The 57,053-nt window shown below is 70.9% G+C and carries 52 protein-coding genes and 1 other RNA gene (2 of these 53 running past the window's edge); 33 read left to right on the top strand and 20 right to left on the bottom strand.

Going from position 1 to position 57,053, the window contains the following annotated elements; all coding sequences use genetic code 11:
- Positions 1–848: the 3' portion of an NAD(P)H-quinone dehydrogenase gene (locus tag ACFO6V_RS19430; protein ID WP_377138100.1), read on the top strand. 709 nt of this gene lie to the left of the window's left edge; 848 of the gene's 1,557 nt are visible here — the last part of the coding sequence; its start codon lies off the left edge, out of view; it ends in the stop codon at positions 846–848.
- Positions 849–890: 42 nt separating this feature from the next.
- Here the strand turns inward: ACFO6V_RS19430 and ACFO6V_RS19425 are convergent, their stop codons facing one another.
- From ACFO6V_RS19425 to ACFO6V_RS19410, 4 genes are all read right to left on the bottom strand, one after another.
- Positions 891–1,355: a hypothetical protein gene (locus ACFO6V_RS19425; RefSeq protein WP_377138098.1), complete on the bottom strand. Its 465-nt coding sequence runs from the start codon at positions 1,353–1,355 to the stop codon at positions 891–893.
- A gap of 9 nt (positions 1,356–1,364) precedes the next feature.
- Positions 1,365–1,865, bottom strand: a complete 501-nt coding sequence (locus tag ACFO6V_RS19420) for an NUDIX domain-containing protein (protein ID WP_377138096.1) — start codon at positions 1,863–1,865, stop codon at positions 1,365–1,367.
- Between the two features lie 77 nt (positions 1,866–1,942).
- Positions 1,943–2,407 (bottom strand): hypothetical protein, encoded by a 465-nt coding sequence (locus ACFO6V_RS19415; RefSeq protein WP_377138094.1) that lies wholly within the window; start codon positions 2,405–2,407, stop codon positions 1,943–1,945.
- A 124-nt stretch (positions 2,408–2,531) separates the two neighbouring features.
- Positions 2,532–4,331 (bottom strand): acetyl/propionyl/methylcrotonyl-CoA carboxylase subunit alpha, encoded by a 1,800-nt coding sequence (locus ACFO6V_RS19410; RefSeq protein WP_377138092.1) that lies wholly within the window; start codon positions 4,329–4,331, stop codon positions 2,532–2,534.
- Positions 4,332–4,723: 392 nt separating this feature from the next.
- Between ACFO6V_RS19410 and ACFO6V_RS19405 the strand changes: the two genes are divergently transcribed.
- The gene (locus tag ACFO6V_RS19405; RefSeq protein WP_377138090.1) at positions 4,724–5,044 is read left to right on the top strand and encodes a hypothetical protein; all 321 of its coding nucleotides are present in this window, start codon (positions 4,724–4,726) and stop codon (positions 5,042–5,044) included.
- A 57-nt stretch (positions 5,045–5,101) separates the two neighbouring features.
- Here ACFO6V_RS19405 and ACFO6V_RS19400 read toward each other — a convergent pair whose 3' ends face one another.
- From ACFO6V_RS19400 to ACFO6V_RS19380, 5 genes are all read right to left on the bottom strand, one after another.
- The gene (locus ACFO6V_RS19400) at positions 5,102–5,818 is read right to left on the bottom strand and encodes a Maf family protein (RefSeq protein WP_377138088.1); all 717 of its coding nucleotides are present in this window, start codon (positions 5,816–5,818) and stop codon (positions 5,102–5,104) included.
- 147 nt (positions 5,819–5,965) lie between these two features.
- Positions 5,966–7,648, bottom strand: a complete 1,683-nt coding sequence (locus ACFO6V_RS19395; RefSeq protein ID WP_377138086.1) for a DUF885 domain-containing protein — start codon at positions 7,646–7,648, stop codon at positions 5,966–5,968.
- Positions 7,649–7,715: 67 nt separating this feature from the next.
- On the bottom strand, positions 7,716–7,955 hold the full coding sequence (locus tag ACFO6V_RS19390; RefSeq protein ID WP_377138085.1) for an acyl-CoA carboxylase epsilon subunit: 240 nt from the start codon (positions 7,953–7,955) through the stop codon (positions 7,716–7,718).
- Positions 7,952–8,476, bottom strand: coding sequence for a hypothetical protein (locus tag ACFO6V_RS19385; protein WP_116674032.1), 525 nt, complete (start codon positions 8,474–8,476; stop codon positions 7,952–7,954). Before ACFO6V_RS19385 ends, ACFO6V_RS19390 begins: the two co-directional genes overlap by 4 nt.
- A 41-nt stretch (positions 8,477–8,517) precedes the next feature.
- Complete coding sequence (locus ACFO6V_RS19380) at positions 8,518–10,116, bottom strand: acyl-CoA carboxylase subunit beta (protein ID WP_377138083.1); 1,599 nt, start codon at positions 10,114–10,116, stop codon at positions 8,518–8,520.
- Between the two features lie 119 nt (positions 10,117–10,235).
- Between ACFO6V_RS19380 and ACFO6V_RS19375 the strand changes: the two genes are divergently transcribed.
- From ACFO6V_RS19375 to ACFO6V_RS19365, 3 genes are all read left to right on the top strand, one after another.
- The gene (locus tag ACFO6V_RS19375) at positions 10,236–11,087 is read left to right on the top strand and encodes a biotin--[acetyl-CoA-carboxylase] ligase (RefSeq protein ID WP_377138081.1); all 852 of its coding nucleotides are present in this window, start codon (positions 10,236–10,238) and stop codon (positions 11,085–11,087) included.
- Positions 11,088–11,217: 130 nt separating this feature from the next.
- Positions 11,218–11,514: a hypothetical protein gene (locus ACFO6V_RS19370; RefSeq protein ID WP_377138079.1), complete on the top strand. Its 297-nt coding sequence runs from the start codon at positions 11,218–11,220 to the stop codon at positions 11,512–11,514.
- Positions 11,515–11,580: 66 nt separating this feature from the next.
- Entirely contained in the window at positions 11,581–12,648 is a 1,068-nt protein-coding gene (locus tag ACFO6V_RS19365; RefSeq protein ID WP_377138078.1) for an adenylate/guanylate cyclase domain-containing protein, read from the top strand.
- Between the two features lie 93 nt (positions 12,649–12,741).
- Here ACFO6V_RS19365 and ACFO6V_RS19360 read toward each other — a convergent pair whose 3' ends face one another.
- From ACFO6V_RS19360 to ACFO6V_RS19350, 3 genes are all read right to left on the bottom strand, one after another.
- The gene (locus tag ACFO6V_RS19360; RefSeq protein WP_377138076.1) at positions 12,742–13,530 is read right to left on the bottom strand and encodes a crotonase/enoyl-CoA hydratase family protein; all 789 of its coding nucleotides are present in this window, start codon (positions 13,528–13,530) and stop codon (positions 12,742–12,744) included.
- 59 nt (positions 13,531–13,589) lie between these two features.
- Positions 13,590–15,302 (bottom strand): lysyl oxidase family protein, encoded by a 1,713-nt coding sequence (locus tag ACFO6V_RS19355; protein WP_377138074.1) that lies wholly within the window; start codon positions 15,300–15,302, stop codon positions 13,590–13,592.
- Positions 15,303–15,490: 188 nt separating this feature from the next.
- Positions 15,491–17,530: an acyltransferase family protein gene (locus ACFO6V_RS19350; RefSeq protein ID WP_377138072.1), complete on the bottom strand. Its 2,040-nt coding sequence runs from the start codon at positions 17,528–17,530 to the stop codon at positions 15,491–15,493.
- A gap of 252 nt (positions 17,531–17,782) precedes the next feature.
- Here ACFO6V_RS19350 and ACFO6V_RS19345 point away from each other — a divergent pair, with 252 nt between their 5' ends.
- Entirely contained in the window at positions 17,783–18,454 is a 672-nt protein-coding gene (locus tag ACFO6V_RS19345) for an HAD family hydrolase (protein ID WP_377138070.1), read from the top strand.
- Positions 18,455–18,618: 164 nt separating this feature from the next.
- On the opposite strand, the gene ACFO6V_RS19340 is transcribed toward ACFO6V_RS19345, so the two are convergent.
- Positions 18,619–19,377: an SOS response-associated peptidase gene (locus ACFO6V_RS19340; RefSeq protein WP_377138068.1), complete on the bottom strand. Its 759-nt coding sequence runs from the start codon at positions 19,375–19,377 to the stop codon at positions 18,619–18,621.
- Positions 19,378–19,493: 116 nt separating this feature from the next.
- Between ACFO6V_RS19340 and ACFO6V_RS19335 the strand changes: the two genes are divergently transcribed.
- The 4 genes from ACFO6V_RS19335 to ACFO6V_RS19320 all read left to right on the top strand — a co-directional run bounded on the left by ACFO6V_RS19335 (position 19,494) and on the right by ACFO6V_RS19320 (position 25,818).
- Entirely contained in the window at positions 19,494–20,753 is a 1,260-nt protein-coding gene (locus ACFO6V_RS19335) for a multidrug effflux MFS transporter (protein ID WP_377138066.1), read from the top strand.
- A 64-nt stretch (positions 20,754–20,817) separates the two neighbouring features.
- Positions 20,818–23,064 carry an esterase-like activity of phytase family protein gene (locus tag ACFO6V_RS19330; protein WP_377138064.1) on the top strand — a complete coding sequence of 749 codons (2,247 nt, stop codon included), beginning with the start codon at positions 20,818–20,820 and terminating at the stop codon, positions 23,062–23,064.
- Positions 23,065–23,146: 82 nt separating this feature from the next.
- Positions 23,147–24,346: an LCP family protein gene (locus ACFO6V_RS19325; protein ID WP_377138063.1), complete on the top strand. Its 1,200-nt coding sequence runs from the start codon at positions 23,147–23,149 to the stop codon at positions 24,344–24,346.
- Positions 24,347–24,525: 179 nt separating this feature from the next.
- Entirely contained in the window at positions 24,526–25,818 is a 1,293-nt protein-coding gene (locus ACFO6V_RS19320) for an LCP family protein (protein ID WP_377138061.1), read from the top strand.
- Between the two features lie 24 nt (positions 25,819–25,842).
- Here ACFO6V_RS19320 and ACFO6V_RS19315 read toward each other — a convergent pair whose 3' ends face one another.
- Both ACFO6V_RS19315 and ACFO6V_RS19310 read right to left on the bottom strand, forming a co-directional pair.
- Positions 25,843–26,451 (bottom strand): LysE/ArgO family amino acid transporter, encoded by a 609-nt coding sequence (locus ACFO6V_RS19315; RefSeq protein ID WP_377138059.1) that lies wholly within the window; start codon positions 26,449–26,451, stop codon positions 25,843–25,845.
- Between the two features lie 96 nt (positions 26,452–26,547).
- Positions 26,548–27,474 (bottom strand): LysR family transcriptional regulator ArgP, encoded by a 927-nt coding sequence (locus tag ACFO6V_RS19310; protein ID WP_377138057.1) that lies wholly within the window; start codon positions 27,472–27,474, stop codon positions 26,548–26,550.
- A 90-nt stretch (positions 27,475–27,564) separates the two neighbouring features.
- On the opposite strand from ACFO6V_RS19310, the gene ACFO6V_RS19305 reads away from it, so the two are divergent.
- Positions 27,565–28,182: a LysE/ArgO family amino acid transporter gene (locus ACFO6V_RS19305; RefSeq protein ID WP_377138055.1), complete on the top strand. Its 618-nt coding sequence runs from the start codon at positions 27,565–27,567 to the stop codon at positions 28,180–28,182.
- Between the two features lie 34 nt (positions 28,183–28,216).
- Here ACFO6V_RS19305 and ACFO6V_RS19300 read toward each other — a convergent pair whose 3' ends face one another.
- Together ACFO6V_RS19300 and ACFO6V_RS19295 are read right to left on the bottom strand one after the other, a co-directional pair.
- Positions 28,217–29,464, bottom strand: a complete 1,248-nt coding sequence (locus ACFO6V_RS19300; RefSeq protein WP_377138053.1) for an aminotransferase class I/II-fold pyridoxal phosphate-dependent enzyme — start codon at positions 29,462–29,464, stop codon at positions 28,217–28,219.
- Positions 29,465–29,638: 174 nt separating this feature from the next.
- The gene (locus ACFO6V_RS19295; protein WP_377138051.1) at positions 29,639–30,145 is read right to left on the bottom strand and encodes an NUDIX hydrolase; all 507 of its coding nucleotides are present in this window, start codon (positions 30,143–30,145) and stop codon (positions 29,639–29,641) included.
- A 279-nt stretch (positions 30,146–30,424) separates the two neighbouring features.
- On the opposite strand from ACFO6V_RS19295, the gene ACFO6V_RS19290 reads away from it, so the two are divergent.
- From ACFO6V_RS19290 to ACFO6V_RS19265, 6 genes are read left to right on the top strand one after another with little or no spacing between them, the layout of a single operon-like run.
- On the top strand, positions 30,425–31,822 hold the full coding sequence (locus tag ACFO6V_RS19290; RefSeq protein WP_377138049.1) for a CpaF family protein: 1,398 nt from the start codon (positions 30,425–30,427) through the stop codon (positions 31,820–31,822).
- Positions 31,822–32,679 (top strand): type II secretion system F family protein, encoded by an 858-nt coding sequence (locus tag ACFO6V_RS19285; RefSeq protein ID WP_377138047.1) that lies wholly within the window; start codon positions 31,822–31,824, stop codon positions 32,677–32,679. Before ACFO6V_RS19290 ends, ACFO6V_RS19285 begins: the two co-directional genes overlap by 1 nt.
- Entirely contained in the window at positions 32,676–33,593 is a 918-nt protein-coding gene (locus tag ACFO6V_RS19280) for a type II secretion system F family protein (protein ID WP_377138045.1), read from the top strand. Before ACFO6V_RS19285 ends, ACFO6V_RS19280 begins: the two co-directional genes overlap by 4 nt.
- Positions 33,594–33,631: 38 nt before the next feature.
- Positions 33,632–33,820: a hypothetical protein gene (locus tag ACFO6V_RS19275; RefSeq protein WP_377138043.1), complete on the top strand. Its 189-nt coding sequence runs from the start codon at positions 33,632–33,634 to the stop codon at positions 33,818–33,820.
- Positions 33,817–34,200 (top strand): TadE/TadG family type IV pilus assembly protein, encoded by a 384-nt coding sequence (locus ACFO6V_RS19270; protein WP_377138041.1) that lies wholly within the window; start codon positions 33,817–33,819, stop codon positions 34,198–34,200. The genes ACFO6V_RS19275 and ACFO6V_RS19270 overlap by 4 nt, the downstream gene beginning before the upstream one ends.
- Positions 34,197–34,637: a pilus assembly protein gene (locus ACFO6V_RS19265; protein ID WP_377138039.1), complete on the top strand. Its 441-nt coding sequence runs from the start codon at positions 34,197–34,199 to the stop codon at positions 34,635–34,637. Before ACFO6V_RS19270 ends, ACFO6V_RS19265 begins: the two co-directional genes overlap by 4 nt.
- A 125-nt stretch (positions 34,638–34,762) precedes the next feature.
- Here ACFO6V_RS19265 and ACFO6V_RS19260 read toward each other — a convergent pair whose 3' ends face one another.
- Positions 34,763–36,082: a glycoside hydrolase family 10 protein gene (locus ACFO6V_RS19260; RefSeq protein WP_377138037.1), complete on the bottom strand. Its 1,320-nt coding sequence runs from the start codon at positions 36,080–36,082 to the stop codon at positions 34,763–34,765.
- Between the two features lie 216 nt (positions 36,083–36,298).
- Between ACFO6V_RS19260 and ACFO6V_RS19255 the strand changes: the two genes are divergently transcribed.
- From ACFO6V_RS19255 to ssrA, 8 genes are all read left to right on the top strand, one after another.
- Positions 36,299–36,823 (top strand): hypothetical protein, encoded by a 525-nt coding sequence (locus tag ACFO6V_RS19255; RefSeq protein ID WP_377138035.1) that lies wholly within the window; start codon positions 36,299–36,301, stop codon positions 36,821–36,823.
- A gap of 19 nt (positions 36,824–36,842) precedes the next feature.
- Positions 36,843–37,289 (top strand): ankyrin repeat domain-containing protein, encoded by a 447-nt coding sequence (locus tag ACFO6V_RS19250; RefSeq protein ID WP_377138033.1) that lies wholly within the window; start codon positions 36,843–36,845, stop codon positions 37,287–37,289.
- A gap of 69 nt (positions 37,290–37,358) precedes the next feature.
- Entirely contained in the window at positions 37,359–38,468 is a 1,110-nt protein-coding gene (gene prfB / locus ACFO6V_RS19245) for a peptide chain release factor 2 (protein ID WP_377138031.1), read from the top strand.
- A gap of 147 nt (positions 38,469–38,615) precedes the next feature.
- On the top strand, positions 38,616–39,392 hold the full coding sequence (gene ftsE, locus ACFO6V_RS19240) for a cell division ATP-binding protein FtsE (protein WP_377138029.1): 777 nt from the start codon (positions 38,616–38,618) through the stop codon (positions 39,390–39,392).
- 2 nt (positions 39,393–39,394) lie between these two features.
- Entirely contained in the window at positions 39,395–40,306 is a 912-nt protein-coding gene (ftsX, locus tag ACFO6V_RS19235) for a permease-like cell division protein FtsX (protein ID WP_377138027.1), read from the top strand.
- Complete coding sequence (locus tag ACFO6V_RS19230; protein WP_377138025.1) at positions 40,306–41,685, top strand: peptidoglycan DD-metalloendopeptidase family protein; 1,380 nt, start codon at positions 40,306–40,308, stop codon at positions 41,683–41,685. Before ftsX ends, ACFO6V_RS19230 begins: the two co-directional genes overlap by 1 nt.
- A gap of 90 nt (positions 41,686–41,775) precedes the next feature.
- Positions 41,776–42,249 carry an SsrA-binding protein SmpB gene (gene smpB, locus ACFO6V_RS19225; RefSeq protein WP_116674061.1) on the top strand — a complete coding sequence of 158 codons (474 nt, stop codon included), beginning with the start codon at positions 41,776–41,778 and terminating at the stop codon, positions 42,247–42,249.
- 121 nt (positions 42,250–42,370) lie between these two features.
- Positions 42,371–42,739: a transfer-messenger RNA gene (ssrA, locus tag ACFO6V_RS19220) on the top strand.
- A 71-nt stretch (positions 42,740–42,810) separates the two neighbouring features.
- Here the strand turns inward: ssrA and ACFO6V_RS19215 are convergent.
- Entirely contained in the window at positions 42,811–42,999 is a 189-nt protein-coding gene (locus ACFO6V_RS19215; protein ID WP_377138023.1) for a hypothetical protein, read from the bottom strand.
- 246 nt (positions 43,000–43,245) lie between these two features.
- Complete coding sequence (locus ACFO6V_RS19210) at positions 43,246–43,905, bottom strand: hypothetical protein (RefSeq protein ID WP_377138021.1); 660 nt, start codon at positions 43,903–43,905, stop codon at positions 43,246–43,248.
- Positions 43,906–44,120: 215 nt separating this feature from the next.
- Here ACFO6V_RS19210 and ACFO6V_RS19205 point away from each other — a divergent pair, with 215 nt between their 5' ends.
- From ACFO6V_RS19205 to ACFO6V_RS19170, 8 genes are all read left to right on the top strand, one after another.
- Positions 44,121–45,389 carry an extracellular solute-binding protein gene (locus tag ACFO6V_RS19205; protein WP_377138019.1) on the top strand — a complete coding sequence of 423 codons (1,269 nt, stop codon included), beginning with the start codon at positions 44,121–44,123 and terminating at the stop codon, positions 45,387–45,389.
- Positions 45,390–45,414: 25 nt separating this feature from the next.
- Positions 45,415–46,362, top strand: a complete 948-nt coding sequence (locus tag ACFO6V_RS19200; RefSeq protein ID WP_377138017.1) for a carbohydrate ABC transporter permease — start codon at positions 45,415–45,417, stop codon at positions 46,360–46,362.
- A complete protein-coding gene (locus tag ACFO6V_RS19195; RefSeq protein ID WP_377138015.1) occupies positions 46,356–47,240 on the top strand; it encodes a carbohydrate ABC transporter permease in 885 nt (294 codons plus the stop codon). The genes ACFO6V_RS19200 and ACFO6V_RS19195 overlap by 7 nt, the downstream gene beginning before the upstream one ends.
- A gap of 3 nt (positions 47,241–47,243) precedes the next feature.
- The gene (locus ACFO6V_RS19190; RefSeq protein ID WP_377138013.1) at positions 47,244–50,315 is read left to right on the top strand and encodes an alpha-mannosidase; all 3,072 of its coding nucleotides are present in this window, start codon (positions 47,244–47,246) and stop codon (positions 50,313–50,315) included.
- Entirely contained in the window at positions 50,312–51,997 is a 1,686-nt protein-coding gene (locus ACFO6V_RS19185; RefSeq protein ID WP_377138011.1) for a hypothetical protein, read from the top strand. Before ACFO6V_RS19190 ends, ACFO6V_RS19185 begins: the two co-directional genes overlap by 4 nt.
- Before the next feature lie 103 nt (positions 51,998–52,100).
- Entirely contained in the window at positions 52,101–53,981 is a 1,881-nt protein-coding gene (locus ACFO6V_RS19180) for a propionyl-CoA synthetase (protein WP_377138009.1), read from the top strand.
- Between the two features lie 89 nt (positions 53,982–54,070).
- A complete protein-coding gene (locus tag ACFO6V_RS19175) occupies positions 54,071–55,705 on the top strand; it encodes an alpha/beta hydrolase (protein WP_377138007.1) in 1,635 nt (544 codons plus the stop codon).
- A 99-nt stretch (positions 55,706–55,804) separates the two neighbouring features.
- A protein-coding gene (locus ACFO6V_RS19170) for a beta-N-acetylhexosaminidase (RefSeq protein ID WP_377138005.1) crosses the window boundary here: on the top strand, positions 55,805–57,053 show its 5' portion. 563 nt of this gene lie beyond the right edge of the window; only the first 1,249 of its 1,812 coding nucleotides appear in the window; its start codon is at positions 55,805–55,807; the stop codon falls past the right edge of the window.

The raw sequence follows: 57,053 nt of genomic DNA, 5'->3' as shown, positions 1-57,053 counted from the left end.
GCTCCGGTGTGACGGGCGCCGAGTTCGCGGGTGCGTACAACGCGCTCGGGTCGGACGTGGTGCTGGTCTCCAGCCGCGACCGCGTGCTGCCCGGCGAGGACGAGGACGCCGCCGAGCTGCTCGAGGGCGTGTTCCGCTCGCGCGGCATGACGGTGCTGTCCCGCTCGCGCGCCGCGGGCGCCGTGCGGACGGACGACGGCGTCGAGGTGACGCTGTCCGACGGTCGCGTGGTGCACGGCTCGCACGTGCTCGTCGCGGTCGGTGGAGTGCCCTCGACGTCGGGCCTCGGGCTCGAGGAGGCGGGAGTCCGGCTCTCGGAGTCGGGGCACGTCGTCGTGGACCGCGTCTCGCGCACCTCGGTACGCGGCGTCTACGCGTCCGGCGACTGCACGGGTGTGCTGCCGCTCGCCTCGGTGGCCGCGATGCAGGGACGGATCGCCGTCGCGCACGCCCTGGGCGACGCCGTCCAGCCGCTCGCGCTGCGCACCGTCGCGTCCAACATCTTCACCGCGCCCGAGATCGCCACCGTCGGCTACAGCGAGGAGAAGCTGCGCGCGCAGAACTCCAAGTTCATCACGACGACGCTGCCGCTCGCGCGCAACCCGCGCGCCAAGATGCTGGGCATCAAGGACGGGTTCGTGAAGCTCTTCGCGCACCCCGAGGCGGGCGTGGTGCTCGGCGGTGTCGTGGTGGCGCCGCGCGCGTCCGAGCTGATCTTCCCGATCACGCTGGCCGTGCAGCACCGGCTGACGGTGGAGGACGTGGCCTCAGCGTTCACGATCTACCCGTCGCTGTCGGGCTCGATCGCCGAGGGCGCCCGCGTCCTGGACGCGCGAGTAGGCAAGTAGAGCTCAGGCTCTGCGGCCCTCACCCTGCGCTGCACCTCCGGCTCAGGCGACGCTCGCGTCGAGGATGATGCGGCCGTCCTCGATCTTCACGTGCGAGACCGTCAGGCCCGGGACCTTGGCCTCGAGCAGGCGTTCGACGTCGACGGCGATCCGGGCGTCCGGCTGCACGTCCACGACGCCCGGCGGCAGGCCCTGCTTCGCGACCTCGTGCTCGATCGGCGCGGCGGCGAGACTGAGCAGCCGGTGTGCCGGCAGCCCTGCGGCGTTCACCTCGACGGTGAGCGTCGCTACGCCGCGCTCGAAGGCGGCCAGCTTGACGTCGGCCCGCACGATCGGCGCGATCTTTACGGCCAGCTTGAGCGGGCCCGGCAGGTCCTCGAGCCGGCGCAGGTCCGCGACCACGCGGATCACGTCCCCGTCGCCGACGACGGAGGTGATGACGGGCGGGGCCTGCTTGGCGATCCTCGCCAGGCCGAGCACCTCTTCGGGCGCGATCCGGATGTGCACGAATCGACCTTAACCCAGCATCGTGAGCAGCCGCGGCAGAGCCTCGCCGAACGCCGGCAGCAGCGTCAGCGAGCCGAGGTCCGCCAGGCCGACCCAGCGGACCTCGAGGCTCTCCGGATCGGCCGCGCGCGGCTCGATGCGGTAGCCGGGGGCGACGTCGGCCACGACCGTCGTGTACGTCCACGCAGGGTGCTCCAGCACGTGCGTGCCGACGACGTGCACGGCGGCCGGGTCGATCGCCGCCTCCTCGGCAGCCTCGCGCAGGGCGCCGGCCGCCGGCTTCTCGTCCGGCGCCAGGGCGCCGCCGGGGATGCCCCAGGTGCCGCCCATGTGCGACCACAGGGCACGGTGCTGGAGCACCACGTCCGACGGCGCCCCGTCCGCGCCCCGGCGGACGAGCAGCAGCCCGGCCGCCCCGAACAGACCCCAGTGCCGGTGGTCCCCGCAGGTCACCCAGCCGTCTCCGCCATGCCGGTGCAGATCGGTCGGGGGTACGGTCGCGTTCGGCACTGCGTCAGTCTGTCAGGTCGGGGCGGTGCGTGTCAGGCTCTACCGGTACCGCCTGAGCCTGCGGTTCCGCTTCGGGCTCAGGCAGCTACACCCTCGACGACGACCTTGCCGTCCTCGAAACGGAAGTCCGTCACCTCGGCGAACGAGCCGCGCATCAGGGCGCGCACGTCGAGGGAGATGGTGCCGTCCTTGCGGAGCTGCACGGCGTTCTCCGGCAGCCCGTTCTTGCGGGCCATCTTCGCGATGGTCCCGGAAGCGAGCGGGAGCAGCTTCGTGGCGGGCAGGCCGGCGGCGTCGGCGTCGACCTGGAGCACCGCGATGTTCTGGTCGAACGACGTGATCCGGGCGGAGCCGTGCACGACCGGGACGGCCTTGGCCGCGATCTTGACGGGCAGCGGTGCATAGGTCAGGCGACGCAGGTCACCTGTCAGCGAGATGACCCCTTCGTCGCAGGTCAGGTCACTGACGAACGACGGAAGCGTCTTGCGCGGGCGGACAAGGGCGATGGCCTCTTCGGGGCTCAGTACTACGACGTGTGTCACGTCGCAGAACTTAGCCGATCAGAACCGACATTCTGGCCGCGGTCCGGAGGCAAACCGACCCGCTGGGCTTTTTTCACCCTGCCCGCTTCGCGAATTCACCCGGCGAAGGCGGCGAATCCCGGCTTCAGTCGACGATCTCGCAGATGGGAGCACCCGCCGACACACCTGCGCCGGGCTCGGCGGTCAGCGATCGCACGGTCCCCGCGCGGTGCGCCAGGATCGGCTGCTCCATCTTCATGGCCTCCAGCACGACGACGAGGTCGCCCTCGGCCACCGTCGCTCCGTCCTCGACGGCCACCTTGACGATGGTGCCCTGCATGGGCGAGGCCAGCGTGTTCCCGGCGCTTCCCGACGTCTTGGCTCCGGCGACTCGCCGGGCAGGACGACGGGCGGCGTTCGCGGTCCGCGCGCGACCGGCGGCGACACCCAGACCGGCGGGCAGCACGACCTCGAGCCGACGTCCGCCCACCTCGACGACGACGCGCTCGGCGGTCACCTCCTCCGCCTCCTCGACGGGTGCGGGAGGGGCCGGCGCCAGGGTCTTGAGGGTGTCGGCGAACTCCGTCTCGATCCAGCGGGTGTGTACCCGGAACGGCGAGCCGTCGGCGGGCACGAACGCGTCGGCCTCGAGCACCGCCTTGTGGAACGGGACCACCGTGGGGATGCCCTCGACGACGAGCTCGCGCAGGGCGCGGCGGGCCCGCTCGACAGCCTCGGTTCGCGTGGCTCCCGTGACGATGAGCTTGGCGATCATGGAGTCGAACGCGCCCGAGACCGAGTCGCCGGCGACGACGCCCGTGTCGACGCGTACGCCCGGTCCGGTCGGCCAGGCGATCGTGTTCAGGCGGCCCGGCGCCGGCAGGAAGCCCTTCGCAGGGTCCTCACCGTTGATGCGGAACTCGATGGAGTGCCCGCGCACCACAGGGGAGTGGTAGCCGAGCGCCTCGCCGGCCGCGATGCGCAGCTGCTCGCGCACCAGGTCGATGCCCGTGACCTCCTCGGTCACGGGGTGCTCGACCTGGAGGCGCGTGTTCACCTCGAGGAAGGAGATGGTGCCGTCGACCCCGACGAGGAACTCGCAGGTGCCCGCGCCGACGTAGCCGGCCTCGCGCAGGATCGCCTCCGACGCCGCGTACAGCGACTTCTCCTGCTCCGGCGTGAGGAACGGAGCGGGGGCCTCTTCGACGAGCTTCTGGTGGCGGCGCTGCAGGGAGCAGTCCCGGGTCGACACCACGACGACGTTGCCGTGGGTGTCGGCGAGGCACTGGGTCTCGACGTGGCGCGGCTTGTCCAGGTAGCGCTCCACGAAGCACTCGCCCCGGCCGAAGGCCGCGACCGCCTCGCGGACCGCCGAGTCGAACATCTCGTCGATCTCGTCGAACGTGCGCGCGACCTTCAGGCCGCGGCCGCCGCCGCCGAACGCCGCCTTGATGGCGATGGGTAGCCCGAACTGCTCGGCGAAGGCCTTGACCTCGCTGCTGTCCTTGACCGGGTCCGGCGTGCCGGGGACCAGGGGGGCGCCCGCGCGCTGCGCGATGTGGCGAGCGCTCACCTTGTCGCCGAGCGACCTGATGGCCGACGGCGGCGGTCCGATCCAGGTCAGCCCCGCATCGATGACCGCCTGAGCGAACTCGGCGTTCTCCGAGAGGAAGCCGTAGCCCGGGTGCACGGCGTCGGCGCCGGACCGGCGGGCGACGTCGAGCAGCTTGGCCGGGTCCAGGTACGTGTCCGCGGCACGGGCACCGCCCAGCGCGAAGGCCTCGTCGGCGAGGCGGACGTGCAGGGACTCGCGGTCCTGGTCGGCGTAGACGGCGACGGATGTCAGCCCCGCGTCGGCGCATCCACGGGCCACGCGGACGGCGATCTCACCGCGGTTGGCGATGAGCACCTTCGAGATGGTTCGGGGCAGGCTGGTACTGGGCACGGCTCACCGTAACCCGGTGATAAGCGACCGAAGTACCGCCTCCGGCCACGCGGCGAAAAGTCTGGAGAGCAGACCAACCCCGACGCGGGCCGTTTGGAGGGTTCAGACATGGCGTTCGGCCAGATCCGTCGGATTGGCTGGGCGGGGTTGTGGACACCCCCCAGATCCCCGCGAGCTGCCCAATGTAGGGGTAGTCGTCGAACGTAGGGGTGGTCGCCGCATGGGCCACTTTGGGACGACGACGCCTACGTTCGGCGGACTGGAGCGACTGGGCCTACGTTCGGGCCGGGGAGACTGCGCTGAGGTTGGAAGTCCTCCAGGCGTCTGGGGGCGGCCGACGGCGGTATCGGTCGGCGAGTTCGACCACAGCGGCGGTGCCGACGCTGTTGCGAGTGGACTTTGTCTGGACCTTGCCCGACGGCCGGTACGTGGTGGTCGAGAGCGACGGGCGTGCGTTCCACGCGGGGGACGCGATGCTCGCCGACGACGCGGCACGCCAGAACGGGCTGCTAGCCACCGGCAGGCTGATCGTCTTCCGGTTCCCGGCGGCCAGGGCCCTGGGTGACGCCGGACGCAGCGTCGGCAACGAGATGGCAGAACGCCTGACCCGCCTCGGCTGGCGCCCGGCCACCCCACCGGTAGCCGGACGGGTGCACCTAGACCACCCCACCGCCGTCACGCCGGCGTCGAACGTAGGAGTGGTCGCTGGGTGAGCTCCTATGCGGCGACGACTCCTACGCTCGAAAGATCCAATGCGACCAGGCCTACGTTCACGATGTGCGGAGGGAGCGCCACGGGACGCCCAGCTCGGCCAGCAGCTCGCGGAGCAGCGGCAGGCTGAGGCCGACGACGCCGTGGTGGTCGCCCTCGATGCGCTCGACGTACGGGCCGCCGAGGCCGTCGATGGTGAACGCCCCCGCCACGTGCAGCGGCTCGCCCGTGACGACGTAGGCGTCGATCTCGTCGTCGTCGATGTCGGCGAACCAGACAGTGGTCGAGCTCGTGGAGCCGAGGGTGCCGCCGGTGCCCCCGGCGTCGTCGTCGCGCAGGTCGACCACCCAGTGGCCCGAGTGCAGCACGCCCTTGCCGCCGCGCATCGACCGCCAGCGCTCGCGCGCGGCCTCGGCGTCGGCGGGCTTGCCCACGACGACGCCGTCGAACTCCAGCATGGAGTCGCAGCCGACGACGATGACGTCGGCGGGGTTCTCGGCGGGCTCGGACGGCGTTCCGTCGGTGTCGTCGCCGTCCGACGCGCCGGACTCGGCGTTGTCGCGGGCGTCCTCCAGCCGGGACGCCACCTCCTCGGCCTTGGCCTGGGCCAGCACGAGCACGGCGTCGGCGGGATCGAGCTCACCGAAACGTTCGGTGGCGTCGGCGAGGACCTTGTCCTCGTCCACGCCGGACACGACGACTTCCGGGGTGACTCCGGCGGACTTCAGCGTCGCGAGTCGGGCGGGGGACTGTGAGGCGAGGACCAGGCGAGGCACGCGCGCCACAGTAACGAGAAACTGGCCGCGCGAAACGGCAATTTCCAAAACCTCCCGGCGTGACCCACGTCACCCTCTTGTCGCGCGCGCGACCGTCGCGCCTGGAACGGGCGCACAGCCGCGACGGTCGCGCTCACGACGAGCAGGTCAGGCCATGGCCTCGCGCAGGGTGTCCAGGCCCACCGAGCCCAGGTTGAGCGCCCGCGCGTGGAATGCCTTGGCGTCGAAGCTCTCGCCCGCGGCGGCCTTGGCGGCGTCGCGCGTCTGCTCCCAGAGCCGCTGGCCCACCTTGTACGACGGCGCCTGCCCCGGCCAGCCGAGGTACCGGTTGAACTCGAAGCGGATGAACGACTCGGGCATGTTCACGTTGGCCAGGAGGAACGGCCAGCCCTTCTCGGCGGTCCAGGTGCCGCCGCCCCACTGCTCCGGCGCCTCGAGGCCCAGGTGCACACCGATGTCGAACACGACCCGGGCGGCACGCATCCGCTGGGCGTCGAGCATGCCGAGACGGTCGCCGGGGTCGTCCATGTAGCCCAGGTCGGCCATGAGCCGCTCCGCGTAGAGCGCCCAGCCCTCACCGTGGCCGGATACCCAGCAGGCGAGCCGGCGCCAGTTGTTGAGCGTCGCGCGCGCGAACACCGCCTGGCCGCACTGCAGGTGGTGGCCCGGGACACCCTCGTGGTAGACCGTCGTCTTCTCGCGCCAGGTGTTGAACTCCGTGACGTCGGACGGCACGGACCACCACATGCGGCCGGGCCGGGACCAGTCGTCGCTCGGCGGGGTGTAGTAGATGCCGCCCGACTGGGTGGGCGCGATCATGCACTCCAGGTCCAGCACGGGCTCCGGCACGTCGAAGTGGGTGCCGTTCAGCGCGGTGATCGCGTCGTCGGAGGTCTCCTGCATCCAGGCCTTCAGGGCCGCCGTGCCGATGAGCTTGCGCGACGGGTCGGCGTCGAGCACCGCGACGGCCTCCTCGACAGTCGCGCCCCGGCCGGCGATCTGGGCCGCCACCGACTCCTGCTCGGCGACGATCCGGGCGAGCTCCTCCAGGCCCCACTGATAGGTCTCGTCGAGGTCGACCTTCGCGCCCAGGAAGTACCGCGACCAGAGGGTGTACCGGTCCCGGCCCACGGCGTCCGCCTCCGGCGCCTGCGGTGCGAGGTCGTGCTCCAGGAAGTCGGCGAGCCTGCCGTACGCGGCCTGTGCGCCCTGCGCCGCACGTACCAGGTCACCCGACAGCGCGTGCCGCTCGCCGAGCGTGGCGCTCGCGGCCTCACCCGTCACGAACGACGTGAAGAACGAGTCGCCGGCGGCCAGCCCTCGCGCCTGCGTGACGCACTCACGCACCTGGCGGACGGCGGCGACGTCACCCTTGGCGGCGGCGGCGGTGAGCGACTCGATGTACCCGTCGACGGCGCCCGGGAGGCCGCTCATCCGGGAGGCGATGTTCTCCCATGCCTCCACCGAGTCGGTGGCCATGATGTCGAAGACCTCGCGCAGTCCCTGTACGGGCGACTCGATGTTGTTGAGCTTGCGGAGGTACTCACCGGCGTCGTGCAGCTCCAGGTCGAGTCCCACGCGCTCGCGCATCGCGGAGAGGGTCACCCGGTCGACGTCGTCCACGGGCTCGAGTCCTTCGAGCTTCGCGAGGACCTCGCGGTTCGCCTGGGCGGCGGCGTCGTGCCCGGCCGGTGACAGGTCGTCCATCTCGTGGTCGTGGCCGGGCAGGCCCATGCCGGTGGCGGACATCGGGGAGAGCTCGGTGCGGCGGGTGACGTAGTCGTCGGCGACGGCGTCGATCGCTGTAGGGGTACGTGTGGGGGAGGTCATGGGGGCGAGCCTACGGCGGCCCCCTGGTTCCCGAGCAGAGGTTATTCTCCGCTCGGTCAGGCCCCCTCTAGGAGCGCAGGCTCCAGCGCCAGGCGTCCGCGTTGTGCCGTCCCGACCGTCCGCCGAAGTTCTTGGCGGTCGCCGCGCCGTTCCCGCGCAGCACCCGGGCATGGTTGATCCACTCGTCCAGCGGCGCCGCGTCGTCGGGCTCGGGGCCCGCCGCGGCCACGGCGGCGAGGCCCGCGACCAGGGCGGCCACCTCGACGTCGTCGGGCTCGCCGCGGACAACACGTACCTCGGAGCTCACTCGTCGTCCTCCTCGTAGAAACCGAAACCGGGGGCCTCGCCGCGCGAGGCGGCCCACTCGGCGATGTCGTAGCCGCCCTCGGTGAGGTGCGTCGCGACGGACTCGCCGGCCGCGTCGAGCAGGTCGATCACGCCGTCCAGGCTGGCGTCACCGCCGCGCGCCGCGACGACGAAGCCGAGGTAGAACGACTCGCCGCCCTCGGGCAGCTCGGACTCGATGATCTCGTCGGGGTCGGCGCCGTCCTCCGGCTCCCACACCGACGACGTGAGGTCCGGGTGCATGCCGAGCGAGCTGTGCAGCGTGTCGAAGAGGGCGGCATTCAGGTGCCCCACCTTCGACTCGAGGGCCAGCACCCGCGGGTCCTCGTCCGCCTCCGCGGCGCCGAACTCGGCGCGCACGCCCACAGCCGTCCCCACGTAGTCGTGCAGCGCAGCCGCCAGCGCATCGACGGCACGGTGCATCGGCTCCGTGTCGACGCGGCCCATCGGCGCCGGGCCGTGGGTGGCGTCCTCGTGGGTCATGTAGTTCCTCCGGGTCTCGACAAGCTCGACCAGCGCATCGGTCAGAGCGGGATGTTGCCGTGCTTCTTCGGAGGAAGCGTAGATCGCTTGGTGCGCAGCGCGCGAAGCGCACGCACCACCTGCACGCGGGTCTCGGACGGGCGGATGACCGCGTCGACGTACCCGCGCTCGGCGGCGTCCCACGGGTTGACGATGGCGTCCTCGTACTCGGCGGTCAGCCGGGCGCGCTCGGCCTCGACGTCGCCGCCCGCCTCCTGGACGGTCTTCAGCGCGCCGCGCTGCAGGATGTTCACGGCGCCGCTCGCGCCCATGACGGCGATCTGGGCGGTCGGCCAGGCCAGGTTCACGTCGGCGCCGAGCTGCTTGGAGCCCATGACGATGTAGGCGCCGCCGTACGCCTTGCGCGTGATGACGGTGATCAGCGGCACGGTGGCCTCGGCGTACGCGTAGATCAGCTTGGCGCCGCGGCGGATGATGCCCTGGTGCTCCTGCCCGACACCGGGGAGGAAGCCCGGCACGTCCACGAACGTCAGCACCGGGATGTTGAACGCGTCGCACGTCCGCACGAACCGCGCGGCCTTCTCCGCGGCGTCGATGTCGAGCGTGCCCGCCATGGACTGCGGCTGGTTGGCGACGATGCCTACCGACTGGCCCTCCACGTGCCCGAACCCGACCAGCACGTTGGTCGCGAACATCGGCTGGACCTCGAGGAACGACTCCGGGTCCAGCACCGCCTCGATGGCCGTGCGCATGTCGTACGGCTGGTTGTCGCTGTCCGGGATCAGCTCGTCGAGCGCCTCGTCGTCGTCGGTGACCTCCAGCGGAGCGTCGTCCTCCGGCGGGAACGCCGGCGCGTCGGAGAGGTTGTTCTGCGGCAGGTAGCCGATCAGGTGACGCACGTAGTCGATGGCGTCGTCCTCGTCGCTGCCCATGTAGTGCGCCACGCCCGACTTCGAGTTGTGCGTCCGGGCACCGCCCAGGGTCTCGAAGTCGACGTCCTCGCCCGTCACCGTGCGGATCACGTCCGGGCCGGTGATGAACATGTTCGACGTCTGGTCGGCCATCACGATGAAGTCGGTCAGGGCGGGGGAGTACACCGCGCCGCCCGCGCTCGGGCCCAGGATCAGGGAGATCTGCGGGATCACGCCCGACGCCGCCACGTTGCGCCGGAACATCTCGGCGAACTGGGTCAGGGCCGCGACACCCTCCTGGATGCGGGCGCCACCGCCGTCGCTGATGCCGATGAGCGGCACACCCGTGCGGAGCGCGAGGTCCTGGACCTTCGTGATCTTCTGGCCGTGCACCTCACCGAGGCTCCCGCCGAACACCGTGAAGTCCTGGGAGTAGATGCACACCTGGCGGCCGTCGATCGTGCCGTAGCCGGTGACCACACCGTCGCCCGCTATCCGCTTCTTCTCCAGACCGAAGTTGCGGCTGCGGTGCTTGGCGAGCGCGTCCAGCTCGGTGAAGCTGCCCTCGTCCAGCAGGGCGTCGATGCGCTCGCGGGCGGTCTTCTTGCCCCGCTTGTGCTGCTTCTCCTGGGCCGTCTGCTCGGGGACATCGATGGCGGCTGCCCGGCGGGCGTCGAGGTCGTCGAGCTTGGCGCGCGTGCCGGCAAGGGTGGTGATGGCGTCGTTCACAGTTCGAGCGTAGTTGTCGGATGCCTCCCGCTCGATGCGTGAGCATCCAGCGGGTCACGCTGCTCCCTTGTGGGTTTCCTCCAAGGGCAGGTTCGGGGGCGAGGGGAGAGTATGGAGGGATGCGCCAGTCTTTGTTTCGCGACAAGTATCGCGACAAGCTGACAGTCCCGGGGTTCGCGAGGGTCGAGGTCGTCGAGACCTCCCCCTCCACCAACGCCGAGCTCGTCACGGCGATCCGGTCCGACCCGGCCGGTTGGCCGGCGCCGTCGGCCCTCGTCGCGGAGCACCAGACCGCGGGCAAGGGACGCGCCGGACGGTCCTGGGAGACGCCCGCGCGCGCCGGCCTCACCGTGTCGGTGCTGCTGCGCCCGCAGGTCCCCGCCGAGGCACTGGGCTGGCTCCCGCTGCTGGCTGGGCTCGCGGTGGTGCGCGCGGTGTCCGACGGAGGGGTCACCGCCGCCGTGAAGTGGCCCAACGACGTGCTGCTGCCCGCCGTCGACACGATCGCCGGGCTGGGGCTCTACCGCAAGGTCGCGGGCATCCTCGCCCAGGTGGTCCCCGAGGCGGAGAGCACGCCGGGGTCGGAGGCGCTGGCCGTGGTGCTCGGGATCGGCCTCAACGTCTCGCAGTCCGCCGAGGAGCTGCCCGTGCCGACTGCGACGTCGCTGGCGCTCGCGGGCTACCCGCGGCCCGACCGGACCGACGTGCTGGTGCGGCTGCTGGGCGAGGTGCACGCCGTCGTCCGGCGGTGGGAGCAGGCGGGCGGTGACGCCGCGGCGGCCGGTCTGCTGGACGAGTACACGGCGGTGTCCGCGACGCTCGGCACCCGCGTCCGCGCCGAGCTCGCCGGGGGAGCGGGCACGGTGGCGGGCGAGGCGGTCGGTCTGGACCGGTCCGGGGCGCTGGTGGTCCGCACGGAGTCGGGCGAGGAGCGCACGGTGACGGCAGGCGACGTCTGGCACCTGCGGTAACCCTGCGGGTGAACTGGCCGGTCAGACGGGGTGAAGTGGGCGGTAATCCCTGCCGCGTGCCGTGACACCTCCGGTAATGTCCGCCGGAGCGATGGCAGGCAAGAGCGGGCGTGCGACGGCAGGAGACGCCATGGAGGCAGGTCGAGCCACGGTCGGGGTGGCCAAGGCGATCGTCTGTGTGGTGGCCATCGTCGCGGTGTACCTGATCAGCACGGTCCGCCTGGACCGGGGGATCGTCCAGACCGACGGAACCCCGACGGCGGGTCTGGTCGCGGCCGGTATCGCCTGGCTCCTGGTCGTCTGGGTCCTGCTCTCCCGCGACGACGGCGTGCGCGGTGTGCGGCTGGGACTGTGGAACGTCGTCACCGTCGTCGGGATGCTGCTCGTGCTCATGGGTATCCCGCTCGTGCTGACGCTCGTGGGCTGACGCTCAGCGCCTGACGTCCCGCGGATCCATGCGGGTGCATGAGCCCCGCCCGCCTACAGTGGTGACGTGCTCCACAATTCCGAAACCTCTCACACCCACCACGACGCACCGGGTGCTGACACCGCGGCCCGGCTCGACGAGACGCTGCTCGGCGGCGCCCGCCGGTACACGCTGTCGCAGGTGGTGGAGCTGACGGGGCTCGACGAGCAGTTCGTCACCCGGTACTGGCGCTGGATCGGCCTGCCGGTCACCCACCCGACCGAGACGTGGTTCACCGACGCCGACGTCGAGGCGCTCAAGGACGCGGCGGGCCTGTTCGACGAGGAACAGATGGACGAGCGCGCCCAGATGACGTTCATCCGGTCAGTCGGCCACACGGCTGACCGGTTGGCGCTGTGGCAGGTCGAGGCGCTCGTGGAGCATCTCGCGCGGCGCTACGAGCTGGACGAGACCTCGGCCCGCCTGCTCGCCCTGGACAAGCTCCCGGAGATGACGGAGATGCTGCAGGGGCAGCTCGAGCACGCGTGGCGGCGTCAGCTCGCGGCGCTCACCGGGCGCATGGCCATCGAGTTCGCGGGCGCGCACTCGGACGACCGCAGCGACACCCACCAGCTGCCCCTGCTGCGGGCCGTCGGGTTCGCGGACATCGTCTCGTTCACGAAACGCACGGCCGGGCTCGGTTCGGAGGAGCTCGCGGAGTTCGTGCAGCGGTTCGAGGCCGGCGCACGCGACATCATCGTCAACGCGGGTGGCCGCGTGGTGAAGACCATCGGCGACGCGGTCCTCTTCGTGACCGACGACATCTCCACCGGCGCGGAGGTGGCCCTCGGGCTGGCGGAGACCTCCGGCGTAGCCCTGGGCACCGCGGCTCCCGGCGATCCGGAGATCCCGGTGCGGGTCGGGCTGGTGTGGGGGCGGGTGCTGTCCCGGTTCGGCGACATCTTCGGTCCGACGGTCAACCTCGCGTCCCGCCTCACCGAGCAGTCGGACCCCTCGACGGTCCTGGTCGACAAGGAGACCGCGGCGAAGCTCGCGACGAGCTCCCGCTACGCGCTCACGGCTCAGCCCGTCCGTGAGATCCCCGGCATCGGTCCGATGGCGCCGGTGCGCCTCCAGCGCGCCTACCAGGGCTGACCCCGGACCGCGAAGTAGAGCGCCTGTCCGGACGCACCCTCTACTTCGCGCGCGCTCGGGTGCCGAGGTAGAGCGCGCGTCCGGACAGTCGCTCTACTTCACGGATCGCTGGAGCGCCCTCATCGCGCCCGGGAGCAGCTTGAGCTGCTCCCAGCGCTCTGCGGCGAACGTGCGCCGGTCGCCCGACGACCAGCGGCGGTCGAACAGCCGCTTCGCGGCCGCGACGGCCTCGGGGCGCCGCTCGGCGATCTGGCCGGCCAGCGCGAAGGCCTCGTCCAGCGGCGAGCCGGTGACGGTTCCGGCCAGGCCGAGCCGGCCGGCGTCGGCCCCCGTGAACTCCTCGGCGGTGAAGGTGAGGCGCTTCGCCGTCTCGATGCCCACCAGCTGCGTCAGCGCGCGGATCCCTGACATGTCCGGGACGAGGCCGCGCTCGACCTCCTTGACGCACCACCGGGCGTCCGGGGTCGTGAGGCGCAGGTCGGCGGCGAGGGCGATCTGCACGCCGGCCCCGAGCACATGGCCGTGCACGGCGGCGATCACCGGTACGGGCAGGCGCCGCCACGCCCAGCAGGCCTCCTGGAACAGGTTGGTGCCGCGGGGCGTCGGCACGAAGGCGCGCGCCACCGCCGCCGGATTGCGGGCCGCGGCGCCGAGGTCGAGCCCAGCGCAGAACGAGCGGCCGTTGCCCGAGACGACGACGGCGCGCAGCCCCGGGGTCTTCCCGAGCCTGCGCGCGGTCGCCCTGAGCTCGCCGAGCATGTCGAGCGACAGCGCGTTGAGCTTGTCGGGCCTGTCGAGGCGGACGTCGGCGATCCCGTCCGAGATGCCGCAGGTGATGCGGCTCCCGGACGGGACCGTCGGCTGCGTGGTGCTGGCGCTCATGGGGCGCAGCCTACGCACCGCCCACGATCAGTGGTGCGGTCGTGCGGTCGGGGCCGGCGTCAGTTCTCCACCAGCTCCGGCTCCTCCGTGTCGACGCCCTCGTACGGCGGGACCTTCACGGTGCGTGCGCCGGGCGTGCCGCCGAGGATGACGGTCCGGTAGCTGACGTTGTTCGACGTCGTCCGCTCGTGCAGGTTGCCGTTCGGGTTCACGGTGATCTTGATCTGGTACGTCCCGTTGCGGACACCGGTCAGGTCGAACGCCTGGGTCTGGTGCTGGCTGTAGGTGTCGCCCCAGCCGACGGGCAGGACCTCGCGCAGCCACAGGGCCGACCGTTCGCCGCAGGCGCTGTCGAGGCCGGTCGCCTCGGGCCGCCAGACCGCACCCGGTACGGACAGGTCCACGGCGTTGGTGGGCACCAGGCACCACGACTGCTTGCCGCTGGTCGTCACCAGCTTGCCCTTCGGGGTCACGAGCTCGTAGCTCGCGAAGTCGAGGAAGTGCCAGTGGTCGTGCTCCGGCGCCTCGTGGTACTCCATGGTGCCGGTCTTCGTGCTACCGACCTCCTTACCGTCCCGGTAGAACATCTGGTAGGCGTCCATGACCTCGGCCGAGCCGCGGCGGTAGCCCTCGACGACCAGGGGGCCGGGTCCCGCGTTCCACTCGTGGGCGTTGAAGGTGAGCCGGTCGATACCCGCCTCGTCCACCTCGTTGCCGATCTGCCACGCCGGTACGGAGACGAGGTCGGGGAGGCTGTCCTTGGCAGGCTTCTTCGTGGACGGCGTGGTGCCGGCCTGGCCGAGCGACGGGTGGTCGCCGCCGTGTGCCTGGCTGCTGTCCAGGGTGAAGAGGTTCACGGGGTGGCCGGTGCCCGAGGACTCGGCGTGGCCCGAGTGGGCGCCACCCTGGGCGCGCAGGCTCTCGGCCCGGGTGGACTGCGCGTCCTGCCCCGCGAGGGTGCTGAATCCCTCGGCCGACTCGCCCAGGAGCTGGTCCGCGACACCCTCGCAGCCCCACAGCTCGCACTCGTCGACGATCTTCAGCTTCTGCGTCACCGAACGGCCCTTGGCGGGCAGGCCGAGGAGGTTCGCGACCTTGTCATTGACGGTGGTGGTCATCACCAGGTCCGTGCGCTTGGTCTCCACCTGGAAGAAGGCGTCGAGCCGGGCCGCCCAGCCCTCCTCGATCCCGAAGACCGTCGACTTCGTGAACCAGCTGCCGCCGCAGAGCGACGGGTAGACCGGCTCCGTGCGACCGGTCGGCTGGATCCGCTGGCGGTCCCACCCGCCGGGGCAGAGGCTGCGGGTCTCCTCGAGCAGCACCTTGCCCTTGGGCGTGGCTATCTTGACCGTGAGGCCGTTCTTGAGGCCGTTGAGCCCGTCGACGAGAGCGGCGGGCACCTTCGTGGTGGTGCGCTTGTTGCCGCGGATCACCGTCTTGGTGAGCACGGCGGGGGCCGACGCCGTCGCGCGCTTGGCCAGGAACTCATGGCTCTCGCCGTATGCGCCCAGCCAGACCTGCGAGTCGACATACACGAAGCCGTCGAACGTGTAGCCCTGGACGGTGTCGCCCGTCGGGACGATACGGAGGCCGCGTTGAGCGGACGACTGGGCAGTATCGGTGGAGTCGGTGGTGGTCGGCACTGCGGCGCCGACCGGAGGCGTGGCTGCGGAGGCGGACACGACGTTGGCCGCGGCTCCCTCTCCGAGCAGCCCGAGCGCGAGTGTCGCGGCGATGCCCATCGTGAGCAGGCGTGGCGATGGACGGGACAAGCTGCGAGCGGTCATTAATCCCCCAGGGGTGAGGTGAGGACAGAGGAACCTGTCGCACCTATGGACGCTCGGGCCTGCGGAAACGTTGCCCGGGCGGGTCGAGTTCACCCCCTCGGCGCACGTGTGGTGACACGAGTCGGCCGTCCTGCCCGCCCCACGTGAGGGGCGGACAGGACGGCCGGGACGGCTCAGGGGAAGCGGGCGGGGATCGCCTGCGCCAGGTAGGGCTGGAGGGAAAGGGCGAACGCGTCGGTGATGTGGCTGGTGTCGCGGAAGACGAGCACGTTCCCGACGACCTGCTCGCACTTGTCCGGCCCGCAGAAGAAGTCGGTGAGGTCGATCACCGAGGTGTGCGGTGCGAGCTCGGCGGCCTTGTCGACGAGCTCGCGGTTGACCATCACCTTGTCGCGGTCGATCGCGCACCGCTCGGGGCGGTCGTAGTTCCTCGCCACGCAGGCCGCGGCCTTCGGCCTGGCATCCGGCACCGCCTTCACCACGTAGACGTCGGCCCCGAGGGCGTACAGGTCGTTCCAGAGGTCGGCGAAGCCCTTGACGCCGGGCTCCATGCCCGTGCCCGTGTCACGGAACTGGCTCTTGCCCAGGTACGAGGTGACCACCGCGTCGGGCCGGACCTCCCGGAGCTGCTCCATTGTCTCCTCGTTGAGCAGCTTGCACGAGTCCGCCTTCAGGTCGCGCTGCTCGTAGGAGAAGGGGCACGAGTTGTGGTAGAAGCCGAGAAGACGCCAGCCACGCTCCTCGGCGAGGTTCACGAGCGGCGTGGAGAGCATCCTGGCGTGGGAGTCACCGATCAGCGCGACGACGGTGTCCGACGTCGGGTCACCGTACTCGCAGACCTTGCTCGATCCGGTGCTGAACTCCGGTTCTTCGCAGGGCGACCGGAGTGCGATCTCCGTGTCGTCCTCCGCGTTGATCGGGTTCGGCCGGATGGCGGTGGCTCCGTTGGTGAGCACGTCGAGCTCGCCGTCCGCTGCGGCGGCCGCGCCGTAGCTGCCGCCCATCTCGGTGGACACGTCGATGGTGTCGGCGAGCGCGTCCCACTCCCGCTCCACGCCCGCCGCGCGCATCGTGGGGACCAGCGTGAGGGCGCAGGCGAGTGCCATCGACGTGGCGGCGAGGCCCAGCGAGCGCGGGTCATGGTTCTTCAGCCACGCGGTGGACCGCAGCGGCTGCTCGACGAACGTGTAGCTGGCACTGGCCGCGACGAGCATCAGGCCGAGGAGCCCGAGGCTCTCGAGCTTGGTGGGCTCACCGTCCGCGTACTCGGTGAACCACACGATGGCCGGGAAGTGCCACAGGTAGAGGGAGTACGACACGTTCCCGAGCCACTGCACCGGAGCGCGGTCCACGATCCAGGACAGCGACCCGAGACCGGCGGTGCGGCCGGCCGCGATCACGGCCATCGTGCCGAGCACGGGAAGCAGCGCGGCGGTGCCAGGGAACGGCGTCTTGGCTGTCAGGGCCAGCGCACCCACGGCGATCGCGCCGAACCCGGCGAGAGCGAGCGCCGATCGCGCGAGCCGGAACCGCTCCGTGTAGCGGAGCGTGACGGCCAGCAGGCCGCCGGCGCCGAGCTCCCACAGCCGGGTGGTGGTGGCGAAGTAGGCGGCGGGGTCCTGGTTGTTGACGGAGATGAGGTTCCACGCGAAGGAGGCGGCGATGAGCACGCCGAACGCGACCAGCAGAGCAGCTGTCAGGGCGCGCGGGCCGCGGCGTGACCGGTGCGCCACGACTGCGGCGGCCAGCACGACCAGCGGCCACAAGATGTAGAACTGCTCTTCCACGGCCAGGGACCAGAAGTGCTGGAACGGCGTGGCGGAGGTGTCCGACGCGAGGTAGTCGACAGCGTTGCCCACCAGCGCCCAGTTCTGCACGTAGAGCACCGAGGCGATGCCCTGCCGGCTGATCTCCGCCCAGTCCGTGATGGGCATGAAGATGGGTGTGGTCAGCAGCACCACCGCCACGACCAGAAGGCTCGCGGGCAGGATCCGCCGCGCCCGGTTGGCCCAGAAGTGGCCGAGTCGCAGTCGTCCCGTCGCCCGGACCTCACGGAGCATGTGCCCCGTGATGAGGAATCCGGAGATGACGAAGAAGACGTCCACGCCGATGTATCCGCCCGGGATGACATCCGGTCGGAGGTGGTAGATCACGACCAGCGCGACAGCCAGGGCGCGGAGCGCCTGGACCTCCGGCAGAAAGCGCCTGGTCACGGTCCCGACGGAGTCCCGAGGCCCGGTGTCGCGCCTCTCTCTGGTCGGCTCCGGGGAGGCTCCGGCGGGTGGCGCGGCGGCGGAATGCGCGGCGGTCGTTGTAGTCATGACTCCAGGTCCGTCAGAGGCGGAACCGAGCGCCCTGCGCCCGCACCGTCCAGTGGTTTCCGTTCGGCACAGCAACCTAATCGGAAATTAGCCCAGTACAAACCCACAGCTCGGCGGGGCGTCGCTGTATGACACGATGCGGACGTGCTGAAAGTCGTTCTCTTCGATCTCGACGACACGCTCGTGGACCAGGAGGGCGCCTCGCGCACGGCGCTCCTGGACTGGCTCCCTGAGCTGGGGCTCGGCCTCGACGACGTGGAAGAGCTGGCAGCCGCGTGGCTCGCCATCGCGGAGGAGGCCTACGCGCGCTACCAGCGCCGCGAGATCACCTTCCAGGACCAGCGGCGCGTCCGGGTGCGCGAGTTCCTGGGCGCTGACGCCACCGACGCCGAGGCGGACGAGCTCTTCTCGGGCTACCTGTCCCGCTACGAGCGCGCCTGGGTCGCGTTCGACGACGCCGTGCCCGCCCTGCGCCGGGTGCGCGACGCTGGCCTCGTCGTCGCGCTGCTCACCAACGGCGACTCGACCCACCAGCGGCACAAGCTCGACCGGACGGGCTTGGCGGAGCACCTCGACGTCGTCGTCGCGTCGGACGACATGCCGGCGGGCAAGCCCGATCCCCGCGCGTACGCCGCGACGTGTGCCGTCCTCGGCGTCGCGCCGGGTGACGTGCTGATGGTCGGCAACGACGTCGAGAAGGACTTCCAGGGTCCGCTCGACGCCGGAATGGGCGCGGTGCTGCTGGACCGGCACGACCGGTACCCGGAGGTCACGGACCGCATCCGGACGCTGGACGAGATGCCGCTGGCCGGGTAGGCGGCAGACCCCTGTAACGGTGGCCGGGCGACCGGACATGACACTCTCGTCATAGCCACGCCACCGAGAGGTCCCCGGATGACGGCCCCCGAGCCCCTACCGCCACCCGACCCGCTCGCCGCATATGTGCAACGAAGAAGTGCTAAGCGCCTCCTGGAGACTCATCAGACCAGCACGGGCTCCGGGTCCCTCGGCTCCGGGTCCTCCTCGATCAGTGACGGCCCGTTGTTCTGCACCTTCCCGACGGCGTCACCCACCGGCCGCGTGGTCAGCGGCGCGTTGTCCACCGTCAACAGCTCGGACGCATCGCGTACCGCCGGGTCGAGCCACGTGTCCCAGGCGTCCTGCGGCAGCACGAGCGGCATGCGGTCGTGGATCGCCGCCATGGCGTCCGAGGCCGGCCGGGTCACGACGGTGGCCGACACCAGCCAGCGGTCCGGGTCGGTCTCGCTCGCCGCGGGGTTGCGCCAGAACTCGTACAGGCCGGCGAAGGCGGCCACGCCGGCGTCCGCGGGGTGGATCCAGTACGGCTGCTTCGGGACCTTCTTCGAACCGGGCGCCGTGAGCGACATCAGCTTGCGCCACTCGTAGTAGCCGTCGGCGAGCACCAGGCAGCGCCGAGCGGCGAACGGCTTGGCGAACGCCGGCTTGTCGAGCAGGGACTCGGACCGTGCGTTGATCATGCGGGCGCCCACGCCGGGATCCTTGGCCCACGACGGCACGAGCCCCCAGCGCGCCAGCCGCATCGACCGCGTCACCTCCGTCGAGCCCTTGGCGGCGCGCTCGACCACTATCCGCACTGGGTCGGTGGGCGCCACGTTCCAGGACGGCGGCAAGAGCCGCGCGTCCTCGGCGAGCTCGGCGATCGCGAGCTCGTCAGCGAGGTCCTGGGTGTCCGTGAAAGAGGCAAAGCGTCCGCACATAGGACCAGCATGCCCTGAGCCACTGACACTCGCGGGCCCGGTGATCGAGGCGCACGCGAGGCGGGAGATCGAGATCACTCTGTTCACGGTCGTATCGATTCGATAGAATCGGGATCATGCCATCCGAAGCGCCGTCGAGCGTGCCCTCAGTCATGCCCGCGCGCCGCGCTCCGTCGTCTCGATCGGCCCTCAAGTGGGTGATCATGCTCGGTGCGCTGGCGTGCCTGCCCGCCCTCACCGTCGACATGTACCTCCCCGCGCTGCCGCAGGTCGCCTCCGACCTCCGTACCACCGACGCGCTCGCCCAGCTCACCGTCTCCTGCATGCTCGTCGGTGGTGCGCTCGGCCAGCTGGTCATCGGCCCGCTGACCGACCGCTTCGGACGTCGTCTGCCGCTGATGATCGGTATCGGCATGCACGTCCTGGTCTCCCTGGCGTGCGCCGTCGTGGACGACGTCAACATGCTCATCGGGCTGCGCCTGATGCAGGGCTTCTTCAACTCGGCGGCGAGCGTCGCGGCCATGGCCACCGTGCGGGACCGCTTCGTGGGCGCCGAGGCCGCCCGCATCCTGTCGCGCCTCATGCTCGTGATCGGCGTGGCCCCGATGCTCGCGCCGTCCCTGGGCTCGATCGTCCTGGAGGCGTTCGAGTGGCGCTGGATCTTCGTGGTGCTCGCGCTGATCGGCGCCACGCTCGCGGTGATCGTGTTCTTCGTGATGCCGGAGACGAACCCGGTGGCCCGCCGCACCACCGGCGGCGCGTCGTCGGTGGTGCGCGGCTATCGCACGCTGCTCCGCGACAAGCACTTCATGGCACTGGCGCTCATCCCCGGGCTCGCGATGGGCGCGCTCCTGAGCTACGTGGTGGGCTCACCCTTCGTGTTCCAGCAGGGATACGGCCTGACGCACGGGCAGTTCTCGCTCCTGTTCGCGGTCAACGGGCTCGGCCTGGTGCTCTCCGCGCAGGTCAACGCGGCGCTGGTGCGGCGGGTCGCCCCTATTCGCCTGCTCCGCACGGCCCTGGTGGCGCAGCTCGTGATGTCCCTGGTCCTGCTCACGGTCGCGATCACGGAGTTCGGCGGCCTGATCGGCCTGCTGGTGGCCCTGTGGCTGGTGCTGGCGTTCCAGGGCCTCATCCCGGCCAACGCATCGGCCCTGGCCATGTCCCGGCACGGCGAGATCGCCGGTACGTCGGCGGCGATGATCGGCGCAATCCAGTCGCTGCTGGCCGGCATCGTGTCGCCGATCGTCGGCCTGCTCGGCAGCGACACCGTCGCCATGTCCTCGGTGATGCTCGGCGCGGGTCTTGCCGCGTTCGTCGTGCTGGCCACCGCCACCCCGGCATACCGCAAGGGCGGCTGGCACACACCGATCTGAGTGTTCATCCCGAGGTCGGGCGGGATTCACCAGGACGTCGGCTCCGCAGTCTTGGCTCGCCCGCATGAGTACACCCATGCGCACCCGCGCCTCGCGCGCGGTGGCCGCCGCCGCAGCCGCCTCGCTGCTGCTCCCCGCGGCCGCCGCCGTCGCAGCGCCCCAGCAGGGCCCCGGTCCGAGCTCTGAGCACCACGGCGGCACCTACCTCGCCGCCACCCTCGCCGGTCGCGCCACGCTGTCGGCCGACTACCTGGCCGAAGGCCCGCCGTCGGGCGCCGCTGCCTCGCCCGGCAACGGGCGGCAGGGCCCCTGGGACGGCCAGGTGATCCCCGGCTTCTCCGCGATGGTCGACAACCACGACGGCACCTTCTGGGCCCAGCCGGACAACGGCTTCGGGGCCAAGGGCAACTCCGCCGACTTCCTCCTGCGCAACTACCTGGTGCGCCCCCAGTGGAACACCGGCAGCAAGGGCTCCGGCGCGATCAAGGTGCTCGACTTCGTCGAGTACAACGACCGCAACGACGTCCTCGACTTCGACATCGTCAACGAGGACACCGACGCGCGGCTGCTGACGGGCGCCGACTTCGACATCGAGTCCCTCGTCCGCGCCGCGGACGGCACGTTCTGGGTGGGCGAGGAGTTCGGCCCGTTCCTGCTGCACTTCGACGAGGACGGCACGCTCCTGGAGGCCCCCTACGAGTTCCCGGACGGCAAGTCGCCCGGCAACCCGTACCTGGAGCCCGGCGAGCAGCCGAACGTCGGCAGCAGCCGCGGCTTCGAGGCGATGGCCTCGAGCGGCCGCTACCTCTACCCGGTGGTCGAGGGCGCCCTGGCCGACGACGCCGACGTCCGCCGCCGCTGGATCTACCAGTTCGACACCCGCCGCGGCGAGTACACCGGCAAGCGCTGGGCGTACCAGACCGACCAGCAGGTCAACGTGATCGGCGACGCGTTCGCGACTGGCCGCGACACCATGCTGCTCATCGAGCGCGACGACTTCGAGGGTGACCAGGCGGTCACCAAGCGCGTCTACGAGATCGACCTGGGTCGCAAGGACCGCGACGGCTTCGTCAAGAAGGAGCTCGTGGTCGACGCCCTGCGGATCGCGAACCCACGCGGCATCGACAAGGGCGAGGGCTACGGCCTCGGCGAGACCTTCAGCCTGCCCGTGCAGTCCTTCGAGACCGTCCTGTTCGTGGACCGCGACACGCTGCTGATCGGCAACGACAACAACTACCCGGGCAACGACGCGCGTGTCACCGGGACGCCGGACGACACCGAGATCGCGCTCGTGGACCTCAGGAAGAAGCGCGTGACGGACGACGGCGTCACCGTCGTCGGCCACCGCGGAGCCTCCGGCTACCGGCCCGAGCACACGCTCGCCGCGTACGAGACCGCCATCAACCAGTGCGCCGACTACATCGAGCCCGACGTCGTCTCCACCAAGGACGGCGTCCTCGTCGCGCGGCACGAGAACGAGATCAGCGGCACGACCGACGTCGCCGCCCACCCGGAGTTCGCGGACCGGCGCACCACCAAGACCATCGACGGCACCTCGATCACGGGCTGGTTCACCGAGGACTTCACGCTCGCCGAGCTGCGCACCCTGCGCGCCAAGGAGCGCCTGCCGCAGGTCCGGCCGCAGAACGTCGCGTTCGACGGGCTCTACCTGGTGCCGACCCTCGACGAGGTCCTCGACCTGGCGCGCAACAGCCGTACCTGCGACGGCGCGCCCGTCGGCGTCTACCCCGAGACCAAGCACCCGACGTACTTCGACTCGATCGGCCTGTCGCTGGAGGAGCCGCTCGTGCGCGAGCTGGGCCTGGGCGGCTTCGACCGCGCCGACGCCCCGGTGATCGTCCAGTCCTTCGAGGTCGGTAACCTGCAGGACCTCGACGACATGACCGACGTCCGCCTCGGCCAGCTCATCAGCAGCAGCGGCGCACCCTACGACTTCGTGGCCGACGGCGACCCGCGCACCTACGCGGACATGGTCACCAAGAGCGGGCTGCGCGAGATCGCGTCCTACGCCGACGGCATCGGCGCCGAGAAGAACGTACTGATCCCGCGTAAGGCGGACGGCACGCTCGGCGCCCCGAGCGCCGTGATCCGCGACGCGCACCGTGTCGGGCTCGAGGTGCACACCTGGACCTTCCGGCGCGAGAACCAGTTCATGTCCGCCGAGTTCCGGTCCTCGACCGACCCGAACGGGATCGGCGACCTCGTGGCCGAGATCCGCGTCTTCATGAAGGCGGGCCTGGACGGCTTCTTCACCGACAACCCGGACCTCGGCGTCGCCGCGGTGAGCTGAGCAGCCACGCCGGGTCTCGCTGAGCTGACCGGCCCCGCCACTTAACGGGCCCCGTGCCGGGGTACATGCCTATGCTCCGCATGTGCCCCGGCACCTCAGCAACCAGCGCAGTCACCGCGTCGCGCGAGTCGTGACGCTCTTCGTCGTCGGTGCGGTGACCCTCGTGGCCGCGGCCGGCGCGGCCGTGTACCTGGACCTGAAGGACGAGATCGGCGTCAGCGACGTCTCCGGCCTGGTCGACGTACCGGAGCCCGCGGATCCCGACGACCCGTTCACCGGGCGCAGCCTCAACATCCTCCTGCTCGGCACCGACCTGCGTGGTGGCGAGAACACGGAGATAGCCGGTGCCGGCGACGGCGGCATGCGGTCGGACACCACGATGCTCGTCCACATCTCCGGGGACCGGACGCGGATCGAGGTCGTATCCATCCCGCGTGACTCGCTCGTCGAGATCCCCTCCTGCGAGCTGCCCGACGGCAGCGAGTCCGGCGCCTCGTACGGCATGTTCAACAGCGCGTTCACCATCGGCGGCGGTGCCGAGGAAGACCTCACGTACGCCGCGGCCTGCGCGATCTCCGCGGTACAGAGCCTCACCGACGTTCCGGTCACCAACCACATGGTCGTGCAGATGGACGGCGTGGTCGACGTCGTCGACGCGCTCGGCGGCGTGCGCATGTGCCTGCCGGAGCCGCTCGTGCAGGACCCGGCGTACGGGCGCTTCGAGCTGCCCGCCGGAGAGCAGACCCTCGACGGGCGCCAGGCCATCGGCTTCCTGCGCGCCCGCCACGGTACGGGGCTCGGCCTGGAGCAGGGCAGCGACCTCACCCGGATCGCACGGCAGCAGGCGTTCGTCGACTCGCTGGTACGCCAGGTCCTGGACCAGAACGTCGTGACCAACTCGCCGCAGCTCTACCGCACCATCCGGGCGGTGCTCGGTGCGATCTCGGCCGACCCGAGCCTGGCGGATCCGGCGGCGCTGGCGGGCCTTGCCTTCAGCATCCGGGACATCGACCCGGCCAGCATCGTGTTCACCGAGCTGCCCGTCGTGGCTGCCCCGACGGATCCCAACCGGGTCGTCTGGACGGAGGACGCCGCGGCGATCTGGGCGCGCCTGGCTGCCGACGAACCGCCGCCGGGGCACGAGACGCCCGCGCCGGACGCGAGCGAGGAAGGCGGCTCAGGGGGTGGCTCGGAGGGTGGCTCAGGCAGTTCGGCGACGCCGTCGAACCGGCCGGACCCGTCTCCGTCGCCCTCGCTGCTCCCCGGCGTCTGCGCCGACTGACGCCTTGTCACGGGCTGGAACCTGCCTGGGAAGGGCGAGGGTTATTTACACGTTTGTTGCACCGAGGCCATAGTCTCTGGGGCGTGGCGAGTGACTTCTGGACGGCAGTCCGACCTGTCGGCGAGATTATCCAAGGGGTACCCCGGCACGCTCGATCGGGCGAACGCCAGCCCCGGCACGTGCGTAGCTGGCGCAAGATGTTCGTGGTGCGAGGCGTCACGATGAGCCTCGTGGGGGTGATGGCGTTCGGTTCCGCTGCGGCGGCGACGGCGTACCACAACGCGATCTCGCAGATCGAGGTCCAGGACCTGGACGGCCTGGTGGCCGAGCAGGTCAAGCCCAAGGACCCGTCGGACCCGTTCAAGGACGAGCCGGTCAACCTGCTGCTCATGGGTACCGACATCCGCGACGGGAGCAACGCCGACATCGGCGGCACCGTGAGCGGCATGCGGTCCGACACCACCATGCTGGTGCACATCTCGGCGGATCGGAAGTGGATAGAGATCGTGTCGTTGCCACGCGACACGTTCGTGGACATCCCGTCCTGCCAGCTGCCGGACGGCAGCCAGAGCCAGCCGTACCGGGACAAGTTCAACGCCTCGTTCGAGGTCGGCAGCGGCCATACGTCGCTCAAGCATGCCGCCGCCTGCACGATCAACACCGTCAACGCGATCACCGGCGTGACCGTCACCAACCACGCCGTCGTGAAGATGAACGGCGTGATCGACGTGGTCGACGCGCTCGGCGGCGTCAAGATGTGCCTGCCCGAGGCGCTGCACGGCGACCCGAGGTCGGCGCGGATCGATCTGCCCGCCGGCGAGAACCGGCTCGACGGCAAGACCGCCATCCAGTTCCTCCGGGTGCGCAAGGGCACCGGCATGGGGCTCGAGATGGGCAGCGACCTGACCCGCATCGAGCGGCAGCAGGCGTTCATCAACGCCACCCTGCGGCAGATCCTGTCCGCCGAGACGCTGGCCGACCCGACCAAGACCTTCCGCCTGATCAACGCGGCGCTCGGCTCGCTGAGCGCCGACCCGGACATCGCCGACCCCGGCAAGGTCGCGGGCCTCGCCTGGTCGCTCCGGGAGATCGACAAGCGCAACATCGTGATGACGAAGATCCCGGTCTACGACACCACCGAGGGGACCGCCAGCGGGATCGGCTGGGGGCCGGAGGCCGCCGAGATCTTCCAGCGCATGGCGGCGGACACCCCGCCCGAGAGCGTGGTGCTGCCCGAGGCGGAGCCGTCCGGCTCGCCGAGCGCGAGCGCCGGTGGGACCGAGGGAGGCACGGAGGGCGACGGCGGCGGCGACGCCGGAACCGGCGAGACCGACGAGGGCACCGAGACCGGTGGCGAGACCGGGACGGGCGGTGACGGCACCGAGACCGGCACGTCCGAGGGAACTACGAAGCCCGAGACACCGAAGCCCAGCCCGAGCCCCGAGGTCCTGCTGGACGGCGTCTGTGCCTGACTGGGACTGAAAGGGACTGACGGCTCAGGACCCGCCGAGGATCAGCGACGCCGCCACGACCACCATGGTCAGCGCGACGACGCTGTCGAGGACGCGCCACGCGCCGGGCTTCTCCAGCAGCGGCGCGAGGTAGCGCGCCCCGTAGCCGAGCGCGACGAACCAGGCGGTGCTGGCGACGCAGGCGCCGAGCCCGAACCACCAGCGGTCGTCGCCGTGCGTCGCGGCGAGCCCGCCCACGAGGACCACGGTGTCGAGGTAGACGTGGGGGTTCAGCCAGGTCAGGGCGAGCGTCGTGGCGACGGCGGCGCCCACCGTCCGGTCCGTGACGCTGTGCCGGCCCATGACCACCCGCTGCCCCTTGACGGCGCGGTACCCGGCCATGCCCCCGTAGACGAGGACGACGAGGGCGCCGGCCCAGCGCGCGATCTCGACGACGAGCGGCGCGCTCTGGATCATGGAGCCCAGCCCGCCGACCCCTGCCGAGATGAGCAAGAGGTCGCTGACGGCGCAGATCCCGGCCACGAGTCCTACGTGCTCACGGCGCAGCCCCTGGCGAAGAACGAAGATGTTCTGCGCCCCGACGGCGACGATGAGCGATAGACCGAAGGCCATGCCTGCGAGGGCGGAGAGCATGCCTGAACGGTAAGAAGCGGGGCGCGGGATGTCCGGTTCATGATTCGGAAGTGCAGAAGACTGAATCACGGTTAATGATGGGGGTACGTCCAGATTTCACGCAGGTAGTAGCTCCCGTGTTGCTTCTTTTCGCAGCGCTGCCGTGACCCTGTCCAGCACGGCCGAGCGGAGCTTCCACTGCTGCAGGTGGAGCGGGACGTCGACCGTCGTGCCGGGCTCCAGCAGCGCGATGTCGTCTCGGGCGGCGCGTCCGCCGAGTGAAGGCGTGTCCAGGAGCATGCCCCAGCCGAGGCCGAGGTAGATGGTCTCCTCGTACTCGACGGTGCTCGGTACGTGGTGCCGCGGCGGCCTGGCCCCCGGTGCCCGCTCGCGCAGGAACATGTCCTGCAGATCGTCCGTCCGGTCGAAGACGATCACCGGTGCGGCGGCCAGGGCCTCCGGCGTCGGGCCGTGGGGGAACCAGCGCCGCGCGAAGGCGCGCGTGCAGGCCGGCCGGTAGCGCATGATGCCGAGAGGCGTGCTGCGACAGCCCTGGACCTGCGCCGTCTGGGAGGTGACCGCTGCCATGACCACGCCCTCGCGGAGCAGGTCCGCGGTGCGGCTGTCGTCCGCGCGGTGCAGGTCGAACGTGACCCCCTCGACCTGGGCGAGGGCCGGCAGCACCCAGGTGGCCAGCGAGTCGGCGCTGACGGCGAGGGGCACGGTCACGAAGGTGCCGGGCCTGGCGTCGTCCGCCTCCTGGCCGTCCGGGTGCTCGCGCGGATCGTCCGCGCCGAGCTCGGCCGCGACCTCCGCGCCGAGCAGCTCGGTCTGGCGGGCGAGGCGCAGGAGCGCCTGGCCTGACGCCGTGGCCACCACCGGCCGGGCGCGCCGCACGAGCACGCTGCCCGCCGCGTTCTCCAGCGCACGGATGCGCTGGCTGACGGCGGACGGCGTCACGTGCAGCGCCCGTGCCGCCGCGTCGAACGAACCCTCGGCCACCACGGCGGCCAGTGCTTCGAGCTGTCGTGAGTCCCATCGCATGCCACCAGTTTGCCGCATCTTCAGTTCTGCTTACCTTGCCTGAGAAACATGAACTGGTCTTCAGGCGCCGCGCTGCCTAGCGTGGAAGACATGCTCACCCTGCTCGCCGGACTCGGATTCGGTCTCTCGCTCATCGTCGCCATCGGCGCCCAGAACGCGTTCGTCCTGCGCCAGGGGCTGCGTCGTGAGCACGTGGCCGTCGTCGCGGCGATCTGCGCGATCTCCGACGCGTTGCTCTACGCGGCGGGCGGCGCGGGGTTCGGGCCGCTGGTGGAGCGCTGGCCCGACGCGGTGGAGGTCATGCGCTGGCTGGGCGCCGCCGTCGTGCTCGGCTACGGGGCGATGGCCGCCTGGCGCGCCGTGCGCGGCGACACAAAGCTCGCTGCGGCCGAGGACGGCGCACTGGGCGACAGCCCGGGCCGGCGCCTGCGGCCGGTGGTCCTCACGACGCTCGCGCTCACCTGGCTGAACCCGCACGTCTACCTCGACACCGTGCTGCTGCAGGGTTCGGTTGCGGCCACCTACGGCGACGACCGCTGGCTCTTCACCGCGGGGGCGATGGTGTCGAGCATCCTCTGGTTCTGCGGCCTCGGCTACGGCGCGCGCCTGCTCGCCCCGGTGCTGAAGCGCCCGGGCGCGTGGCGCGTGGTCGATGGCGTGATCGCGCTGATCATGCTGGCCGTGGCGGTCTCGCTGCTCGCGGGCTGACGCGCTGACGGGCTGACCGACCTGGCGCGACCGGCTAGCTCAGCGGGACCCCCAGTCCGGCCAGGCGGGTCGCCGCCTCGCGCAACACGGACTCCTTCTTGACGAAGGTAAATCTGACGTGCGAGGCGAGCGCCTTCGCCGTCGGCGAGCCCGCCCGGCAGAACGCCGCCGCCGGGATCGCCACCACGCCGGCGAGCTCGGGCAGACGGCGGCACAGCTCGACGCCGTCGCGCAGCCCGAGGCGACCGAGCAGGTTCGACGCATCGGCCATCACGAAGTACGTGCCGGCCGGCCGGTTCACCGTGAAACCGGCTGCTTCCAGTCCCGCGCACAGGAGGTCCCGGCGTTCGGCGAGGGCCGTGGCCAGGGCGCGGGGGGTGTCGTCGTCGGCAAGGGCCTGGGCGATGGCGGGCTGGAACGGTGCGCCGGACGTGTACGTGAGGAACTGCTTGACCGTCCGGACGGCTGTGACCAGGTCGGCAGGCCCGTGCAGCCAGCCGACCTTCCAGCCGGTGAACGAGAACGTCTTGCCCGACGACGAGATGGTCAGCGTCCGCTCCGCCATGCCCGGCAGTGTGGCGATCGGGATGTGCTCGGCGCCGAACGTGAGGTGCTCGTAGACCTCGTCGGTCACGACTATCGCGTCGCGCTCCTGAGCCACGGCGGCGACGGCGGCCAGCTCGTCCCTGGTGAGCACCGCCCCTGTCGGGTTGTGCGGGGAGTTGAGCACGATCATCCGCAGGCGAGGGGAGGCGGCCGCGCGGAGCGCCTCGACGTCGAGCCGGAAGCCGTCCGGCCCGGGGACCAGGGGAGCGGTCACGTGCGTGGCGCCGGACATGCCGATCGACGCCGCGTGCGAGTCGTAGAACGGCTCCAGCGTGAGCACCTCGTCGCCCGCACGGGTCAGCGCCAGGATGGTGGCGGCCAGCGCCTCCGTGGCGCCGGTGGTCACGAGCACCTCGGTGTCGGGGTCGACGTCCAGCCCGTAGTGCCGCTTCTGGTGGTCCGCGATCGCGCGGCGCAGCTCCGGCACGCCGTCGCCCGGCGCGTACTGGTTGCGACCCTCCTCGATCGCCCGGATCGCCGCCCGCTTGACGTACTCGGGGCCGTCGACGTCGGGGAAACCCTGGCCGAGGTTGATCGCACCGGTGCGGACGGCAAGGGCCGACATCTCGGCGAAGATCGTCGCGGCGACGGTGCCGTCGTCGGCGAGGAGGCCCGCCGCGCTCGCGGTGTCCTGCCAGCGGTCCTGGCCGCGGCCAGGTGAATGGAGGGAGCTCATGGGGTCGACGATATCCATCCCGCGTCTACCCCGAGTTCATCTCGGGCATGGCGGACAACCCTCTTTACCTGCGCGTTTGTGGACAACCCTGTGGATGTGGTGGATAACCCCAGGCCTCTGGGAAAGTTATCCACAGGGCGACCCTGCGAAGGTGAACATTTGGCCCTGTCGTTGTCAGCCTTGGGTAGCCGAGTGCCGACAGCTGCTTCCTTTGTCGTGGCCGACGGCGATGAGCGGCCACCAGTGCCGCTCGCCCAGGTGCTCGGCGGCGGCATCGTCGTCGAGCCATGTGCCGTCGAGGACGGGTACGGCGTGATCGAGGACCCGGTACACGGCGAAGTGCGCGACCGGTGCCGGCCATTCGTACCGGGTGCCCGCTGGGACCGTGTTACGGACATATCCGACGAGCTCAGTCGCCGTGACCTGTCCGAACACCGCAGTGGTGAGCTTTTCGACGGCGGTCTGTCGGCCACCGTCGGGCACGGGGGCGGTGGGTAGATCCCAACCCGGTCGGTCGCCGGTACGGGCCCTGCAGAAGATCCGGCCATCCGAGTCGGTCACCAGCAGCCGCACGAGCCCCAGCGGGCTGGGTACCGGGTCGTCGGGGTCGTGGACGACGACGTCAGCGCGGCCGCCAGGCGGCAGCCACGGCGCATCGGGCAGGCAGGACAGGACGAGCACACGCCCACCGTAGCGGCGAGTGACTGTCACTCCTGAGGCTGCTCGGCGCCCAGCTTGCTTCTCGCGTAGGTATCTCGGGCCGGGCGAGGAGTTATCCACAGGCATCCCGGTTGTGGCGCGCGGCTCCGGACGGATGCTCCTAAAGTCGGGCTCGGCGGCGGTCCATGGGGATCGCCCACGGGGGATTGTCAGTACGAGGTCAGGGGGAGGGCCATGCCCGCTGCGGTGGAACGGACGGGAATGCGCCAGGTGGCTGCGCTCGATGCTGGGGATGCAGGCATGGCCGGCCAAGGTCGGGGCGTGGCACTGGTCGACGGGGTCGCTCTGCTGGAGAGCGAGGTGCGTGAGCTCGTCCGGCGCCGTGGCGTGGACCCGATGGCCGAACCGGAACGGTTCGCCGAGCTGGTGCGCGAGGCGGCGGCGGACTATGCGGACCGCGCTGCGCGCGGCCTTCTCCTCGGACTGCCCGACATGGAGCGGGTAGTTCGGGAGGTCACGAACGCGGTGGGCGGGTTCGGCCCGCTGCAGCCCTACCTCGACGACCCGGAGATCGAGGAGGTCTGGCTCAACGCGCCGACCCACGTGTACGTGGCGCGGCGCGGGGTGCCGGAGCTGACCAGCACCGTCCTGACCACCGAGCAGGTCAGTGACCTGGTGGAGCGGATGCTCAAGACGTCGGGCCGGCGGCTCGACCTGTCGAGTCCCTTCGTCGACGCACGGCTGCCCGGCGGGGAGCGGCTGCACGTGGTTCTCCCCGAGATGACCGGGGGCGGGATGGCCGTGAACATCCGCAAGCATGTGGTGCGGGCACGCTCACTCGCCGACATGGTGCGTCTCGGGTCGCTGACCGGACAGGCCGCTACCTTTCTCGACGCCGCGGTCCGGGCCGGCCTGAACATCCTCGTGTCCGGCCAGACCCAGGCGGGCAAGACGACGATGCTGAACGCCCTCGCGGGGTCGATCCCCGGATCCGAGCGGGTCATCTCGGCGGAGGAGGTCTGGGAGCTGCGCCTCCCGGTCCGCGACCACGTGGCCCTGCAGACGCGTCCGGCGAGCCTCGAGGGCACGGGAGAGGTGCCGCTGCGACGTCTGGTCAAGGAGGCGCTGCGGATGCGCCCCGACCGGATAGTGATCGGCGAGGTGCGTGAGGCAGAGGCGTTCGACCTGCTCATCGCCTTGAACAGCGGCGTCCCCGGGATGTGCACGCTCCACGCCAACACCGCGCGCGAGGCGGTCGCCAAGATGACGACGCTGCCCCTGCTCGCCGGCGAGAACGTGTCCGACCGGTTCGTCGTGCCCACCGTCGCCTCGGCGGTCGACCTCGTGGTGCACCTCGGCCTGAGCCGTGCCGCGGACGGCGTGGTCCGGCGCCAGGTGCGCGAGATCGTCGCCGTCACCGGGCGCGTCGAGGAGGGCCGGATCGAGACCGCGGGCATCTTCGACAGGGATGCCGACGGCGAGCTGCGGCGCGGCGACGGCATGCCGCCCGGCGAGGACCGGTTCGAGCGCGCCGGGTTCGACGTGCGGGCGTTGCTCGCGGACCCGCGGGTCGTTCCGGCCGGAACGCGTCCCGGCACCGGTGTGGTCGCCGGACCGTGGGCGGGCGCGGGTACCCGGTCGGGTGCGGACGCCCAGGCGGACCCGCGCGCGGGCGCCGGCCCCTGGGCGGTGCGCTGATGGGTGTGGTGGTCGGTCTCCTCCTGGGCGTCGGCGCGTTCTGCATCTGGTGGTCGTTCTGGACCCCGGTACCGCGTCCCGCGGGCCGGGTCACGTGGCAGATGCGGACCCGCGACCTGCTGACGCAGGCCGGTGCGCCTTCTGTCACGCCCGGGATGCTCGTGGGCGCCTGCGCGACGCTCTGCCTCGTGACGCTGCTGCTCGGCCTCGCCCTGACCCGTTCGCCCGCGATCGCCGCGTGCTTCGCCGTCCTGACGGCACCCGGTCCGGTGGTGCTGGTGCGGGCGCGGGCGCGCCGCCGCCGTCGGGCGCTTCGGGAGGTCTGGCCGGAGGTCGTGGACCACCTCGCATCCGGGGTTCGCGCGGGGTTGTCCCTGCCGGAGGCGGTGGCCCAGCTCGGGCAGCGCGGACCGGTCGAGCTGCGTGAGCAGTTCGGCCGCTTCGCGCACGACTACCGGGCCGGCGGTCGGTTCGGGGACGCGCTCGACGCGCTCAAGGAACGCCTCGCCGACCCGGTGGCCGACCGCATAGTGGAGGCCCTGCGCCTCACGCGCGAGGTCGGTGGGCAGGACCTGGGCCGGCTGCTCCGCACGCTCAGCGGCTTCCTCCGGGAGGACGCCGCGACCCGCGGCGAGCTGGAGGCCCGGCAGAGCTGGACGGTGAACGGCGCCCGGGTGGCGGTCGCCGGGCCGTGGGTCGTGCTGGCGCTGCTGGCCACCCGGCCCGAGACGGCGCGCGCCTACGACTCGCCCACCGGCGTCGCGGTGCTGGTCATCGGCGGCCTCTGCGCCGTGATCGCCTACCGGATGATGCTCCGGATCGGCAGGCTGCCCGCCGAACGCCGGGTGCTGCGGTGACGGGCTGGGTGGCAGGGGCACTCGCCGGTCTGGGATTCGCGCTGGGACTCCTGATCGTGCTCGCCCGACTACGGTCGCGTGCCGTCACCCTCGACGAACGCCTCGCGCCGTACCTCCGCCCGCGTGACGCGACCTCGACGCTCCTGAGAGAGATCAGCCGCACCTCGGCGGTGGTCCGCCTGCTCGGCCTGCACGACGTCGGCACCCGGCTCGAGCGGTTCGGCGCGCCCCGCGAGGAGGTACGGCGAAGGCTCGACCGGGCAGGATCCGCCGAGTCGGTGGACCACTTCCGGGCGCGGCAGGTCGTGTGGACGGTCGCCGGGCTGGCCGCAGGGCTCGGGCTCGCGCTGCTGCTCGCGGCGACCCGAGGGGCGGCGGTCGTGCCGCTGCTCGCACTCGTCGTCGTCGCGGGCGCATGCGGCTACGTGGCCTGCGACCATGCCCTCACCCTCCGCGTCCGACGGCGCGAGGAACGGCTGCTGGCCGAGCTCCCGACCATCGCAGAGCTGCTGGCCCTCGCGGTCGCCGCGGGGGAGAGCCCGCCCGCGGCCCTCGAACGCGTGGCCTCGACGGCACGCGGCGAGCTCGCCGCCGAGATCCGGCGCATGGTCGCCGAGGTGCGTGCAGGCGCGCCCGTCACCACTGCCCTGACGGCGCTCGCGGACCGGTCGGGCCTGCCGCCGCTGTCGCGGTTCGCCGAGGGGGTGGTCGTGGCACTGGAGCGAGGAACACCTTTGGCGGACGTGCTGCGCGCGCAGGCGCGCGACGTCCGCGAGGCCGGCCGCCGCTCCCTCCTGGAGGCGGGCGGACGCAAGGAGATCCTGATGATGGTCCCGGTCGTGTTCCTCGTGCTCCCGGTCACGGTCGTCTTCGCAGTCTTCCCCAGCCTGGCCACTCTGCGGATCGGGCTCTGACATGACCCTGCGAGTGACTCCCTACGAAAGGAAATGACATGCGCGACGGCCATGATCCCGGCCCAGAGGCCGGTTCCGAACCGGACGATGAACGGGGCGACGTGCCCGGCTGGGTCTTGATCACTCTCATGACGGCCGGCTTGGTCGTCGCGCTCTGGGCCATGGCCGGCCCGCTGCTGGAGAACGCGTTCCGGCAGGCGATCAGCAGCGTCACGGGCCAGGGGTGAGCTCCGGCCGGCCGGAGCACGGCTCCGCCGCGGTCGAGTTCCTCCTGGTGTCCGTCCTGGTCCTGGCCCTGCTGCTCGGCGTGGTCCAAGTGGCGCTCGCTGTGCACGTGCGGTCCCTCGCCATCGACGCGGCCGCGGAGGGCGCCCGGGTGGCGGCCCGCGCCGACCGGGGTCCTGCCGACGGCGTCGCGCGTACGCGTGCACTGCTGGCCGGAGCCCTGACCGGGGCCTATGCCCGCGACGTCACCGCCGGCCGTACGACGGTCGACGGCATCGTGGTGACCGAGGTGACGGTGCGCACGCCGCTGCCCGTCGTCGGCCTGCTCGGTCCCGGCGGGACACTCACCGTGCGGGGCCACGCGCTGGAGGAGGCGCAATGACGGCGGGGGAGCCGGAGCGTGGTTCGGCGATGGTCGAGTTCCTCGGCGTCGCGCTGATCCTGCTGATCCCTCTCGTCTACCTGGTGGTGACCCTGGGGCGGGTCCAGGCCGCCGCGTTCGCCGCCGAGGGAGCAGCCAAGGACGCCGTCCGCGCGATGGTCACCGCGGAGTCGTCTGCGGCGGGCGCGGCGCGTGCCGAGGCCGCCGTCGGGATCGCGCTGACGGACCAGGGCTTCGACCGCGGGAGCGGCATGCTCAGCCTGGAGTGCTCCGCCTCCCCCTGCCTGACGCCGGGCGGTGCGGTCAGCGCCGTCGTGCGGGTCGAGGTGCCGCTGCCCCTCCTGCCCGACGTCGTGCGCGGCTGGGTACCGCTGTCCGTCCCGGTCGAGGCAACCCGCACGGGCACGACGGACCGCTACGCCCAGCCCCGCCCGTAGTCGGCCGTGAGCGTGACCGTTGCGCCGATGAGGGGCACAACGCCGCGACGGTCACGCTCACGACCAAGCCGCTCTCGCTGGTACCTGCACCCCAGTGGCAGGTACCAGCGGGTCAGAGGGTCGGGTCAGGGGACCGTGCAGGTCGCCGTCGGGTTGTTGTTGTTGCCGTTCTTGTAGAGCGTGATGCCGAAGTTGTTCCCGGCCCCGTTCGGTGTCGCCGTCAGGGTTCCGCTCGTGCCGGAGACCGTCGCGTTCCACGAGTTCTGCAGGGTCTGCCCGCCCTGCGTCTGGATGGAGACCCGCCACGTCGAGCTGCCGGACACGGCCAGCGAGACGTTGAACCGGTCGGACCACTCGTTCGCCCTGCTGACGGTCACGGTGCAGCCGGTGCCCGGGTCCGGGTTGCCGGTGCCGCCACCGTTGAGAGCGTTGAGCGTGGAGGTGTAGGCGGCCTTCTTGTTGCCGCTGCCGTCGAAGAGGAGCGGGGTGCCGCTGGCGCGCCACGAGTCGGTGTCCCGGACGCCCCAGACGCTGATGCCGGTGCAGCGCGAGACGGCGAGGCAGGCCTGGACGACGCGCCGATAGTTGTCGGCCTGCGCGGTGCCGGAGCCCTCGATGTCGAGCTCGGTGATCTGGACGTCGACGCCCAGCGCCGCGAAGCTCGAGATCGTGGTCTGGTAGTTGCTCGGCACGGGGCTCTGCGCGTTGAAGTGGGACTGCAGGCCCACGCAGTCGATGGGCACGCCACGAGCCTTGAAGTCGCGCACCAGGTTGTACACGGCCTGCGTCTTGGCGTGCGACCAGTCGTCGGTGTTGTAGTCGTTGTAGCAGAGCTTGGCGTTCGGGTCGGCGGCCCGGGCGGCGCGGAACGCCGCCTCGATCCAGTCGTTCCCGGTGCGCTGCAGGTTCGAGTCGCGGCGTGCGCCCGAGGAGCCGTCCTGGAACGCCTCGTTCACCACGTCCCAGGAATGGATCTGGCCCCGGTAGTGGGTGGCGACCTGGGTGACGTGGTTGAGCATCGCGTTCCGCAGGGCGGAGCCGCTCATGTTCTGCATCCAGCCAGGCTGCTGCGAGTGCCACGCCAGCGTGTGGCCACGCACCTGCTTGCCGTTGCTGCGTGCCCAGCTCACGATCCGGTCGCCGTTGGTGTAGTTGAACTGGTTCTGGTTCGGCTCGGTCGCGTCGATCTTCATCTCGTTCTCGGCGGTGATCATGTTGAACTCGCGGTTCGCGATGGTCGTGTACACCGAGTCGTTGAGCCTGCCCGCCGCGATGGCGGTGCCGAAGTACCGGCCCGACTCCGCGGCCGCGGCCTGCAGCGTGCTGCCGGCAGCCTGTGCGGTGGTGGCTGCGACACCGCCGGCGAGGACCACCGCGGTCAGGGTGGCGAGCGAGATGGCTCGCAACCCGCGCCGTGATGGCGATGGGGTGAGCGTTCGGGTCATCGTTGATCCCTTCGTGCTGGACGGGCCGTCGTTGGCCCGTCGGACGTGGAAAAGGATTTCGATGGACGGTGCCGCCTGTCAAGGGGTTCTGCTAAACGTTTTCAAAGATCCGGGAAAGTGAAACGTTTAGGTCGTCCGGGGTGCTCGGCACGGCGGGCTGTGGACAACCGCGACCCCCGCCCGGCACGCGTTGGCCACCCGCCGGACAATGAGGGAATGAGCCCCGCGGACCATGCCGCCGACGCCGGCCACAGCTCCGGCGACGCGGCGGCGAACCCTGCCCCGGCCCGTACCGGTGCGGGCCCGACCGACCGGGAGAGCGGCCGCATCATGCTGCTGACCTCGGCGTTCGTCGCGTTCGCCCTGATGCTCGTCGCGGTGGTCGCCTCGGCGAGCGCGGTCCACCTGGACCGCAAGACGCTCTACGACGTAGCGGACCTCGCCGCCGCCGATGCCGCGAGCGCGATGTCGCCCGACGCCTTCTACGCGGGTGCGGGCACTCCCGCCGACGGCGCCCCGCTCACCCTGTCCGACGCCGACGTGCGCACCGCAGTCGACCAGTACCTGGCCGAGCACCCGCCGGGCATCCCGCTGGCGGTGACCGGGGCGTCGTCGCCGGACGGCCGCTCGGCCCGGGTGTCCCTCGCGACGGTGTCCCGGCCGCCGCTGCTGCGGTGGTTCACCGATGCGTTCGGCGGTGGGATCACGGTGACGGCGTCGTCCACGGCACGCGCGTGGTGAGCCGGGTTAGGTTGTGGCCATGAGCGACCCCGACGGCAACCAGCAGGTCAACGATCAGGTGAACGATCAGGCAAACGAGTACAGCACGGACGACCCCGAGGCCGGCACCCGCCTGGAGCCGCAGCAGATCTTCGACCTCGCCCGGCAGGGTGCCGACGTCCTCCTGGACCTGGTGGACGCGGGGCTCCCCGTCGACCTGGCCGACGAGTCGGGCAACACGCTGCTGATGCTCGCGGCCTACCACGGGCACGCGGACCTGACGGCGGGCCTGGCCGAGCGGGGCGCGGACGTGAACCGGCTCAACGGCAAGAACCAGGCGCCGCTCGCGGGTGCCATCTTCAAGAACGAGGCGGACGTGATCAGGGTGCTCGTCGAGCACGGTGCGGACCCCGACGCCGGGAACCCGAGCGCCCGGGCGACCGCTCAGATGTTCGGCCGTGAGCTGCCGGCGCCCGGGGCTCGCTGAGCAGCCGTTCGAGCCTGCGCCGGATCTTCCGGCGTCGGGCACGACGATGCGCGGGTAACCTTGAACATCGTGGCAACCAACGACTTTCCCGCAGAGATCAAGGCGCTCCGCGCCACCCTCGATTCCATCGAGGCAGTGAGCGACCCGACCGCCCTGCAGGCGAAGATCGCCGAGCTGTCCGAGCAGGCGTCGGCTCCCAACCTGTGGGACGACCCGGACGAGGGCCAGCGTGTCTCCTCCGCGCTCTCGGCCGCGCAGTCCGAGCTCGACCGGGTGGAGAAGCTTCGCGCCCGGATCGACGACGTCGAGACGCTCGTCGAGCTCGGTCACGAGATGGACGACGCCGACTCGCTCACCGAGGCCGAGGAGGAGGTCGCGAAGATCCGTAAGGACCTCGCGGCGCTCGAGGTGCGCACGCTGCTGAACGGTGAGTACGACTCACGCGAGGCGGTCGTGACGATCCGCGCGGGTGCGGGCGGCGTCGACGCCGCCGACTTCGCGGAGATGCTGATGCGCATGTACCTGCGCTGGGCCGAGCGCCACGGCTATCCCACCAAGGTCGGCGACACCTCGTACGCGGAGGAGGCAGGTCTCAAGTCGGCCACCTTCGAGGTCAACGTGCCGTACGCCTTCGGGAACCTGTCCGTCGAGGCCGGTACCCACCGTCTGGTGCGGATCTCGCCGTTCGACAACCAGGGCCGCCGGCAGACGTCGTTCGCGGCGGTCGAGGTGATCCCGCTCATCGAGCAGACGGACCACATCGACATCCCGGACACCGAGCTCAAGATCGACGTGTACCGCTCCTCGGGCCCGGGCGGCCAGTCCGTCAACACCACCGACTCCGCGGTGCGCATGACGCACATCCCGACCGGCGTCGTGGTGGCCATGCAGAACGAGAAGTCGCAGATCCAGAACCGCGCTGCCGCGTACCGGGTGCTGCAGTCCCGTCTGCTCCTGCTGCGCAAGGCGGAGGAGGCGGCCACGCGCAAGGAGATGGCCGGCGACATCAAGGCCAGCTGGGGCGACCAGATGCGTTCCTACGTGCTGCAGCCGTACCAGATGGTCAAGGACCTGCGCACGGAGCACGAGTCGGGCAACCCGCAGGCCGTGTTCGACGGCGCCATCGACGACTTCATCGAGGCCGGCATCCGCTGGCGCCGGGGCGGCGGCGAGAGCTGACGGTCGCGCGGGGGACACCTAGCCTCAGACGAATTGCCGCTTGCCAGGCGTTTTGACCGATATAACGCCCGGACTTTGCGGACCGGGTGAGTTCTGTCGGCGTGTCTGCCCGACACGCCACCGGTTCACCCCCCTAGTCTCGGGCTCGTGATCAGGTTCGAGAACGTGTCGAAGGTCTACGCGCGGGGCGCACGGCCTGCCCTCGACCAGGTCTCCGTGGACGTCGAGCGTGGTGAGTTCGTGTTCCTCGTGGGGGCCTCGGGCTCGGGCAAGTCGACGTTCCTGTCGTTGGTGCTGCGCGAGCAGCGGCCCACGCGAGGGCGGGTCTACGTAGCGGGGCGGGACGTCGCGAACCTTTCCGGGTGGCGCGTGCCCACGCTGCGCCGTCAGCTCGGCGTGGTGTTCCAGGACTTCCGGCTGCTGCAGAACAAGACGGTCCACGAGAACGTGGCCTTCGCCCTGCAGGTGATCGGCAAGCCGCGCCACGTCATCCGGGACACCGTGCCCGAGGTGCTGGAGATGGTCGGTCTGTCGGGCAAGGGCAAACGCATGCCGACCGAGCTGTCGGGCGGCGAGCAGCAGCGCGCGGCGATCGCCCGCGCCATCGTGAACCGGCCGCAGATCCTCCTGGCCGACGAGCCCACGGGAAACCTCGACCCCACCACCTCGCTGGGCATCATGCGCCTGCTGGACCGCATCAACCGGACGGGCACCACAGTGGTCATGGCCACGCACGACGACGAGATAGTCAACGAGATGCGGCGCCGCGTGGTCGAGCTGTCCGACGGCGTCGTCGTCCGCGACGAGGCACGCGGCGGCTACGGCGAGCGCGAGGCGATCCTGCCCGACGTCGGCGCGTCGCCCGTGCTCGACTCCCCGGGCAGCGGAACCCGTGCACCGGTCCAGACGGTGCGGGGGGTCTGACCGTGCGCTTCCAGTTCGTGCTGGGTGAGGTCTTCTCGGGCCTGCGCCGCAACACCACCATGGTCGTGGCCGTCGTGCTCGTGACGTTCGTGTCGCTGACGTTCGTCGGCGCGGCAGCCCTGCTCCAGGCACAGATCGGCAAGCTGAAGGACGACTGGTACGACCTCGTCGAGGTCTCCGTGTTCCTCTGCCCGCAGGGCTCCGTCGTGCCCACGTGCGCGGGCGGCGAGGCCACCCGCGCCCAGGTCGACGCCGTGCGCCAGATCATCGACACCGAGCTGTCCGACGAGGTCAGCGCCGTCTACTTCGAGTCGAAGGAGCAGGCGTTCGAGGCGTTCAGCGAGCGCTACCCCGACGGTTACCAGGGCACGCAGCTCACCGCCGACGACATGCAGGCCTCGCTCCGCCTCAAGCTGGCCGACGCCGAGCAGTTCGCCGTCGTCAGCGACGTGCTCTCCGGCCGTGACGGCGTGGAGATCGTGGAGGACCAACGGGCTGTCTTCGAACCGCTGTTCCGGACGCTCAACGTCGCTACCCTGCTCGCGGCCGGGCTGGCCGGAGTCATGCTCCTGGCCGCCGTGCTGCTGATCACCACCACGATCCGGCTGAGCGCCGTCTCGCGGCGCAAGGAGACCGAGATCATGCGTCTGGTGGGCGCGTCCAACCTGTTCATCCAGCTGCCGTTCCTGCTGGAGGGCGCGCTGGCGGCAGTGCTGGGCTCGCTGCTGGCCGGAGGTGGGCTCTGGCTCGCCGTGCGGTTCATGGTCAGCGACTGGCTCGAACGGTCTGTCGACTGGGTGGCCTACGTCTCGGAGGTCGACGTGCTCCGCGTCGCGCCTCTGCTCGTGATCATGGCCGTCGCCCTGGCCGCGCTCTCGTCCTTCTTCACCCTGAACCGGTACACGAGGATCTGATGCCTACTTCACGAAGCCTTCGGTCCAGAGCTGTCGGTCGCGGCCCGATCGCAGCGGTGCTCGCGGCGGTCCTCCTGCTGGGTGGTGCCACCGTCGGGTACGCGGACGACCTCGACGACCGCCGCGCCGCCGCCGAGCGGAAGCAGCAGGCCAAGGAGGACGAGCGCGAGAACCTCGAGGCCGAGCTGGAGCACACCGACTCCCAGCTGGCCGACGCCGTGCTCGAGCTGAACCAGGTAGAAGGCCGGCTGCCCGTCGCGGAGGCCGAGCTCGCCGTGGCCGAGGCCGAGCTGGAACGCGCGGAGCGGGAGGCGGCGATCCTCGCCCAGCGCCTGGCCGACGCGCAGGTGGAGGAGGCAACGGTCACCCAGCTGCTGCAGGAAGGCTCCGGCAAGGTCGACGGGGCGCGCGACGACATCGCGCAGATGGCACGCGAGGAGTTCCGCGGTGCGGGCAACGCCTCGACGATCGGCCTCGTGACCGGAGCGCAGAGCACCGAGGAGTTCATCGACGGGTACTCCGTCTCGTCGTCGGCCGCGCGGATCCGGGCGCGCACGCTCGCCGAGCTGCAGAGCGCCGAGGCGACCGCCCGCAACCTGCAGGCGCGGCTGACCGCGATCCGCGAGGTCGTCACGGAGCTCAAGCGCCTGGCGGACGAGAACGTGCGGTCCAAGGAGCAGGCCAAGCAGTCGGCGGTCCAGCGCAAGGCCGAGATCGTCGAGCTGATCGCCGAGCAGGAGCGGCTCAAGTCCCGTATCGAGCAGCGCAAGCACGTCGCGGTGCAGAACATGCAGGACACCGAGCAGGAGCTCAGCTCCATCGAGTCCGACCTCAAGGGGATCATCCGCGAGCAGCGGGAGCGGGACGAGCGCCTGGCCAGGGAGCGGGCCGAGCGGGAGGGGGACGGGAACGCTTCGGGCGGCGGGTCCGGGGGTGGCGGTTCCTCGGGCGGCGGATCGTCCGGCGGTGGCGGCACCGTGTCGTTCCTCAGCTATCCGACGGCGAGCCCCGTGGTCACCTCCTCGTACGGCATGCGGTTCCACCCGGTGCTGCAGTACTACCGCCTGCACGCCGGAACCGACCTCCGGGCGTACTGCGGTACCCCGATCCTGGTGCCCGCGGACGGCACGGTGCTGTACGCGCGCTACCTGGACGGCCTGGGCAACCAGGTGCTGATCAACCACGGCTACTCGTCCGGCGGCAGCAGCGTGATGACCAGCTCCAACCACCTCAGCTCGTTCGCCGTGTCGTCGGGCCAGCACGTCTCGCGCGGCCAGGTGATCGGGTACTCGGGCACCACGGGTACGTCAACGGCCTGCCACCTGCACTTCGAGGTGTACATCAACGGTTCGACGGTGGACCCGATGAGCTGGCTGTAAAAGCCTGGTCCACCGAGGTCGGACGCGTAAACTGGGGCGTCGCGCTGCCCGCACGGGGCATGCCGCACCAGTAGATCCCGGAGGGAGACCATGGCCAAGAAGGACGATCCGCGCAAGATCGTGGCGAACAACAAGAAAGCCCGTCATGACTACGTGATCGAGGACGTCTTCGAGGCCGGGCTCGTGCTCTCGGGTACCGAGGTCAAGGCACTGCGGATGGGACGGGCTTCCCTCACGGACGGCTACGCCACCGTCGACCGTGGCGAGGCGTGGCTCGAGAACGTGCACATCCCCGCGTACTTCCAGGGCACGTGGAACAACCACGCGCCGCGGCGCCGGCGCAAGCTGCTGCTGCACCGCGAGGAGATCCTCCGGCTGGAGTCGAAGTCGCGCGAGAAGGGGCACACCCTGATCCCCCTGGCGCTGTACTTCCTGGACGGCCGGGCCAAGGTGGAGATCGCCCTGGCCCGAGGCAAGAAGGAGTACGACAAGCGGCAGACCCTGCGCGAGCAGCAGGACATGCGCGAGGCGCAGCGGGCGATGCGGCAGAAGGAGCTCCGCTGACCGGTCGCGGCCACGGGTCTGCGGGCTGTAACGGAAATAACGTTCCCGTCTGCGGCGTTGTCGCATAGGATGGAGATGTTCCGCACGGGCGTAGCTCGGGCGGGCAGTTGAAAACAACATAGGGGCTGATCGGTTTCGACGGTGGTCGTGCTTCGAGGAGAAGCGGGCCGAGGATGCAGGCTTATCTCGTAAACGATGCCTGCAAACACATAGTTGCCGATAACTCGCGCAACGACTTCGCCCTCGCCGCCTGAGCGAGCCCGAAGTCCGTCGGCCTGGGAGATGCTTCCGTCCCAGTAGCCGGCGTCATCTAGGAAGCCACTGCTCGTAGCTCTCGTCATCGGGGCTGCGGGAACACTCAGATGACTGGGCCTGTCCGCGAACGTGTCTGCGCGAGTGCGGGGGCCGAGAAAATCCATAGCAGACTGCGCCCGGAGAAGTACTCGAAAAGCGTCACCGGACCCGGGTTCGATTCCCGGCAGCTCCACCCCTATGACAGCAGGCCCGCCTCCATCGGAGGCGGGCCTGCTGTGTTGTCGGCGCGCGAGGAAGCAGCGCGGGCTACTGCCTCGACAGGTCCGTAACGGGGATGGCTACCTCGCGCGAGCGCAGGGCGCCAGTCACCAGGACCACGGCCTCGTTGCCGGCCCAGCCCCGTCGGACTGCCGTCACGATGCCCTCTGTGCCGCGCTCGGTGCTCGACGCCCCGGTGACTCTCACCATGACGCCTGTGGCGATCCCGTCGCCCATAACCTTCTTCTTTCTGTAGTCATTTCGGGCCAGGGCGATCAATGCACGTACGTCTGGCAATCGCTCAGCTCGGTGGGTGCATGAGCCTGCCAGCGGTTTGGTGCGGCGTCAAGATGAATGTGCAATGTTGATTTATGGCGTCGGGCCTTCATTTTTGTCTGTGTATTTTCCTTTCAGCAAACGTCCATTTATGCAGTTCTCTAACCCGGTCAAAGGTCATATCTATTATTCGCAATTCGGGCAAACCTACCCGATATCGCGTAGTGCCGACTGCACGGCCACCATGTCGGCGCCGTACCTGTCGTCCGCGTAGCGCTGGATGCTGCCGTCGTCGTAGGCGACGGTCACCCAGATGTAGCCGTTGTCGATCCAGCCGCTGAGTCCACCGAGGTGGTCGTGCACCTCGTTCTGGAGCTCGAGGGCCTCGGGTTCGGACATCTCCGATCCGATCGCACCAGCGGCGGCGGGATCGAGCCGGGGGTCCTCAGGAGGCGCCGGCCGCTCCGCCGGGGCGACGGTGGCCTCGGTGACGCGGAAGGTCTCGCCGTCCCAGGAGCCCTTCACCTCGTACGTGCCCCAGGTGGTATCCCGCGAGGACTCGGCCTCGACGGAGTCCCAGTCCCAGCCGGCGATCTCCAGGCCGCTGCACTGGGGCGGGTACGACTCGAGGATCATGCCCAGGCAGAGCTCGGGCGGGCCGTCGCCCTCCTGGAGGACGGTGTCGACGGTCGTGACCTGGCCCGACGCCGCCGGGGTGGGCGGCGCTGTCGCCGTCGGCGCGTCATCGGGCTGGTTGTCGTCCGGGGCCGAGCCGGCGGGACCGCCCTGGGCGGCGCATGCGCTCAGGAGCAGCACGCCGGCCAGGCCGGTGCCGAGGAGTCGTCGTGGTGCTCGTAGCGGCTTCATACTCGGCATATGTTGGCGTGACCACCGCACTTGCACGCTCGTGCGCCAGATTCTCGGTAAACGCTTGCCCAATCTGCGGGTCCGGGGCTAGCGTGTCCACACAAGAATATGTCAAGACATAAGATCAAACGGCCTTCAGCGATCCACCGGCAACACAGCAACCACCCGGCTACACAGCACAGGCGCTCAGGGTTGAGCGCCGACGAGGAGACACAATGAAGCGTCAGTACCTGACTCGCTCGCTCGCGACGGCGTCGATCACGATCGGCGCGCTCGTGCTCGCATCGTGCTCGAGCGGTAGCGGTGGCTCCGACGACGAGGTCGTCCTCCAGCTCATGCAGTCGGGCGACGTCAACCAGGGTGGCGGCTACGCCAAGCTGGCGGACAAGTACTTCGAGGAGACCGGCGTGCGCGTCGAGGTCGTCGAGGTGCCCAACGACGACCTGCGCACGCGGCTGCGTACCTCGGCGCAGGCGAACGACCTGCCGGCCCTGGCGGCGTCGCCGTCGACCGACCCGGCCTGGACGGAGCGTCTGCTCGACCTGACCGACATCTTCGACGAGGTCGGCGTCATCGACACGCTCTCGGTCGCCGACCCCGCCGACGGCAAGGTCAAGGCCCTGCCGACCACCCTCACCGCCGTGGGTATGTTCCTCAACAAGTCGCTGTGGGACGAGGCCGGTGTCGAGTACCCGACGACGCTCGAAGAGCAGTGGACGTGGGACGAGTACGTCGAGAAGTCGAGCGAGGTCGTCGAGAAGACCGACGCGGAGTACGGCGCCGTCATGGACGGTTCCGCGCACCGCCTGCGCTCCTTCCTGTTCGAGTTCGGCAGCGAAGGCGTCACCGAGCAGCCCGACGGCACCTGGGCGCTCGACGAGAAGGGCGCCGAGGCGCTCGGCTACTTCAAGAAGCTGCACGAGGACGGCGTCATGCCGCAGGCCGTGTGGGGTGCGGCCGACGACCCGAGCGCGACGTTCAAGTCGGGCCGTGTCGCGGGCTACATGTCGGGGGTCTGGCAGATCGCCGACTTCCAGGCGAACATCACCGACTTCGAGTGGGTGTCCGTGCCGCTGCCGCAGCAGCCGGTGCGCGCGACCAACTACGGTGCGGCGTCGTGGCTCGTGGCGTTCGACGGCACCGGCGTCGAGGAGGAGACCCTCGCCTTCATCAAGTGGCTGTACTCGGAGGAGAACTACCGCGAGTACTGCGAGATCTCGGGCTGCCTGCCCGTGCTGGACGGCCTCGAGGTCAGCTACAAGGACGACGCGTACGCGTTCGACCTGTACAACGGCGAGATCGCCGAGTCCCCGGCGATCTCGGCGGTCCAGACGACCGACGGCGTCCTGAACGGCTACGAGGGCAAGGCGATCGACTCCGAGCCCCTCTTCGACGAGACCGTCAAGCTCATCAACGACGAGCAGACGCTCGAGCAGACCGTCGAGAACATCAACAAGGCCTCTACCGAGCAGATGGCCGACTGATCGCGACGCACGAAAAAGGCTCCTCATGACTCTCACCACCTCGGGTCCGTCCTCCTCCTCCGCCCCCGTGGCGGAGGAGGACGGGCGGCGCGTCCGCCGTCGCCGGCACAGCCGCTACCTCCTCGCGCCCTTCGTCTTCACGGTCGGCACGGCGGTGCTGTTCGGACTGTTCTTCCTGTGGCCAGGCGTGCTCGGCCTGTCGTACTCGCTGACGGACTTCCGCGGGTGGGGAGATCTCGAGTTCGTCGGGCTCGCCAACTACCTCGAGCTGTTCCAGGACAGCGAGTTCTACCAGTCGCTCGGGCGCACGTTCGTGTACGCCGTGTTCTCGGTGCCCGTCGGCTACGTCCTGGCGCTCGCCATGGCAGTTGCCCTCACCTCGAAGGGCGCGCGGGGCAAGACGCCGGCCCGCATCATCTTCTTCATGCCGTGGCTGGTGTCGCCGATCATCGCCGGTGTCATCTGGCGGTGGATGTTCGGCGAGAGCTTCGGGTTCGTCAACTACATCATCCAGCTGCTGGGCGGCGAGGCGGTGCCCTGGGCGAGCAACGCCGACCTGTCGCTGTTCGTCGCGGTGCTCGCCTCGGCGTGGGGCGGCGCAGCCTTCAACATGCTGCTGTTCATCGCGGCGATCAGCAACGTGCCGCAGTCCTACTACGAGGCCGCGGAGCTCGACGGCGCGAACGGCTGGGAGCGGTTCTGGTACATCACGCTGCCGTCCATCGCTCCGACGTCCGTGCTCGTCATCCTGCTGTCGTCGCTCGGGTCGATGAAGGAGTTCGCGATGATCCAGGCGCTCAACGGCGGTGGGCCCGGCACCCAGAACCGCCTGGTCGTGCAGTACATCTACGAGACCGGGTTCGAACGCTCGCTCGTCGGATATGCGGCCGCCGCATCGATGGTCCTGCTGGTCATCCTCATGGTCATCGCGATCATCCAGCTCCGTATCAGCAAGAGGAACAACGCATGGTGACGACGGACACGCGCACGGTGGCGCCGAAGAACTACGCGAAGCCGGGCGGGCGCCGGCTCGGCGAGATCCGCCGCAGCCTCCTTCCGACCACGATGCTGTGGGTCATCGCCGTGCTCATGGCGTTCCCCCTGCTGTGGTTCCTGCTGTCGTCGTTCAAGCCGGGCGGGGAGCTGTTCACCTACCCGCTGTCGTTCTTCCCGCGCGAATGGACGCTCGCGGGATACGAGGACGCCTTCGAGCGTGTCGACTTCCTGCGCTACTTCAGCAACACGCTCGTCGTCGCGACCGTGTCGACGGCCATCACGGTGTTCCTGTGCGCGTCGACGGGCTACGCGCTCGCCAAGTACAAGAACCCGTGGCTCCACGTGCTCGGCCTGTGCATCCTGTCGATGACGATGCTGCCGGGCGAGGTGATCCTCAACCCGCTGTTCATCGTCGTGCGCGACCTCGGCATGTACAACTCGCTGCTGGGCGTCATCATGCCGTCGGTGCTCACCCCGACCGGCGTGTTCATGTTCCGCCAGTTCTTCGTGACCATTCCTGACGAGCTCCTGGATGCCGCGCGCATCGACGGCGCGAGCGAGTACCGCATCTTCTGGGGCATCATGCTGCCGCTGGCGCGGCCCATCATGCTCACGCTCGCGATCGTGTCGTTCCACTGGCGCTGGAACGACTACATCCTGCCGCTCATCATCCTGGGCGATCCCGACCAGTTCACCCTGCAGATCGCCCTGCGTGCGCTCGTCGGCGCCGAGAACATCAACTGGAGCGTGCTGCTGTCGGCCTCGGTGCTGTCGATGATCCCGCTGGTGCTGCTCTACCTCGTGTTCCAGAAGTACATCACCTCGTCGAACATCAACGCCGGACTCAAGGACTGAGCAGTGCACGTACAGGTGTCCTCGATCCTGGGAAGGGTCGACCGGTGGCTCGGCGAGTACCTGGCCGACGCCGTCACCGCCGGTTCCGCGCCGCTCGACGTCGCGGCATGGACGGTGCCGGGCGAGCCGGGCGGCGCCGGCGAACCCGTCGCGTTCGCCGACGTCCCTGATCCCGCGACCTTCGCGCCGGCCGTCCCCGGGTTCGAGTGGGGGCGGCCCTGGGGCACCACCTGGTTCCAGGTGTCCGGACGCGTACCGGCAGGTTGGGCTCCTGACGACAGGCACCGCGTCGAGCTCTCCCTGGACCTCGGGTTCGACGGCGCCAAGCCGGGGTTCCAGTGCGAAGGGCTGGTGCGAACGCCTGCCGGACGCGTGGTGAAGGGGCTCGAGCCCCGCAACCATCATGTGCCGCTCGAGGCGGGTCCCGGCGAGCTGTTCGCGTTCCTCGTCGAGGCCGCGGCCAACCCGGACCTGTCGGGCGGCGACGACTTCAAGGGCGCACGGGCCTATGCGCCGACGCCGCTCGGCGACCCGCGGAGCGCGCCCGACGCGCCGCTGTACCGGCTGGGCCGGCTCGAGATCCGGCGGGTCGACACAGAGGTCGAACGTCTGGTCCGCGAGGTGACGGTGCTGCGCGGCCTCGCGCTGGAGCTGAGCGAGCACGAGCCGCGCCGGGCCGCGCTGCTGGCGGGCCTAGACCACGCGCTCGACGAGCTCGACCCGGGCGACCCCGCGGCAGCGGCGCCCGCCGCGCGGGCGGTGCTCGCCCCCCTGCGCGCGTCGCCGGCGGCCGCTTCGGCGCACCGCATCGTCGCGACCGGCCACGCGCACATCGACTCGGCCTGGTTGTGGCCCAGCCGAGAGACGGTACGGAAGGTCACCCGGACCTTCGCGAACGTCGTCGACCTCATGGACCGCGACCCCGACGCGGTCTTCACGAGCTCGTCCGCGCAGCACTTCGCCTGGCTCAAGCGCCAGGAGCCTGAGCTCTACTCGCGGGTGAAGCAGCGCGTCGCGGAGGGCCGCATCGTCCCGGTCGGCAACATGTGGGTCGAGTCCGACGTCAACATGCCGTCAGGTGAGTCGCTGGCGCGTCAGCTGCTGCAGGGGACACGCTTCTTCGAGCGCGAGTTCGGCTCGCGCAGCGACGTCGGCTGGCTGCCGGACTCGTTCGGCTACCCGGGCGCGCTGCCGCAGCTGCTGCGTAAGGCAGGGCTGCGCTGGTTCTTCACGCAGAAGATGTGCTGGAACGACAGCAACCCGATGCCGCACCACACGTTCCTCTGGGAAGGCATCGACGGCACGCGCATCCTCACGCACTTCCCGCCGAACAACACCTACAGCGGCGACATGCGCCCCACCGAGCTCGCCCGCAGCGTGCGCAACTTCGCCGATCACGCGGGCGCCTCGCACTCGCTCATGCCGTTCGGGTACGGCGACGGCGGCGGGGGACCGACGCGCGAGATGATGTGGGACGCGCGCCTGCAGTCCGATCTCGAGGGCTCGCCGCGGGTACGGTTCGGGACCGCTGACGCCCTGTTCGGCACCATCGAGCGCGAGTACGCGAGCCCGCCCGTCTGGTCGGGCGAGATGTACCTCGAGTTCCACCGGGGCATCTACACATCACAGGCGCGGACCAAACGAGGCAACCGGCGCAACGAGCAGCTGCTCGTGGAGGCCGAGCTCTGGTCGGCCAGTGCCACGCTGCGCACGGGCGCGCCGTATCCGTACGACGAGCTCGACGAGCTGTGGCAGGAGGTCCTGCTGCTGCAGTTCCACGACATCCTGCCCGGCACCGCCATCGCGTGGGTGCACCGTGAGGCCGAGGCCTCGCACGAGCGCGTCACCGAGCGGCTGGAAGGTCTGATCGAGACCGCGCTGCGTGCGCTCGCGGGCGAGGGGACGCGCAGCCTTGCGGTCAACGCGGCGCCGTTCGCGGCTTCGGGTGTTCCCGCGTTCGGTGGGGCCGCGGACGAGGCAGCGGCCGCGGCTGTTGCCGCCACCGCGCTGCCGGATGGCGGCGTCGAGCTGGCCTCGCCCGGTCTGCGGGTAGTGATCACCGCGAACGGGCTGATCGCCCACGTGGTCGACCTCGCGTCCGGCCGCGATCTCGTACCGCCGGGCCTGGCCGCGAACCTGCCGCAGCTGCACGTGGACGCCCCGGCGAAGTGGGACGCGTGGGATCTCGACCGCTCCTATCGCGCGAACGCCGTCGACCTCGTCGACGGCACGGTGACCCTGCGCGCCGACGGCAGCGTGCGCATCGAGCGGGCGTTCGGCAGCAGCCGTCTGACGCAGACGGTGACGGTCGTCGACTCCGCTGTGCACATCCGCACAGTGGTCGACTGGCACGAGCGCCGCCGCATGCTCAAGCTCGCGTTCCCGCTCGACGTCCACGCGCAGGACGCCGCGTACGAGACGCAGTTCGGGTACGTGCGCCGCCCGCTGCACGCCAACACGTCGTGGGACGCCGCGCGCTACGAGGTGTGCGCGCACCGGTGGGTGCACGTGGGCGAGCCGGGCTTCGGCGTCGCCGTGGCCAACGACGGCGTCTACGGGCACGACGTCACGCGCGACAGCATCGACGGCCGGGTCGTCACCACCGTCCGGCAGTCGCTCCTGCGCGCGCCCACGTTCCCCGACCCGGACGCGGACCAGGGGCGGCACGCCTTCACCACGGTGCTCGCGCCGGCCCCGACGACCGACGAGGCGCTGCGCGCTGGCGCCCGGCTCGGCGCCCCGCTGCGCCGGATCACGGGTGCCGCGGCGCCGGTCCCCGTCGTCACGGTCACCGGCGTCGACGGTGCGCCGACCTCCGCCGTCGTCTCGGCGGTCAAGCTCGCCGACGACCGCTCCGGCGACCTGGTCGTGCGGGTCTACGAGAGCCGCGGTGCGCGCACCCGCGCGACGCTGCGTGCCGACCTCGCGGTCGCCGAGGTGCGCGAGTGCGACCTCGTCGAGACGCCGCTCGCGGACGGCACGACGGCCGTGGTGGACGACGGGGGCGACGGCACGGGCATCGTGCTGCGTCCGTTCGAGGTGCTGACGCTGAGGGTGAGAGGGAACCACACATGACCGAGGTGGACGAGGCGTTTCGCCGCGCGGTGATCGAGGCAGCGGACGCGGCGGTGGACGCAGTGCTCGCCACGGCGCCGGCCGACGTCGACACGGGGCACATCGGGCTGTACCGCGCCACGATGCGCGACATCAAGCTGCTCGTCGCCGCATACCTCGCCGACGGCGGGCGCCACACCGGGGACGCCGCGCTCGTCACGCGCGCCGTCACGTACGCGGAGGCGCTCGCGGGTATGCAGGGGGCGTCCGGCCTGTTCGTCGGCGGGGACAACGTCGAGTCGCCGCCGGACACCGCCTTCGCGCTCAACGACGTGTGCGACACGCTCGAGCTGATCCGCCGCGCCGCCGCGTCGGCGCTGGTGCCGCTCGACGAGCTGCTCGGCGCGATCGCCGATGCGGCGGCGCCCGCCATGGTCGCCGGCGGGGTGCACACGCCCAACCACCGGTGGGAGCTCACGGCGGTGCTCGCGAGGCTGCACCGGCGTCGTGCGGACCCCGCCGTGCGCGCCCGGGCCGAGCAGTGGCTCGCCGAGGGTATCGACCTGCAGAGCGACGGGATGTACTCGGAGCGCAGCGCGGTCTACGCGGTGTTCGTGTCGAACCCGTCGCTCGCCCTGATCGGAGACGTCTTCGACCGCCCGGACCTGCACGACGTCGTGGTGCGCAACCTCGAGGCCACCCTCGGGCTGATCCTCCCGGACGGCACCGTCGAGACGGTGCACTCGCGGCGCCAGGATCAGCGCGGCGAGCTGTTCCCGCTCGCGCCGTACCTCGTGGCGTACCGGCGGTTCGCGATCGAGCGTTCACGCGGCGATCTCGCCTGGGCGGCGGAGCGCGCCGCCGCGCAGGGCATCGTCGAGCCCCAGACGGTACTGACCGAGCTGCTGCTCGACCCGCGCCTCGCGGAACGTCTTCCCGACGCCGAACCGCCCGCCGCAGCGCGCCGCACGCAGTGGGCGACGTCCCGGCTCGTCGTCGACGCGAACCCGTCGCGAACGGTGGTGCTCTACGGCGGGTCGGACTACCCCAGCCAGCGGCGTATCCGCTCGGGTCTGGCGAACAACCCGACCTTCCTTCGTCTGTTCGCGGGAGAGGTGGTCCTCGACTCGGTGCGGCTGTCACGCGACTTCTTCGGGCTGGGCCCGTTCCGCGCGGCGGAGATCGAGCACGACGGCGACGCGGTGGTACTCGTCGAGCGCCTGGAGGGGCGTTACTACCAGCCCCTCGCGGAAGGTGACCGGCGCGCCGACGGGGCATACGACCTGGCTGACGAGAGCCGGTTCTCGGCAGCGATGTCCTTCGCGGACCGGGAGACCGAGACCGTGGTGCTGCGCACGCGGATCGCCGCGCGGCCGACCGCGGACGGCGTCGAGCTCGAGATCACCACCGACGGACCCGAGCTGCCCTGGGCGCTCGAGCTCGCCTTCCGCGCCGGCGGAACGTTCGAGGGCGGGACGGAGGTCTCCGACGGCGCGGTGCGGCTCGACTCGGGTACCGCGCGCTACCGCGTGGGGGACAGCGCCGTCGAGTTCGGCCCCGGCACCGGCGGGGCGGGCCCGGCTCGCTACCAGCCCGGGGAGGACTACACCTACCTCGGGGGGACCGACGCCGTGGGCGGTAGCCGGGCGTACATCGTCGGCGGCTCCCCGGGAGTCGTGCGCGTCGTCGTCCGCGTGGTCTGAGGTTCGCGCGGGCGCGCTGCGGGTCGACGGCGTCCCAGGTCCGGGGCACACTGGCAGCGGCGCCGGACACCGGGGTCCGCCAGCCGGAACGGAAGGGCACCACATGGCCGACTACGCGGACGTCCACCGACGCAGCCTCGCCGACCCCGAGGGGTTCTGGGGCGAGCAGGCGGGCCTGGTCTCGTGGTTCCGCAGGCCCACCCGCGTGCTCGACGCCGACAGCCCGCCGTTCTACCGCTGGTTCCCCGACGGCAGGCTGAACACCTGCTACAACGCGCTGGACCGGCACGTCATCGCGGGGCGCGGGGACCAGGCGGCGCTGATCTACGACAGCCCGGTCACGGGCACGTCCCGGACGATCACGTACGCGACGCTGCTGCAGGACGTCGCGGCGTTCGCCGGCGCCCTGCGCGACCTCGGCGTCGAGCAGGGCGACCGCGTGGTGATCTACATGCCCATGGTGCCGGAGGCCGTGGTCGCGATGCTGGCCTGCGCGCGGCTCGGCGCCGTGCACTCCGTGGTGTTCGGCGGGTTCGCGGCGAACGAGCTGGCCCTGCGGATCGACGACGCGCAGCCGAAGGTGGTGGTGTCCGCGTCGTGCGGCATCGAGCCCACCCGGGTCGTGGAGTACAAGCCGCTGCTGGACCGGGCGCTGGAGCTGGCCGACCACGAGCCGTCGTCGTGCGTGGTGCTGCAGCGGCCGCAGGCGACCGCGACGCTCGTCGAGGGGCGAGACCTGGACTGGGCCACCGCCATGCGCGCCGGCCGGACCAACCCCGCGCCGTGCGCGGAGGTCGCGGCGACGGACCCGCTCTACATCCTGTACACGTCGGGAACGACGGGGAAGCCCAAGGGCATCCTGCGCGACAACGGCGGCCACGCCGTCGCCCTGGCCTGGTCCATGCGCAACATCTATGACATCGGGGCCGGCCAGGTCTGGTGGACGGCGTCCGACGTCGGCTGGGTCGTCGGCCACTCCTACATCGTCTACGGGCCGCTGATCGCCGGCGCGACCACTGTGCTCTACGAGGGCAAGCCCGTCGGGACGCCGGACGCCGGGGCGTTCTGGCGGGTCGTGGCCGAGCACGGCGTCGAGGCCCTGTTCACCGCCCCGACGGCGATCCGGGCGATCAAGAAGGAGGACCCGGAGGGAATCCTCGTGGCGAGCCACGACACCTCCTCGCTGCGGCACCTGTTCCTCGCGGGGGAGCGGCTCGACCCCGGCACGTACGAGTGGGCGGGGAGCGTCCTCGGCGTGCCGGTGATCGACCACTGGTGGCAGACGGAGACCGGCTGGGCGGTGGTCGCCAACCTGCGGGGGCTCGATCCGATGCCGACCCGGCCCGGGTCGCCGTCGGTCCCGGTGCCCGGCTTCGACGTGCGGGTGCTGCTGCCTGACGGAACGGTCGCGGGGCCGGGGCAGGAGGGCAGCCTCGCGATCAGGCTGCCGCTCCCGCCCGGGACCCTCCAGACGCTGTGGCGCGACGACACCCGCTACGTGGCCTCGTACCTCGCCGCCTACGACGGCTACTACCTCTCCGGCGACGGCGGCTACATCGACGACGACGGGTACGTCTACGTCATGGGCCGCACCGACGACGTCATCAACGTGGCAGGGCACCGGCTGTCCACCGGGGCGATCGAGGAAGTGCTCGCGGCCCATCCGGCCGTGGCGGAGTGCGCGGTGATCGGTGCCGCCGACGCCCTCAAGGGCCAGGTGCCGCGCGGGTTCGTGGTGCTCAAGGCGGGCGCCGACCCCGACGGTGTCGCGGCGGAGCTCGTCGCCGCGGTGCGCGACCAGATCGGCCCGGTCGCGGCGTTCAAGGACGTCGAGGTCGTCGCGGGGCTGCCGAAGACCCGCTCGGGCAAGATCCTGCGGCGCACCATGCGCCAGCTGGCCGACGGCGAGCACCCGGCCGTGCCGTCGACCATCGAGGACCCGGCGGTCCTGACGGCCCTGGAGCCGGTGCTGCGGCGGCAATGACATCTGTCATGCGTCGCCGGGCATTCCTCCGGGCAAGGTCGTGATCGGCGACACTTACCGGCGCACGCGTGTCGTCCGAGGGTGGGTACATGAGACGAAACCACGTCAGCCCCCCACATCCGGACCCGACCGGCGCGCCGTCCCAGGGCACGTCCGACGACGCGCAGCAGCGCGTCCGACCACGACGAGCGCGCGGCGGGGGTGTCGCCCTGCTGGCCGTGGGCCTGGCCGGTGCGCTCGCGGTGCCCGCCGCGGCCGCCGTCCGGCCGGACGGCGCCGAGACCGGTGGCGTGCCCGCGGCCCAGGTCGAGTGGGGTGAGTGCCCTGCCGACGTCACGGACGAGGCGGCCCCGTACGTCCTGACCTGCGCCAAGGTGCCCGTGCCGCTGGACTACGCCGACCCCGGCGGCGAGCAGATAGAGCTCCAGATCTCCCGGCTGGCCAGCGACAACCCGGAGGCACGCCGCGGCGTGCTCCTGCTCAACCCGGGCGGGCCTGGCGGTTCCGGGCTCACGCAGTCCACGCTCCTGATGTCGCGGGGACTGCCCGACAGCGTGCTGGACGCCTACGACCTGATCGGCATGGACACCCGGGGAGTCGGCCACTCGACCCGTGTCGACTGTGGGTTCACCGGCGCCGGCTACTTCAGCAACATCCCGCCGTACGCGGTCGACGACGCGGCGGTCGTCGAGCAGGCGAAGGTCGTCAAGGCCGCGGCCGAGCAGTGCGCCGCCAACGACGAGAACGGGCTGCTGCGCCACGTGTCGACGGCGAACATGGCCCGCGACCTCGACAGCATCCGGGCGGCGCTCCGCGAGGAGAAGGCCAGCTACCTGGGCTACTCCTACGGCTCCGCGCTGGGCGCCGCGTACGCGTCGATGTTCCCCGAGACGGCCGACCGGGTGGTGCTCGACAGCAACGTGGGCGACACGCACCTGAACCAGGAGCGTCTGCGCACGTTCGCTCTGGGGATGGAGCAGACGTTCCCCGACTTCGCGAAGTGGGCGGCCAAGCGGCACACCGCCTACGGGCTCGGCCGGACGCCGGCGCAGGTGCGTGCCACCTACTTCGAGACCGCCGAGCGGCTGGACCGCGACCCCGTCCTGGGTGTCGACGGCGCCCTGTTCCGACAGGTCGTCTTCGGCGGGCTCTACAGCCCGCTGAGCTACGGTCGCACGGCGCAGACCTGGCAGTCGCTGCGGGACGGCGACGCCGCCGCCGCGCGGAGCCTGCTCGACAGCAACCTCCTCGACGGTGTCCTGTCGGACGGCGCCGCCACCAGGGACGAGGCGTCGCCGCTCTCCAACGCCCTGTCCGTGTTCGCCGCCTCGACCTGCAACGACAGCGACTGGCCCGAGGACGTCAGGTCCTACCGCCGGGCGGTGGCCGAGGACCGCGAGAAGTTCCCGTTGTTCGGCGCGGCGTCGGCCAACATCCTGCCCTGCGCCTACTGGTCCGACCCGGTCGAGCCGCCGGTGCGGATCTCCGCCGAGGGCCCGCACAACGTGCTGATCCTGCAGAACCGCCGTGACCCGGTCACCCCGCTGGCGGGTGGCCAGCGGCTGCACGAGAAGTTCGGCGACCGGTCCCGGCTGGTGACCGTCGACGGCAGCGGTCACGGCGTCTACGCGCTCGGCGACAACGCGTGCGCCCTGAACGTCGGGACGACCTACCTGGTCGAGGGGAAGATGCCTAGGCGCGACGTCGTCTGCCCGGCGGGCTGACGGGTCGGGGCACGCGGGAGCGCGCGATCCTCCGGGATCGTGCGCTCCCGTCGTCCGTCGGCACCAGCACCGGCACCGGTGCCGCGCTAGGGTGACGGCGTGCTACGCCCCGGAGACCTTGGCCTCGTCCCGGAACCTGCGTCGACGCAGGTGCCGGGCGGATCGGTGCTGCTGGCGGACGGCGCGGGCATCGGTACCGACCCCGCGCTGCGGCCCGCCGCGCGCTGGTGGCGCCGCGTCACGGAGGAGGCGTTCGGCCTCGACCTGGTGCCCTCGGCGACCGATCGCAGCTCCGTCGTCTTCGCCCTCGCGCGAGGTCTACCGGCCGGCGGTTACGGCATAGACGTGCGTCCGACGGGCCTGGTGAGGGTCGAGGCCGCTGACCTTGCGGGAGCCCACTCGGCCGCGCAGACGCTGCGTCAGCTCGCCGGTCCGGACGCCTACCGCCGCAGCGGTACCGGCCCGCTCGCGCTGCCGGTGGTGCGCATGGTGGACCACCCCCGCTTCGAGTGGCGCGGCGTGCTGCTCGACGTCGCGCGCCACTTCCTGCCCAAGCACGACGTGCTGCGGTTCATCGACCTCGCCGCCGCCCACCGGCTCAACGTGCTGCAGCTGCACCTCACGGACGACCAGGGCTGGCGCGTGCAGATCCACCGCTACCCCGAGCTGACGCGGACCGGCGCGTGGCGCCACGAGTCCACGGTCGGCACCTGGCGTACCGGGTCCAAGGACGGCCGGCCGCACGGCGGTTTCTACACGCAGGACGACCTGCGCGAGATCGTCGGCTACGCCCGCGACCGGGGCGTCACCGTGGTCCCGGAGATCGACGTGCCGGGCCACGTCGAGGCCGCCGTCGCCGCCTACCCGGAGCTCGGCACGCGCAAGGACCGCAGCGCGGTCCGCACCACGTGGGGCATCAGCCAGGACGTGCTCGACCCGTCCGAGGGCTCGCTCGCGTTCTTCCGGCACGTGCTGGACGAGGTGCTCGACGTCTTCGACGCACCCTGGATAGGCCTCGGGGGCGACGAGGTGCCGCCCACCCTCTGGCGCGAGTCGCCACGGATCGTCGAGCGGGCCAAGGCGCTGGGCCTGCTCGGGGACGACGGCCGACCCGACGTCGCCCAGCTGCACGGCTGGTTCGTCGCCCGGCTCGCGGAGCACGTGTCCGACGCCGGCCGCCGCGCCGTCGTCTGGGACGAGGCGATGTCGCCGATGCTGCCGCGGGACGTGATCGTGACCTCCTGGCGCGGTTACGCCCAGGGTGCGGCGGCGCTCGATGCCGGGTATGACGTCGTCATGGCACCTGAGCAGGCCGTCTACCTCGACCACCGCGCCGGGGAGCATCCGG

It is taken from the genome of Promicromonospora alba (assembly GCF_042654905.1).
GTDB classification, from domain to species: domain Bacteria; phylum Actinomycetota; class Actinomycetes; order Actinomycetales; family Cellulomonadaceae; genus Promicromonospora; species Promicromonospora alba.
The sequence above is the reverse complement of the archived record's forward strand: the minus strand, read 5'-3'. Positions and strand labels throughout refer to the sequence as shown.

Coding starts and splice junctions, on each gene's coding strand:
- ACFO6V_RS19210 (WP_377138021.1), bottom strand. CDS start 43,905: ATGAAGCCGCTACGAGCACCACGACGACTCCTCGGCACCGGCCTGGCC.
- smpB (WP_116674061.1), top strand. CDS start 41,776: ATGGCCAAGAAGGACGATCCGCGCAAGATCGTGGCGAACAACAAGAAA.
- ACFO6V_RS19315 (WP_377138059.1), bottom strand. CDS start 26,451: ATGCTCTCCGCCCTCGCAGGCATGGCCTTCGGTCTATCGCTCATCGTC.
- ACFO6V_RS19250 (WP_377138033.1), top strand. CDS start 36,843: ATGAGCGACCCCGACGGCAACCAGCAGGTCAACGATCAGGTGAACGAT.
- ACFO6V_RS19205 (WP_377138019.1), top strand. CDS start 44,121: ATGAAGCGTCAGTACCTGACTCGCTCGCTCGCGACGGCGTCGATCACG.
- ACFO6V_RS19200 (WP_377138017.1), top strand. CDS start 45,415: ATGACTCTCACCACCTCGGGTCCGTCCTCCTCCTCCGCCCCCGTGGCG.
- ACFO6V_RS19300 (WP_377138053.1), bottom strand. CDS start 29,464: ATGAGCTCCCTCCATTCACCTGGCCGCGGCCAGGACCGCTGGCAGGAC.
- ACFO6V_RS19375 (WP_377138081.1), top strand. CDS start 10,236: ATGCGCCAGTCTTTGTTTCGCGACAAGTATCGCGACAAGCTGACAGTC.
- ACFO6V_RS19195 (WP_377138015.1), top strand. CDS start 46,356: ATGGTGACGACGGACACGCGCACGGTGGCGCCGAAGAACTACGCGAAG.
- ACFO6V_RS19360 (WP_377138076.1), bottom strand. CDS start 13,530: ATGAGCGCCAGCACCACGCAGCCGACGGTCCCGTCCGGGAGCCGCATC.
- ACFO6V_RS19290 (WP_377138049.1), top strand. CDS start 30,425: ATGGCCGGCCAAGGTCGGGGCGTGGCACTGGTCGACGGGGTCGCTCTG.
- ACFO6V_RS19340 (WP_377138068.1), bottom strand. CDS start 19,377: ATGTGCGGACGCTTTGCCTCTTTCACGGACACCCAGGACCTCGCTGAC.
- ACFO6V_RS19275 (WP_377138043.1), top strand. CDS start 33,632: ATGCGCGACGGCCATGATCCCGGCCCAGAGGCCGGTTCCGAACCGGAC.
- ACFO6V_RS19260 (WP_377138037.1), bottom strand. CDS start 36,082: ATGACCCGAACGCTCACCCCATCGCCATCACGGCGCGGGTTGCGAGCC.
- ACFO6V_RS19310 (WP_377138057.1), bottom strand. CDS start 27,474: ATGCGATGGGACTCACGACAGCTCGAAGCACTGGCCGCCGTGGTGGCC.
- ACFO6V_RS19230 (WP_377138025.1), top strand. CDS start 40,306: ATGCCTACTTCACGAAGCCTTCGGTCCAGAGCTGTCGGTCGCGGCCCG.
- ACFO6V_RS19395 (WP_377138086.1), bottom strand. CDS start 7,648: ATGACCTCCCCCACACGTACCCCTACAGCGATCGACGCCGTCGCCGAC.
- ACFO6V_RS19185 (WP_377138011.1), top strand. CDS start 50,312: ATGACCGAGGTGGACGAGGCGTTTCGCCGCGCGGTGATCGAGGCAGCG.
- ACFO6V_RS19335 (WP_377138066.1), top strand. CDS start 19,494: ATGCCATCCGAAGCGCCGTCGAGCGTGCCCTCAGTCATGCCCGCGCGC.
- ACFO6V_RS19180 (WP_377138009.1), top strand. CDS start 52,101: ATGGCCGACTACGCGGACGTCCACCGACGCAGCCTCGCCGACCCCGAG.
- ACFO6V_RS19265 (WP_377138039.1), top strand. CDS start 34,197: ATGACGGCGGGGGAGCCGGAGCGTGGTTCGGCGATGGTCGAGTTCCTC.
- ACFO6V_RS19255 (WP_377138035.1), top strand. CDS start 36,299: ATGAGCCCCGCGGACCATGCCGCCGACGCCGGCCACAGCTCCGGCGAC.
- ACFO6V_RS19370 (WP_377138079.1), top strand. CDS start 11,218: ATGGAGGCAGGTCGAGCCACGGTCGGGGTGGCCAAGGCGATCGTCTGT.
- ACFO6V_RS19305 (WP_377138055.1), top strand. CDS start 27,565: ATGCTCACCCTGCTCGCCGGACTCGGATTCGGTCTCTCGCTCATCGTC.
- ACFO6V_RS19385 (WP_116674032.1), bottom strand. CDS start 8,476: ATGACCCACGAGGACGCCACCCACGGCCCGGCGCCGATGGGCCGCGTC.
- ACFO6V_RS19330 (WP_377138064.1), top strand. CDS start 20,818: ATGAGTACACCCATGCGCACCCGCGCCTCGCGCGCGGTGGCCGCCGCC.
- ACFO6V_RS19285 (WP_377138047.1), top strand. CDS start 31,822: ATGGGTGTGGTGGTCGGTCTCCTCCTGGGCGTCGGCGCGTTCTGCATC.
- ACFO6V_RS19215 (WP_377138023.1), bottom strand. CDS start 42,999: ATGGGCGACGGGATCGCCACAGGCGTCATGGTGAGAGTCACCGGGGCG.
- ACFO6V_RS19175 (WP_377138007.1), top strand. CDS start 54,071: ATGAGACGAAACCACGTCAGCCCCCCACATCCGGACCCGACCGGCGCG.